Annotated in this window: 50 protein-coding genes and 1 tRNA gene (1 of these 51 only partly in view); 25 read left to right on the top strand and 26 right to left on the bottom strand. The window is 70.3% G+C overall.

Going from position 1 to position 56888, the window contains the following annotated elements; all coding sequences use genetic code 11:
• The first annotated feature begins 49 nt into the window (after positions 1–49).
• From JJ691_RS37060 to JJ691_RS37050, 3 genes are all read left to right on the top strand, one after another.
• Entirely contained in the window at positions 50–433 is a 384-nt protein-coding gene (locus JJ691_RS37060; protein ID WP_211771944.1) for a MarR family transcriptional regulator, read from the top strand.
• A 258-nt stretch (positions 434–691) separates the two neighbouring features.
• Positions 692–3238 (top strand): ATP-dependent Clp protease ATP-binding subunit, encoded by a 2547-nt coding sequence (locus tag JJ691_RS37055; protein WP_211764177.1) that lies wholly within the window; start codon positions 692–694, stop codon positions 3236–3238.
• 75 nt (positions 3239–3313) lie between these two features.
• A complete protein-coding gene (locus JJ691_RS37050; RefSeq protein WP_211764176.1) occupies positions 3314–4336 on the top strand; it encodes an endonuclease/exonuclease/phosphatase family protein in 1023 nt (340 codons plus the stop codon).
• Between the two features lie 107 nt (positions 4337–4443).
• Here JJ691_RS37050 and JJ691_RS37045 read toward each other — a convergent pair whose 3' ends face one another.
• Positions 4444–5853, bottom strand: a complete 1410-nt coding sequence (locus JJ691_RS37045) for a M1 family metallopeptidase (protein ID WP_211764175.1) — start codon at positions 5851–5853, stop codon at positions 4444–4446.
• A 33-nt stretch (positions 5854–5886) separates the two neighbouring features.
• Between JJ691_RS37045 and JJ691_RS37040 the strand changes: the two genes are divergently transcribed.
• Complete coding sequence (locus JJ691_RS37040; RefSeq protein ID WP_256449314.1) at positions 5887–6645, top strand: alpha/beta fold hydrolase; 759 nt, start codon at positions 5887–5889, stop codon at positions 6643–6645.
• On the opposite strand, the gene JJ691_RS37035 is transcribed toward JJ691_RS37040, so the two are convergent.
• Genes JJ691_RS37035 through JJ691_RS37020 form a run of 4 tightly spaced genes read right to left on the bottom strand, consistent with a single transcriptional unit; the run spans position 6635 to position 8872 of the window.
• A complete protein-coding gene (locus JJ691_RS37035; RefSeq protein ID WP_306291329.1) occupies positions 6635–7171 on the bottom strand; it encodes a 2'-5' RNA ligase family protein in 537 nt (178 codons plus the stop codon). The two genes, JJ691_RS37040 and JJ691_RS37035, sit on opposite strands and share 11 nt — an antisense overlap.
• A gap of 10 nt (positions 7172–7181) precedes the next feature.
• Entirely contained in the window at positions 7182–7439 is a 258-nt protein-coding gene (locus tag JJ691_RS37030; protein ID WP_211764174.1) for a Prokaryotic metallothionein, read from the bottom strand.
• A 44-nt stretch (positions 7440–7483) separates the two neighbouring features.
• The gene (locus JJ691_RS37025; protein WP_211764173.1) at positions 7484–8356 is read right to left on the bottom strand and encodes an A/G-specific adenine glycosylase; all 873 of its coding nucleotides are present in this window, start codon (positions 8354–8356) and stop codon (positions 7484–7486) included.
• A gap of 9 nt (positions 8357–8365) precedes the next feature.
• Positions 8366–8872, bottom strand: coding sequence for a beta-class carbonic anhydrase (locus JJ691_RS37020; RefSeq protein ID WP_211764172.1), 507 nt, complete (start codon positions 8870–8872; stop codon positions 8366–8368).
• A 135-nt stretch (positions 8873–9007) separates the two neighbouring features.
• On the opposite strand from JJ691_RS37020, the gene JJ691_RS37015 reads away from it, so the two are divergent.
• From JJ691_RS37015 to JJ691_RS37005, 3 genes are all read left to right on the top strand, one after another.
• Positions 9008–9715 carry a hypothetical protein gene (locus JJ691_RS37015; RefSeq protein WP_211764171.1) on the top strand — a complete coding sequence of 236 codons (708 nt, stop codon included), beginning with the start codon at positions 9008–9010 and terminating at the stop codon, positions 9713–9715.
• 99 nt (positions 9716–9814) lie between these two features.
• Positions 9815–10555 carry a hypothetical protein gene (locus JJ691_RS37010; RefSeq protein WP_211764170.1) on the top strand — a complete coding sequence of 247 codons (741 nt, stop codon included), beginning with the start codon at positions 9815–9817 and terminating at the stop codon, positions 10553–10555.
• Between the two features lie 156 nt (positions 10556–10711).
• Entirely contained in the window at positions 10712–12265 is a 1554-nt protein-coding gene (locus JJ691_RS37005; RefSeq protein WP_211764169.1) for a hypothetical protein, read from the top strand.
• A gap of 63 nt (positions 12266–12328) precedes the next feature.
• On the opposite strand, the gene JJ691_RS37000 is transcribed toward JJ691_RS37005, so the two are convergent.
• Together JJ691_RS37000 and JJ691_RS36995 are read right to left on the bottom strand one after the other, a co-directional pair.
• Entirely contained in the window at positions 12329–13429 is a 1101-nt protein-coding gene (locus JJ691_RS37000; protein WP_211764168.1) for a LacI family DNA-binding transcriptional regulator, read from the bottom strand.
• Between the two features lie 119 nt (positions 13430–13548).
• On the bottom strand, positions 13549–14583 hold the full coding sequence (locus JJ691_RS36995; RefSeq protein ID WP_211764167.1) for a LacI family DNA-binding transcriptional regulator: 1035 nt from the start codon (positions 14581–14583) through the stop codon (positions 13549–13551).
• A gap of 386 nt (positions 14584–14969) precedes the next feature.
• Between JJ691_RS36995 and JJ691_RS36990 the strand changes: the two genes are divergently transcribed.
• From JJ691_RS36990 to JJ691_RS36960, 7 genes are all read left to right on the top strand, one after another.
• Entirely contained in the window at positions 14970–16070 is a 1101-nt protein-coding gene (locus JJ691_RS36990) for an ABC transporter ATP-binding protein (protein ID WP_211764166.1), read from the top strand.
• An 89-nt stretch (positions 16071–16159) separates the two neighbouring features.
• Positions 16160–16780: a VanZ family protein gene (locus JJ691_RS36985; RefSeq protein ID WP_211764165.1), complete on the top strand. Its 621-nt coding sequence runs from the start codon at positions 16160–16162 to the stop codon at positions 16778–16780.
• A 200-nt stretch (positions 16781–16980) separates the two neighbouring features.
• A complete protein-coding gene (locus JJ691_RS36980) occupies positions 16981–17883 on the top strand; it encodes a metal ABC transporter solute-binding protein, Zn/Mn family (protein ID WP_211764164.1) in 903 nt (300 codons plus the stop codon).
• Positions 17884–17939: 56 nt separating this feature from the next.
• On the top strand, positions 17940–18737 hold the full coding sequence (locus JJ691_RS36975; RefSeq protein ID WP_211771941.1) for a metal ABC transporter ATP-binding protein: 798 nt from the start codon (positions 17940–17942) through the stop codon (positions 18735–18737).
• Between the two features lie 34 nt (positions 18738–18771).
• Entirely contained in the window at positions 18772–19650 is an 879-nt protein-coding gene (locus JJ691_RS36970) for a metal ABC transporter permease (RefSeq protein ID WP_211764163.1), read from the top strand.
• Between the two features lie 57 nt (positions 19651–19707).
• The gene (locus JJ691_RS36965; protein ID WP_211764162.1) at positions 19708–20289 is read left to right on the top strand and encodes a DUF1707 SHOCT-like domain-containing protein; all 582 of its coding nucleotides are present in this window, start codon (positions 19708–19710) and stop codon (positions 20287–20289) included.
• Between the two features lie 34 nt (positions 20290–20323).
• Positions 20324–21109, top strand: a complete 786-nt coding sequence (locus JJ691_RS36960; RefSeq protein WP_211764161.1) for a class I SAM-dependent methyltransferase — start codon at positions 20324–20326, stop codon at positions 21107–21109.
• On the opposite strand, the gene JJ691_RS36955 is transcribed toward JJ691_RS36960, so the two are convergent.
• The gene (locus JJ691_RS36955) at positions 21106–21618 is read right to left on the bottom strand and encodes a hypothetical protein (RefSeq protein ID WP_211764160.1); all 513 of its coding nucleotides are present in this window, start codon (positions 21616–21618) and stop codon (positions 21106–21108) included. The genes JJ691_RS36960 and JJ691_RS36955 overlap by 4 nt on opposite strands.
• 37 nt (positions 21619–21655) lie before the next feature.
• Here JJ691_RS36955 and JJ691_RS36950 point away from each other — a divergent pair, with 37 nt between their 5' ends.
• Positions 21656–22072, top strand: coding sequence for a carboxymuconolactone decarboxylase family protein (locus JJ691_RS36950; protein ID WP_211764159.1), 417 nt, complete (start codon positions 21656–21658; stop codon positions 22070–22072).
• On the opposite strand, the gene JJ691_RS36945 is transcribed toward JJ691_RS36950, so the two are convergent.
• Positions 22073–22693, bottom strand: a complete 621-nt coding sequence (locus JJ691_RS36945) for an NAD(P)-dependent oxidoreductase (RefSeq protein ID WP_211764158.1) — start codon at positions 22691–22693, stop codon at positions 22073–22075.
• 82 nt (positions 22694–22775) lie between these two features.
• On the opposite strand from JJ691_RS36945, the gene JJ691_RS36940 reads away from it, so the two are divergent.
• Positions 22776–23363: a TetR/AcrR family transcriptional regulator gene (locus JJ691_RS36940; protein ID WP_211764157.1), complete on the top strand. Its 588-nt coding sequence runs from the start codon at positions 22776–22778 to the stop codon at positions 23361–23363.
• Here the strand turns inward: JJ691_RS36940 and JJ691_RS36935 are convergent.
• A complete protein-coding gene (locus JJ691_RS36935) occupies positions 23356–23919 on the bottom strand; it encodes a DJ-1/PfpI family protein (RefSeq protein WP_211764156.1) in 564 nt (187 codons plus the stop codon). The two genes, JJ691_RS36940 and JJ691_RS36935, sit on opposite strands and share 8 nt — an antisense overlap.
• Positions 23920–23987: 68 nt before the next feature.
• On the opposite strand from JJ691_RS36935, the gene JJ691_RS36930 reads away from it, so the two are divergent.
• On the top strand, positions 23988–24431 hold the full coding sequence (locus JJ691_RS36930) for a nuclear transport factor 2 family protein (RefSeq protein ID WP_211764155.1): 444 nt from the start codon (positions 23988–23990) through the stop codon (positions 24429–24431).
• A 10-nt stretch (positions 24432–24441) separates the two neighbouring features.
• A complete protein-coding gene (locus JJ691_RS36925; protein WP_211764154.1) occupies positions 24442–24837 on the top strand; it encodes a nuclear transport factor 2 family protein in 396 nt (131 codons plus the stop codon).
• A 30-nt stretch (positions 24838–24867) separates the two neighbouring features.
• Here JJ691_RS36925 and JJ691_RS36920 read toward each other — a convergent pair whose 3' ends face one another.
• The 9 genes from JJ691_RS36920 to JJ691_RS36860 form a co-directional block, all read right to left on the bottom strand.
• Positions 24868–26301 carry an MBOAT family O-acyltransferase gene (locus JJ691_RS36920; protein WP_211764153.1) on the bottom strand — a complete coding sequence of 478 codons (1434 nt, stop codon included), beginning with the start codon at positions 26299–26301 and terminating at the stop codon, positions 24868–24870.
• Between the two features lie 67 nt (positions 26302–26368).
• Positions 26369–27337 carry a 23S rRNA (guanosine(2251)-2'-O)-methyltransferase RlmB gene (rlmB, locus tag JJ691_RS36915; RefSeq protein ID WP_211764152.1) on the bottom strand — a complete coding sequence of 323 codons (969 nt, stop codon included), beginning with the start codon at positions 27335–27337 and terminating at the stop codon, positions 26369–26371.
• An 11-nt stretch (positions 27338–27348) separates the two neighbouring features.
• On the bottom strand, positions 27349–28731 hold the full coding sequence (cysS, locus tag JJ691_RS36910) for a cysteine--tRNA ligase (RefSeq protein WP_211764151.1): 1383 nt from the start codon (positions 28729–28731) through the stop codon (positions 27349–27351).
• A gap of 105 nt (positions 28732–28836) precedes the next feature.
• Entirely contained in the window at positions 28837–33210 is a 4374-nt protein-coding gene (locus tag JJ691_RS52670) for an SdrD B-like domain-containing protein (protein WP_249227256.1), read from the bottom strand.
• A 260-nt stretch (positions 33211–33470) separates the two neighbouring features.
• On the bottom strand, positions 33471–34157 hold the full coding sequence (locus JJ691_RS36880) for an HAD family hydrolase (RefSeq protein ID WP_249227255.1): 687 nt from the start codon (positions 34155–34157) through the stop codon (positions 33471–33473).
• Positions 34158–34233: 76 nt separating this feature from the next.
• On the bottom strand, positions 34234–34629 hold the full coding sequence (locus tag JJ691_RS36875; RefSeq protein WP_211764150.1) for a PPOX class F420-dependent oxidoreductase: 396 nt from the start codon (positions 34627–34629) through the stop codon (positions 34234–34236).
• Between the two features lie 10 nt (positions 34630–34639).
• Entirely contained in the window at positions 34640–35104 is a 465-nt protein-coding gene (ispF, locus tag JJ691_RS36870; protein ID WP_249227254.1) for a 2-C-methyl-D-erythritol 2,4-cyclodiphosphate synthase, read from the bottom strand.
• 14 nt (positions 35105–35118) lie between these two features.
• Positions 35119–35829, bottom strand: a complete 711-nt coding sequence (gene ispD / locus JJ691_RS36865) for a 2-C-methyl-D-erythritol 4-phosphate cytidylyltransferase (RefSeq protein ID WP_249227253.1) — start codon at positions 35827–35829, stop codon at positions 35119–35121.
• A 5-nt stretch (positions 35830–35834) separates the two neighbouring features.
• On the bottom strand, positions 35835–36323 hold the full coding sequence (locus JJ691_RS36860) for a CarD family transcriptional regulator (RefSeq protein WP_043719844.1): 489 nt from the start codon (positions 36321–36323) through the stop codon (positions 35835–35837).
• A 253-nt stretch (positions 36324–36576) separates the two neighbouring features.
• On the opposite strand from JJ691_RS36860, the gene JJ691_RS36855 reads away from it, so the two are divergent.
• Together JJ691_RS36855 and radA are read left to right on the top strand one after the other, a co-directional pair.
• Positions 36577–37257 carry a hypothetical protein gene (locus JJ691_RS36855; protein ID WP_211764148.1) on the top strand — a complete coding sequence of 227 codons (681 nt, stop codon included), beginning with the start codon at positions 36577–36579 and terminating at the stop codon, positions 37255–37257.
• Positions 37258–37492: 235 nt separating this feature from the next.
• Positions 37493–38875, top strand: coding sequence for a DNA repair protein RadA (gene radA / locus JJ691_RS36850; protein ID WP_211764147.1), 1383 nt, complete (start codon positions 37493–37495; stop codon positions 38873–38875).
• A 4-nt stretch (positions 38876–38879) separates the two neighbouring features.
• On the opposite strand, the gene JJ691_RS36845 is transcribed toward radA, so the two are convergent.
• Both JJ691_RS36845 and JJ691_RS36840 read right to left on the bottom strand, forming a co-directional pair.
• Positions 38880–39914: a CU044_5270 family protein gene (locus tag JJ691_RS36845; protein ID WP_211764146.1), complete on the bottom strand. Its 1035-nt coding sequence runs from the start codon at positions 39912–39914 to the stop codon at positions 38880–38882.
• Complete coding sequence (locus JJ691_RS36840; RefSeq protein ID WP_211764145.1) at positions 39895–40461, bottom strand: RNA polymerase sigma factor; 567 nt, start codon at positions 40459–40461, stop codon at positions 39895–39897. The genes JJ691_RS36845 and JJ691_RS36840 overlap by 20 nt, the downstream gene beginning before the upstream one ends.
• 62 nt (positions 40462–40523) lie before the next feature.
• Between JJ691_RS36840 and JJ691_RS36835 the strand changes: the two genes are divergently transcribed.
• Positions 40524–41423 carry an MBL fold metallo-hydrolase gene (locus tag JJ691_RS36835; RefSeq protein WP_211764144.1) on the top strand — a complete coding sequence of 300 codons (900 nt, stop codon included), beginning with the start codon at positions 40524–40526 and terminating at the stop codon, positions 41421–41423.
• A gap of 244 nt (positions 41424–41667) precedes the next feature.
• Here JJ691_RS36835 and otsB read toward each other — a convergent pair whose 3' ends face one another.
• From otsB to JJ691_RS36820, 3 genes are all read right to left on the bottom strand, one after another.
• Positions 41668–44202: a trehalose-phosphatase gene (gene otsB, locus JJ691_RS36830; RefSeq protein WP_211764143.1), complete on the bottom strand. Its 2535-nt coding sequence runs from the start codon at positions 44200–44202 to the stop codon at positions 41668–41670.
• Between the two features lie 71 nt (positions 44203–44273).
• Positions 44274–45701: an alpha,alpha-trehalose-phosphate synthase (UDP-forming) gene (locus tag JJ691_RS36825; RefSeq protein ID WP_305874012.1), complete on the bottom strand. Its 1428-nt coding sequence runs from the start codon at positions 45699–45701 to the stop codon at positions 44274–44276.
• Between the two features lie 269 nt (positions 45702–45970).
• On the bottom strand, positions 45971–47335 hold the full coding sequence (locus tag JJ691_RS36820) for a threonine/serine ThrE exporter family protein (protein WP_249227252.1): 1365 nt from the start codon (positions 47333–47335) through the stop codon (positions 45971–45973).
• Between the two features lie 276 nt (positions 47336–47611).
• On the opposite strand from JJ691_RS36820, the gene JJ691_RS36815 reads away from it, so the two are divergent.
• The 4 genes from JJ691_RS36815 to JJ691_RS36800 all read left to right on the top strand — a co-directional run bounded on the left by JJ691_RS36815 (position 47612) and on the right by JJ691_RS36800 (position 54887).
• Positions 47612–47684, top strand: a tRNA-Thr gene (locus JJ691_RS36815).
• Positions 47685–47969: 285 nt separating this feature from the next.
• Entirely contained in the window at positions 47970–50204 is a 2235-nt protein-coding gene (locus tag JJ691_RS36810) for an RCC1 domain-containing protein (RefSeq protein ID WP_211764141.1), read from the top strand.
• Positions 50205–50231: 27 nt separating this feature from the next.
• Positions 50232–52565 (top strand): RCC1 domain-containing protein, encoded by a 2334-nt coding sequence (locus tag JJ691_RS36805; protein ID WP_211764140.1) that lies wholly within the window; start codon positions 50232–50234, stop codon positions 52563–52565.
• A gap of 147 nt (positions 52566–52712) precedes the next feature.
• The gene (locus JJ691_RS36800) at positions 52713–54887 is read left to right on the top strand and encodes an RCC1 domain-containing protein (RefSeq protein ID WP_211764139.1); all 2175 of its coding nucleotides are present in this window, start codon (positions 52713–52715) and stop codon (positions 54885–54887) included.
• Here JJ691_RS36800 and JJ691_RS36795 read toward each other — a convergent pair.
• Together JJ691_RS36795 and JJ691_RS36790 are read right to left on the bottom strand one after the other, a co-directional pair.
• Positions 54869–55759, bottom strand: coding sequence for a LysR family transcriptional regulator (locus JJ691_RS36795; RefSeq protein WP_211764138.1), 891 nt, complete (start codon positions 55757–55759; stop codon positions 54869–54871). The genes JJ691_RS36800 and JJ691_RS36795 overlap by 19 nt on opposite strands.
• Positions 55756–56888: the 3' portion of a glycine C-acetyltransferase gene (locus tag JJ691_RS36790; RefSeq protein WP_211764137.1), read on the bottom strand. 49 nt of this gene lie beyond the right edge of the window; 1133 of the gene's 1182 nt are visible here — the last part of the coding sequence; its start codon lies off the right edge, out of view — the gene reads right to left on this strand; the stop codon is at positions 55756–55758. Before JJ691_RS36790 ends, JJ691_RS36795 begins: the two co-directional genes overlap by 4 nt.

Here is a 56888-nt window from a genome sequence, read left to right as displayed (position 1 = left end):
AATGCAAGCGGATTTAATGCGTTGGAATCTTATGACGATGGGTACTAAGATGCGGGGCGTGACCGAGAACGAGCTCGTGAGCGCCTGGCGTGACCTGCTGGGGCGGTACCACTCCACGTGGTGCTCCTTGGACCGTGAGCTGCGCGAGGGGCATGGCCTGGGGGCCAGCGAGTTCGAGGTGCTCGACCAGCTGTCCGACGCCTGCTGCGACAAGCCGGCGCTGCGCATGCAGGAGCTTGGCAAGAGCGTGCAGCTCAGCCAGAGCGCCCTGTCGCGGGTGGTGGCCCGGCTGGAGGCCGACGGGCTGGTCGCCCGCACGCTGTGCTCCGACGACCGGCGCGGCATCTACGTCGAGCTGACCGAGGCGGGCCGCGCCCGGCACAAGGCCGCCGCCCCGACTCATCGCGAGGTGCTGGCCGCCAACCTGGCCTGAGGTCCGAATTTCACCCTTTTGGTGACCCCGATCACAGTGAATGTCAGCTGATGGTGGCTTGTTCGCGCTCAGCGGACAGTGGGAATCTGCCTGTCAGAACCCACGTTGTGCCTAGCGTCAGGGCGCTCGCGGGGTCTGCGGCTGCGAGCGGCACTGAGAGCGACGGGTCCGCCTACTACAGTGGACCCCAGGTGCTGACCCCACCGGCGAGGTCATGGGTGGGTGGAGGACCGCCGACGCAGCTGTCAGGGAGTGCATATGTTCGAGAGGTTCACCGACCGCGCGAGGCGGGTGGTCGTCCTGGCTCAAGAAGAGGCCAGGATGCTCAACCACAACTACATCGGCACCGAGCACATCCTCCTGGGTCTGATCCACGAGGGTGAGGGTGTCGCCGCCAAGGCGCTGGAGTCGCTGGGCATTGCCCTCGAGGGCGTGCGCCAGCAGGTGGAAGAGATCATCGGTCAGGGTCAGCAGGCGCCGAGCGGGCACATCCCGTTCACGCCCCGGGCCAAGAAGGTGCTTGAGCTGTCGCTGCGCGAGGCGCTGCAGCTCGGCCACAACTACATCGGCACCGAGCACATCCTGCTCGGACTGATCCGCGAGGGCGAGGGCGTGGCCGCCCAGGTCCTGGTCAAGCTGGGCGCGGACCTCAACCGCGTCCGCCAGCAGGTGCTCCAGCTGCTGTCCGGCTACCAGGGCAAGGAGCCGGCCGAGGCCGGCGGCCGCGGCGAGGGCACTCCGTCCTCCTCGCTCGTGCTGGACCAGTTCGGCCGCAATCTCACCGCTCTGGCCCGCGAGGGCAAGGTGGACCCGGTCATCGGCCGGGCCAAGGAGATCGAGCGGGTCATGCAGGTGCTCTCGCGCCGCACCAAGAACAACCCGGTGCTCATCGGCGAGCCGGGCGTCGGCAAGACCGCCGTGGTGGAGGGCCTGGCCCAGATGATCGTCAAGGGCGAGGTGCCCGAGACGCTCAAGGACAAGCAGCTCTACACCCTGGACCTGGGCTCGCTGGTCGCTGGCTCCCGCTACCGCGGTGACTTCGAGGAGCGCCTGAAGAAGGTGCTCAAGGAGATCCGCACCCGCGGCGACATCATCCTGTTCATCGACGAGATCCACACCCTGGTCGGCGCGGGCGCCGCCGAGGGTGCGATCGACGCCGCCAGCATCCTCAAGCCGATGCTGGCCCGTGGCGAGCTCCAGACCATCGGCGCGACCACCCTCGACGAGTACCGCAAGTACGTCGAGAAGGACCCCGCCCTGGAGCGCCGGTTCCAGCCGATCCAGGTCGGCGAGCCGACGCTGGAGCAGACCATCGAGATCCTCAAGGGTCTGCGCGACCGGTACGAGGCGCACCACCGCGTCTCCATCACCGACTCGGCGCTGGTGGCCGCGGCCACGCTGGCCGACCGCTACATCAACGACCGCTTCCTGCCGGACAAGGCGATCGACCTGATCGACGAGGCCGGCGCCCGGATGCGCATCCGCCGCATGACCGCGCCGCCGGACCTGCGCGAGTTCGACGAGAAGATCGCCGACGTGCGCCGGGACAAGGAGTCCGCGATCGACGCGCAGGACTTCGAGCGCGCGGCCAAGCTCCGGGACCAGGAGAAGCAGCTGCTCGCGCAGAAGGCCGAGCGCGAGAAGCAGTGGAAGGACGGCGACCTCGACGTCGTCGCCGAGGTGGACGACGAGCAGATCGCGGAGGTGCTGGCCAACTGGACCGGCATTCCCGTCTTCAAGCTCACCGAGGAGGAGACCACCCGTCTGCTCCGCATGGAGGACGAGGTCCACAAGCGGATCATCGGCCAGGAGGAGGCCGTCAAGGCCGTCTCCAAGGCGATCCGCCGCACCCGCGCCGGTCTGAAGGACCCCAAGCGCCCCTCCGGCTCGTTCATCTTCGCCGGCCCGTCCGGTGTCGGTAAGACCGAGCTGTCCAAGGCGCTGGCCAACTTCCTGTTCGGCGACGACGACGCGCTCATCCAGATCGACATGGGCGAGTTCCACGACCGGTACACCGCGTCCCGGCTGTTCGGCGCGCCTCCCGGCTACGTGGGCTACGAGGAGGGCGGCCAGCTCACCGAGAAGGTGCGCCGCAAGCCGTTCTCGGTGGTGCTCTTCGACGAGATCGAGAAGGCGCACCAGGAGGTGTACAACACGCTGCTGCAGGTGCTGGAGGACGGCCGCCTGACCGACGGTCAGGGCCGCACGGTGGACTTCAAGAACACCGTGATCATCTTCACCTCCAACCTGGGCACGCAGGACATCTCCAAGGCCGTCGGCCTGGGCTTCTCCGGCGGTGGTGTCGAGGGCTCGAACTACGAGCGGATGAAGATCAAGGTCAACGACGAGCTGAAGAAGCATTTCCGCCCGGAGTTCCTCAACCGCATCGACGACATCATCGTGTTCCACCAGCTGACCCAGGACGAGATCATCAAGATGGTCGACCTGATGGTCACGCGGGTCGAGGCCCAGCTGAAGAACAAGGACATGTCGCTCGAGCTCACGCCGCTGGCCAAGCAGCTGCTGGCCAAGCGGGGCTTCGACCCGGTGCTGGGCGCCCGGCCGCTGCGCCGGACCATCCAGCGCGAGATCGAGGACCAGCTGTCGGAGAAGATCCTCTTCGGCGAGCTGCAGCCCGGCCAGATCGTGCTCTGCGATGTGGAGGGCTGGAACGGCGAGGGCTCCGACGACAAGGCGCACTTCGTGTTCCGCGGCGAGACCCGTCCGATGCGGATCCCGGACGCCCCGCCGGTCGGCCTGGCCGCCCACGGTGGCGACACCGCGCAGGAGTTCGACGGCGAGTGAGTTGACCCGCTAGTCCGAAAGGGCGGTTTCCCGGATGTTCGGGGAACCGCCCTTTTGTCGTGTTCAATGGGAGCTGTGGCCAGCACCGTGCGAACCCGCGCGTCCCGCCGGTTGCCCGCGTACCCGGACGAGGGCCGGCGCAAGGTTGGCGGCGCGCCGCTGACCTTCCTGCTCTCGCTGCTGGCCGCCGCCGTGATCGCCATGGTCGCGCTGCGGCTGCTCGGCATCGACGGCGACCACGTGATGGTGGTGCTGCTGGCCGGCACCCCGTACGCCGCCGGCGGCGGGGCGCTGCTGGTGCTGTTCGCCATGCTGGTGCGACGCTGGGCCGTCGCCGTGGTGGCGCTGGCCTTCACCGTCTGCCTGTTCGCCGCCGTCGCGCCGCGGGCCTTCACCGCGCCCCGGCCGCTCGGCGTCGGGCCGGCCGTCCGGTTGCTCAGCCTCGACCTGGCCCAGGGCCGGGCCGACGCCGCCACCGTCGTCGCCCTGATCCGGGCCCAGCACATCGACGTCGTCGCCTTCCAGGAGCTCACCCCGCAATCGGTCGCCGCCCTGGCCGCCGCCGGCCTCGCGGCCGAGCTGCCCAACCAGATATTCCAGCCCGGCGACGGGCCCACCGGCTCCGGCATCGCCTCCCGCTACCCGCTCGCCCCCGTGCAGATCGAGACGCCGACGACGTTCCCGCAGGCCACCGCCCAGGTGTCGCTGCCCCAGAACCGCGCCATCCAGGTCCAGTCCGTGCACGTGCGGCCGCCGACCGACGACAACACCACCGACACCTGGAAGCGTGAGCTGGACGCCTTACCCGACATCGTGGACGGCGCGCCGCCGATGGTGCTCGCCGGCGACTACAACGCCACCATCGACCACGCCGGCCTGCGGGCCCAGATGATCAGCGGCTTCGTCGACGCCGCCTCGCAGGCCGGCCAGGGCCTGCTGCCGACCTGGCCCACCGGCGGGCGGCTGCCGCCGCTGCTGCCCATCGACCACGTGCTGGTGGACAAGCGCTGCCCGGTCGACACCTTCGCCGCCTTCGACGTCCCCGGCACCGACCACCGGGCCGTGCTGGCCCAGTTCGTCGCCACCGTGAACGGCTGAGAAGCTTTCCCCATGAGGGGGAGGACTTCAGCTGTTTTTGGGCTGCTCGCGTTAGCGCTGGCCGGCTGTTCCACCAGTGATCGTGGTGGGGCAGAAGGACGTGTGGGTCAGGGCTTGAGGTTCCCTGGCCACAGGTACTGGTTCGCGGGCTGGGTGGCGCCGCGGAACCAGGCGTCGAAGAAGCCCTTCAGGTCCTGGCCGCTGATCAGCTCGACGTAGGACTCGAACTGCGGCCAGGTGGCGTTGCCGTCGCGGTGCAGGGCCGGCCAGGTCTTGAGGATCTTGAAGAAGGCGTCGTCGCCGATGGTGCGGCGCAGCGCGTGCAGAGCCATGGGGCCCTTGGTGTAGACGGCGCCGAACTCGTTGCCGGCGCCCATGTCGTAGAGCTTGCCGGCGAAGACCTGCGCGCCCTTCTGCACCAACTTGCGGTAGTTGTCGTCGAGGTTGGCGCCGTCCTTGGCCTCGGCCCACAGCCATTGCGCGTAGCTGGCGAAGCACTCGTTGAGGCAGACGTCCCTCCAGTTCTGCACCGACACCGAGTCGCCCCACCACTGGTGGGCGTTCTCGTGCACGATCGTGCTCAGGTCGGTCCAATGGGCGTAGATCGGCCGGGTCTGCGTCTCCAGCGAGAAGCTGATCTTGTCGGCCAGGAAGATGCCGCCGGCCGCGTCCTGCGGGTACTTGCCGAACTTCGAGGACAGGAAGTCCAGGATCTCCGGCAGCCGGTCCTCCAGGGCCTTCTTGTCCTCGGTGCCCGGGGCGAACGCCGACACCAGCGGCGTGCCGTCGGCCAGCTTGCCGGTGCTCATCGTCCAGTGGTCGACGCCGACCGTGGTCAGGTACGGGGCGATCGGATCCGGCTCGTCCCAGCGGTAGGTCGTCCAGCCGTCCTTGGACTCGTTGCGGCCCTGAACGCCGTTGGAGATCACGCTCCAGCCGTCCGGCACCTTGGCCGCCAGGTGGAAGGCCGCCTTGTCGGTCGGGGTGTCGTTGACCGGGTACCAGGTCGACGCCGAATGCGGCTCGCCGGCCACGAAGGCCCCGCCGCTGCTGGAGATCTGCCAGCCCTCCGCGCCCAGTTTTGTCGACTTGACCGGGTTGGGCACGCCGGCGTACTGCACCTCGATGGTGAAGGTGCTGCCCTTCGCCACGGCGTCCGCCGGACTGATCACCAGCTTGCCGCCGTCGCGGTCGGTGTCCGCCGCCCGGCCGTCCACCGTCACCGTGCGGACGTCCATGCCGTCCAGATCGAGGCTGAACTCGCTGAGGTCCTGTGTGGCCTTGGCGGTGATCGTCGTGTCGCCGTCCAGGTGGTGCGACTTCGGGTCGTAGGTGATCGCGACGACGTAGTTCGAGGCGTCGTAGCCGCCATTGCCGCTGGTCGGGTAGTACGGATCGCCCGCGCTGCGCGCCCCCGCCGTGCCCTCGACTCCGTCCTCCGTCGACTTCGTCGCCGGGGTGCAGGCCACGCACAACGCCACGACCGCCAGCAGCGCCGCCACTTTCCCAACCCGCATGCCGATGTGTGTACCAGGTGGTATGAGTGCTCCGTGTTCGATGTCGTCGAGTTCGGCGGCTCCGGCCCCGGCATCCTGCTGCTGCACGGGCTGATGGGCCGGGCCACCACGTGGTGGCCGGTCGCCCAGTGGCTGACTCGCTACGGTCGGGTGGTCGGTCTCGATGCGCGGGGACACGGTCGTAATACGCATCGCGGCGGCGATTGGCGCACCGAGGACTTCGCCGCCGACGCCGCCGACGTGATCCGCCGCCTCGACCTCGGTCCCGCCATCGCCATCGGCCACTCCATGGGCGGGCTGCACTCCCTCGTGCTCGCCGCCTCCCACCCCTCACTCGTGCGCGGGGTCGTCGTCGAGGACTTCGCCCCCGACCAGCGCGGCCGCACCGTCGACTCCTGGCGGGCCGAGTTCTCCAACTGGCCCGTGCCCTTCCAGTCGCTGGCCCACGTCCGCTCCTTCTTCGGCCCCGTCGGCGACTACTTCGCCGAGTGCTTCGAGGAACGGGCCGACGGCTACCACCTCATCGCCGACCTCGACGACCTCTACCGCATCGCCGCCGAATGGGGCCTGCGCGACTACTGGCCCTTCGTCGACCGCGTCCAGGCCCCGCTGCTGGTCATCGAGGCCGAGCACACCTTCATGCCCCCCGGCCAGCAAGCCGCCATGGCCGCCCGCGTCCCCGACGGCCGCCACCTCCTCGTCGAAGGCGCCGGCCACCTCGTCCAACTCAGCGCCCCCGACGTCTACCGCGGCGCGGTGGAGGCGTTCCTGTCGGGTCTGCTCAACGCGTGAACAGAACGTCCACCTCGCCGGTGACGGTGTCGGTGATGCCGACTTCGTCGACTTTGGCGCGGATCGGCTCGACCGGGTGCAGGGCGGCGATGCCGGCGGCGAGGGTGGGTGTGTCGATCTCCTGGGCCAGGGCGCAGTGCGGGACCCAGGAGCCGGGCAGGTAGTAGGCGGAGGGGTTCTTCACCTTCTTGGCCAGCACGTCGTGGACGGCGGAGTGGACGGCCAGCAGCTCGGTGTCCACGACGGCGGTGAGCACGAGGTTGTTCTCGGTGGTGGGGAAGGTGCCCAGGGTGTAGAGCCAGATGCTGGGCAGGGCCAGCAGCTGGAGCTCGGCGGCGAGGTCGGCGCGGGTGGGCCGGGTGAAGGCGCCGCCGAGGGCGAAGGTGACGTGGGGCCGGTGCCGGCGGTGGCTGCGGGTGGCCAGGCTCGGCACGCCGGCCCGTTCCAGTCGCTGCCACATCGCCCGCACCGCGGTGTCGGCCTCACCGTCGAAGAAGAACTCCAGGGCCTGTGCCATGGAGTTCATCCAACACTCCTCAGGAGGGGCGCACTCCGACGGCGTCACGGATCTGGTTGCCGAGCTCGGCGACGGTCCGGGCGCAGTGGGCGCAGCAGTAGAACCGGCCCTCGACCTCGACGCCGTGGCCGACGATGCGGCAGCTGCACCGCTCGCACCGCGGCGCGAGCTTCTCCATCGCGCACTCGAACGAGTCGAACCAGTGGCTCTCGCCGGTCACGGTCCGGATCTCGAACGCCATCCAGTAGTCGTTGCCGCAGACATCGCAGGTCGCCATGCCGACAGCGTGCGGGGTGGCCCGGAACCCGGCAAACGGGAGCGTCAGTGCTCACCCGGCAGAGCGAACAGCCCGGAGTCGGTCTGCTCGACGAGCCCGTCGACGAGCAGCGAGTCGAGGCAGCGGTCCCGCTGCCCGGCCTCGGACCACGCGGCGTCGAGCTGGGCGCGGGTGACCGGACCGGGGGCGCCGCGCAGGACGTCGAGCAGTCGGCCGCGCACCTGGCGGTCGGTGCCGGCGAACTTCTGCACGGCCTTGGCTGGCCCGTTGTAGGCGGGCCGGCCGGCGAGCTGCCAGGCGCAGGTGTCGAAGACGGGGCAGTCGGCGCAGCGCGGCGTGCGAGCGGTGCAGACCAGGGCGCCGAGCTCCATCAGGGCGGCGGAGTAGCGCGCGGCGACGGCGTCGACGGCAGGCAGCAGGGCGGCGACATCAGCCATGTCACGGTTGGTGGACGGCGGACCGGCGTCGCCGGCCCCGTGCACGGCCCGGGCGACCACCCGGCGCACGTTGGTGTCGACGACGGGACACCGCTTGCCGTAGGCGAAGGCGGCGACGGCGCGAGCGGTGTACGCGCCGATGCCGGGCAGCGCCAGCAGGGTGTCCACGTCGTCGGGCACGATGTCGTCGTGCTGGGTGGCGATGGCCGCGGCGGCCTCGTGCAGACGCAGGGCCCGGCGTGGATAGCCGAGCTTGCCCCAGGCCCGCACGACCTCGCCCTGGCTGGCGGCGGCCAGCGCCGAGGGCACCGGCCAGCGCGCCATCCACTCGTGCCAGATCGGCTCGACCCGGGCGACCGGGGTCTGCTGCAGCATGATCTCGCTGACCAGCACGCCCCACGCGGTGCAGTCGGGCCACCGCCAGGGCAGATCGCGGGCCGTGTCGTCGAACCAGCTCAACAGGGTGTCAGCGGTAAGCATCGCCCCCGATTATTCCTGGCCGGCCGCCAACACCTCGTGCAGGGCACCGTTGTGCACGTCGTAGACGAAACCGCGGATGTTGTCCTTGTGCGGCAGGAAGACGCTGTGCCGCAGCCGCGCCAGCGAGGTCCGGACGCTGTCCTTGACCTCCTTGAACGCCTCGACGGCCCAGGTCGGCCGCAGGCCGGTGTCGGCCTCCAGCTCGTCCTTGAACTCGTCCTCGGTGGTCATCGACAGACCGCACGAGGTGTGCTGCACCAGCAGGATCTCCCGGGTGCCCAGCTTGCGCTGGCTCAGCGCGAGCGAGCGGATCACGTCGTCGGTCGCCACGCCGCCGGCGTTGCGCAGCACGTGCGCCTCGCCCTGCTGCAGGCCGAACAGCTCGAACACCCGGATCCGGGCGTCCATGCATGTCAGCACGGCGATGTGCAGCGATGGGCTGGCCGACGATCGGTCCCCGCGGGTCCGGTCGACCAGTGCGGCATTGCGTTCGAGCAACTCGTCGATGGCGGTCATGTCGCACCTCCTGCCTAGACCTCTATGGCACCTGGTCAGGCGATCGCTGACAAGGGCAATTGAGTAAAGACACAACCGGATTGAGTGATCCCCTGAATCCCTGGCCGTCGGCGACCACGGGGTTACCGTCGGTGCATGATCGAGCCACAGGGACCGCTCGACCCGTCGGTGTACTGGCGTCGCCGGGCGTTCGCGCTGGGCGGCTCGATCCTGGTGGTCGTGCTCCTGGCAGTGATCATCTCGGCTTGGCTCGGCCACGGCTCGCCGGCCGACCCGCAGGGCGTGGCCAACCGACAGAACGTGGCCGCCACCTCCAGCAAGCGGCTCACCTCCTCGCCGCCGACCAGCGGCACGATCACGCCGGCCGGGGCCTCCTCGTCGTCGGCCTCGCCCGCGCCGGCGCCCACGACCAGCACCACCACCGGGCCGCCGCCCCCGCCTCCCCCGCCCGGCCCGTGCCCGGACACGGCGATCACCGTCGAGTCCCGCATCGCCCAGGCCAGCTACCGGGTCGGCCAGTCGCCGCTGCTCACGCTGGTGGTCACCAACTCGGGGCCGGTGGCCTGCAAGCGGGAGGTCACCCGCCAGTTGCGCGAGCTGCTGGTGTTCACCGCGGACGGCAACACCCGGCTGTGGTCCAGCTCCGACTGCTACACCCAGCAGCCGGCCGACACCCGGCTGCTCCAGCCCGGCGAGCAGGCCACGTTCAGCATCGCGTGGGCCGGCCGCACCTCCGCGCCGAACTGCGCGCCGAGCGGGGCGCCGCTGCCCGCCGGCGATTACGTGGTGGTCGGAAAGCTGGGTAGCCTCACGAGTCACCCGACGCCGTTCAAGCTCACCTGATTAACCCGAAGGTGTAACGGTCGGGGGTGCAATTCCCCATCACGAATCCAGTACGGTGAGGATCCACGGGCAGTCGTTCGAGAGGATCCGTTTCCGGTCATGGACGAGCAGGCAGTCGCGGGAGCCGACCGTTTTCGGTCGATGCTGCTGCGTGTCCTCGTTCTGGTCGGCGGCGTGCTGGCCGGCACCGCGCTGGCCTGGCTGCTCTCCGCGGCGACGGCCTCGGCGGCCGAGGCCAACCCGGTCACCGACCTGGTCGCCACGGCCGGCTCGGTGGTGGACGACTCCGTCGCCCACACCGTGCACCTCGGGCAGGACGCGGGGCTGGCGGCGCAGGCGCTGCCGGCGGCCGCTCCCGCTGTCCCGGCGCTTCAGGTTCCGGTGCCGCACCTGGTCGCCCCGGTGATCCTGGTCGAGCAGAAGCTCGGTGACATCGCGGCCGCGCAGCCGGTCCACGACACCGCGAACACCGCTGTGACCAGTACTTTTGTTGCCGCCGGCGAGGTGCGTCCGGCGGTTCGGGCCGTGCCGGCCCCGGCCGTGAGCCGGATCGAGCACGGGGCCGAGCCGGTCGCGGCGGTCGCTCCGCAGGCCGCCGCCATGAGCGCGCCAGCTGTTCAGCTGCCGTCCCAGGACGGCTCGCCCAAGTCCGAGGCGTTGCCGTTCGGGTCGCTGCCCGGCAACGCCTGCGGCCACGACGGCCCGTCCGGCAATGCCGGCATGTGCCTCGGAGACGGTGTCGTCAGCACGCCCGCGGACACCTCTGTCCGGCCCACGCGCGCGGTTTCGCGCTGCGTCCCGATGACCGCGCGCCGTCAGCCCGGCATCACCCCCGACTGATTCGCTCCAGGCTGATTCAGCACTGACCAGCGCTCGGTCCGCAGTCCACTTTTCATGTTTCCCCATTTACGGGTGATCCCTGCCCCGAATCGGCTTTTCGTGGGATCACCCGGGCAACTCCCGTGACCCGGGAATTCGACAAGGAGAATATTTTCCATGCGTACCTGGATGCGGCGCGGAATTCCGGCCGCCCTGCTCGCCGGCGGTGTGCTGGCGATGACCGCCGGCAACGCCGCCGCCGCGCCCGCCCCGATCGGCGACCCGAGCGGCATCGCGGACACCGCGCTGCGCCTGGCCGACATCGTGGGCCACAAGGGCCTGCCGCCGCTGCCGGACACCAGCCAGATCCAGCTGCCGACGATGCCCATCGGCCAGTCGCAGCGCTCGCTGGACCCGCAGGACCTCGCCGGCGGCGGCCTGTCGCTGAGCAACGTCCAGCTCAACGGCCAGGACCTGCCCAAGCCGCAGCTGCCCGGCCTGCCCGCGCTGCCCGGCCTCGGCGGCGGCCAGCGGTCCCTGGACCCGAGCCACATCGCCATCTCCGACGTGCCGCAGCTCCAGCAGCTGCCCAAGCTGCCGTCCGTGGCCTCGGGCCTGCCGGTGTCGGTGCTGCCGGACATGACCACCTCGCGGTCGCTGCCGAACTTCACCTACAGCGGCGCGGTGCCGACCGGTGGCCTGCACGAGCTGACCCAGCTGCCGGACCTCAGCAGCCTGCCGCTGGTCGGCGGGGCCACCGGCGAGCGCGACCTGCCGGGCCTGCCCGCGCTGCCCAAGCTGCCGCTGCCCCTGCCGGGCGCGTCGGCCGAGCGCGACCTGCCGGGTCTGAGCCTGCTGGGCTCGCTGCCGGGTCTGCCCGCCGGCCGTTCGCTGCCGGGCCTGGGTCTGCTGGGCAACCTGCCGCTGGCGGGTCTGCTCGGTGGCGCTGCCGGCCGTGAGCTCCCGGGTCTGGGCCTGCTGGGCAGCCTGCCGGTGGGTTCGGTGCTGGGTGGTGCCGCGGGTCGTGAGCTGCCCGGTCTGGGTCTGCTGGGCACGTTGCCGGTGGGCAACCTGCTGGGCGGCGTTGCCGGTCGTGACCTGCCGGGTCTGCCCGCCCTGCCGTCCCTCCCGCTGCTGGGTGGCCAGGAGCGCGCGCTGCCGGCGCTGCCGGGTCTGAGCATGGTGCAGGGCCTGCTGGCCGCGACCCCGGTCGCCGCGCTGCTGTCGAGCACCCCGCTGGGTTCCGTCGCCGGTCGTTCGCTGCCGGGCATCCCGGCCCTGCCGCTCCAGCTGCCGGGCCTGCCGACCGGTCGTTCGCTGCCGGGCCTGGGCTCGCTGCCGCTGGCCGGCCTGCTGGGCGGCGGCCTGCCCGCGATGACCGACACCGACGCCGACTCCGCTGACACCGACGCCGTCGACACCGACGCCCGCTCGCTGCCCGCCGTGCCAGCCCTGCCGAAGCTGCCGGTCCAGCTGCCGGGCCTGGGTGGCCAGCAGCGCGAGCTGCCGGTCGTCGACTCCGTGCTGCCGAAGCTGCCCCTGGCCGTGCCGGCCGTGCCCGGCGCCTCGGTGTCCGGCTTCCACGGCATCCCGGCCCTCGGCCCGTCGTTCACCACGACCATGCCGGCCAACGACTCGGCCCGCTCCATCGTGCCGGGCGTGCCCAGCACCGCGGGCGTCCTGGGTGGCCTGCTCGGCCACGCGCCGCGCCTGCCGGTCAGCGGCATCTGAGCCGTAACCACAAAAAAGGCCCCCACCTTCCGCGCGGAGGTGGGGGCCTTTTGCCACGTCTGATCAGGGCCCGAACCAGCGTTCCTCGGTGATGCGGGGCGGGGCGGAGGTGGTGCCGACGACCAGCTCGGTGGACAGCGTCACGGTCCGGGGCCGGTTGTGGTCGGCTGCGTTGACCAGCAGCTTGCCGGCGGCCCGGCCCTTCTCCAGCACGGGCTGACGCACCGTGGTCAGGCCGGCCCGCTCGCTTTCGGTGATGCCGTCGAAGCCGGTGATGCTGAGGTCCTGCGGCACCCGCAGCCCGCGCCGCCGGGCCTCGGCCAGCGCGCCGAGGGCCAGGATGTCCGAGGTGCAGATCAGGGCGGTGACCTGGGGATCCCGGTCGAGCAGCTGGGCCGCGGCGGACGCGCCGGAGGCGATGCTGTGGTCGAAGCGCTCCACCACCGGCACGGTGGTCCAGTCGACGTTGGCCGAGGTGAAGGCGGTGGCCAGCGCCTCGAGCCGGGCCCGCTGCACGTGGAAGTGGGCGGTGTGCTGGCGGTCGGCGTTGACGAAGCCGTCGTTGCGGTCCCGGGCCAGCCGCATGCAGATCACGCCGATCCGGCGGTGCCCGAGGTCGATGAGGTGGTCGGCGACCTGGGTGATGGCCGCCCGGTCGTCGATGCCGACCCGGTCGACGGTGTCCAGCTCGGGCTGGTCGCACACGACGGTCGGCACCGGCCGCTCCAGCACGGCGGCCAGGTGCGGGTCGTCGTCGGGCACGGAGTAGACGACGAAGCCGTCGACGCCGGCCCGGTGCACGGCGGCCACGTCCTCGCGCTCCGGATTAGCCGGCACCAGCAGCAACCCCTGGCCGGCGTCCTCGCAGGCCAGCGCCAGCCCTTCCAGGAAGCCGACGGCGGCCGGGTCGCGGAACGCGTACGAGAGGTTCTCGGTCAGCAGCAGGCCGACCGCACCCGCCTTGCGGGTGCGTAGCGAGCGCGCGACCGGGTCCGGGCCGGGATAGCCCAGCCTTCGGGCCGTCTCCAACACCCGCCGACGCAGCTCCGGCGAGAGCTGGTCGGGCCGGTTGTATGCGTTGGACACCGTTGTCCGCGAAACGCCCAGCTCAGCGGCGAGGGACGCCAGCGTCGCCGGCCGTCGCACATGCATTGACCGCGCCATGGAGTGACCGTAACGGTCAAGAACCAATTCGTGAAGCCGGGGACGGCCGTGTCCCCCTGAAGCACTATCCCGGCACGTCAACAGGTCTTTCGCGTTAAGCAAGCTTGGTGTAGACCAAGTCACGATCGCGGAATCGGTCCTGATGACTCTCTGACCACCAGTCTTGGCCGAAACAGGCGGGTGTGCGAGGCCGCCGGCCGCCGCCGGGAATCGGGGTCCAGACGTTGCACCAGCTCGTCCACGGCTGCGGCGGACATCTCACTGATGGGCTGCGCCACAGTGGTCAGCGCGGGGGTGCAGTGGGCGGCGAACGGGATGTCGTCAAAGCCGACTACGGACAGTTGTGCCGGCACTCGCAGGCCTCGCCGCGCGGCCTCCCGCATCGCCCCGATCGCCATCTGGTCCGACGAGCAGATCACCGCCGTCGGCGCGGCCGTGTCGAGCAGTTGGGCCAGCGCCGCGGCCCCGCCGGCCGGCTCGAACGGTCCGTGCGCGACCAGCTCCGGCGGCGCGAGATGGCCGTTCTCCTCCAGCGCGGCGGCCCAGCCGGCTCGCTTGAGCCGTGACGGCAACGCCCGCGAGGGTCCGCTGACAAAACCGATCCGGGTGTGCCCGAGGGCGATCAGGTGCGAGGTCGCCAGGTAACCAGCCAGTTGCTCGTCCACGGCGATGTCGGCGACGTCCAACGAGGGCGTGGCGCCGTTGATAAACACCATCCGCACGCCGTCGGCGACCAGCCGCGTGTAGTAGGCGGCCGCCGGGCCCTCGCCGGGCGGCGCGTTGGTGATCGCCGGCGACACGAAGATCATTCCCTCCACGCCGCGGGCCAGCACCATGCGCACGTACTCCTCCTCGCGCAGGCCGGCCGAGCGGGTGTTGCACAGCAGCGAGGAGTAGCCGGCGGTGGCCGCCCTGGTCTCCAGCGCCTCGGCGAACGCCGGGAACACCGGGTTGGACAGCTCCGGCAGCAGCAGGCCGAGCACGCCGGTGCGGCGCAGCGCGCCCAGGCCGCGGGGGGAGTACGGCAGATCGTCCAGCGCGGCCAGCACCCGCTGCCGGGTCTTCTCGTTCACGCCGGCCCGGCGGTTGAGCACGCGGCTCACGGTCGAGACGCTGACGCCCGCGATCTTCGCGATCTCGGCCAGACCGGGCACCCGCGTCCTCCTCGCTCGGGGCGTGTCGGGCTGAAGCCTGCCCGGGCCGGAAAGCTTTTGCAACGAACACGCCACGGCGTCGACCGCCGGCTGGTCACGCATGTGAAATGCCCGGCAAAACTTTGCAGGCCGATCAAGAAGCGTCGCCACCACCGGATACGCAGCCGTTCGGGCAACACGACCGCGTCCAATGGGGCCATTCGGCGCATGCGCGGATACCCGGTGCGCGCCACGTTGTGCCTGGTCCGGCGATCGTGACCGCCACCGTCCGGGGCTAGGGGTGACGATTCAGAAACGGTGGGTAGTCGTCGTACGCCGAGGGGCTGACGGATGCGGTTTCTCGGGTTACTTTGTCGTCACACGTTTCGCAGTGAAAGGGACCACACATGGCCGAGGTCGCCTACGTCAGTGCCTCCCGGGTGTTCGCCGGGAACCCTCCGGTGCGCGCGGTCGACCAGCTGGAGCTCGACGTCGCGGACGGTGAGTTCCTGGTGCTGGTCGGGCCGTCCGGCTCGGGCAAGTCCACCGCCCTGCGCATGCTCGCGGGCCTGGAGGACGTTGACGAGGGCGCGATCCAGATCGGCGGCAAGGACGTCACCAACGTGCCGCCCAAGGGCCGCGACATCGCCATGGTGTTCCAGTCCTACGCGCTCTACCCGCACATGACCGTGGCCGAGAACATGGGCTTCGCGCTCAAGCTGCGGGGCACGCCCAAGCAGGAGATCAAGGACAAGGTCGCCGAGGCGGCCAAGATGCTGGACCTGACCAAGTACCTGGACCGCAAGCCGAAGGCGCTGTCCGGTGGTCAGCGGCAGCGCGTCGCCATGGGCCGGGCCATCGTGCGCGAGCCGTCCGTCTTCCTGATGGACGAGCCGCTGTCCAACCTGGACGCGAAGCTGCGCGTGGAGACCCGCGCCAACATCGCCGCCCTTCAACAGCGCCTGGGCACCACCACCATCTATGTCACGCACGACCAGGTCGAGGCCATGACCATGGGCGACCGGGTTGCCGTGCTCAAGGACGGCCTGCTCCAGCAGTGCGCCTCCCCGCGTGAGCTGTACGACCGCCCGGCCAACGCCTTCGTCGCCGGCTTCATCGGCTCGCCCGCGATGAACCTCAAGACCGTGCCGCTGACCGCCGAGGGCGCGCAGCTCGACGGCCTCACCGTGCCGTTGACCCGGGCCGCGCTGGACAAGGCCTCGTCGGAGGGCCTCAAGGAGGTCACCTTCGGCGTCCGGCCCGAGACGCTGCGGCTGGCCTCGGGCGACGAGCCCGGCATGGACCTGACCGTCGAGCTGGTCGAGGAGCTCGGCGCCGACGCCTACGTCTATGGCTCGGTGCGCATCGGCGGCCAGCCGGAGCGCTTCATCGTCCGCGTCGACGGCCGCACGCCGCCGGCCTTCGGCCAGAACGTCAAGGTGGCCGTGCGCGACACCAGCGAGGTGCACCTGTTCAACCCGGAGAGCGGCGCCCGCCTGGACGTCTGATCCCGACGCACCTGTGGCCCGCCCGGTGTTCCGGGCGGGCCACACGCGTGTGGAACAACCGGTGGGCGGGGCTCGTCGTCTGACCGGATATGCATGAGCTCTACCGGGATGGCTACGACTACCTCGCCGCACGGCCGGACGTCACCGCCGCACTGCTGGTCGGTGGCCTGGTCCTGGGGGCGTTGGCGCTGCTGGCCGCGCACCTGTTCCGCTGGGGCAGGACCGCTTCCGTGCTGGCCGGCGTGAGCCTGGCGCTGGCCCTGTCGGTGACCCTGGTCCGGCCGTTCTGGGGCGGGCTGCGGCTGGACGACCCGCTCCAGGTCTGCGTGCCCGGCTCCTTCTCGCTGGCCGCCGGCGGTGCGCTGCTGAACTTCGTGATGCTCATGCCGCTCGGCTTCTTCGGCGTGCTGGCGACCAAGCGCCCGCTGCTGGTGGCCATCGGCTGCGTGTCGGTCAGCGCCGGCATCGAGATCGCCCAGGCCGTGTTCGAGCTGGGTGTGTGCGACGGCCAGGACTTCATGAACAACAGCGTCGGCGGGGCACTGGCGACGGTGGCCGGCTGGCTGTTGCTGCTGGCCTTCGGCCGCGGCCGGCACCAGCGCCGTCACGAGATGCCCTCGATCCCGGTCCAGTTCACACCCCGTCGGGAGACCGCGCCGGTGTGCCAGGAGCAGCAGACAGTCCCCATCGGGGCCTGGCACAGGCGGTAACCGCTCCGCTGCGGCGAAGAACACACCGTCGCGGCCGACGTGGTCTGGACCTGCCGGTTCGTCGTCGCCGGCCGATCGAATCACCCGTCCAGGTGATAACGATTTTCACTCCAACGAGGATGTTGATCACTCTCCTCGCATAGGCTCTACTCGACAACGGTTTCCATTGCTAGATCGTCACGCTGTCGAGGGGTGTGCAGATGACTGTCCGTTCCCGTTGGGCGCCGGCGGCCACAGTGGCCATGGCCGCGGCGGTGCTCGCCGCGTGCGGTAGCGGCGCCGCGTCGTCCGCCCAGACCGACGGCAAGATCAAGGTGGTCGCGTCGACCGACGTGTGGGGCAGCGTCGTGCGGGCGGTGGGCGGCGACGACGTCAGCGTCACGTCGATCATCGACGACCCGACCAAGGACCCGCACGACTACGAGGTGCAGCCCAAGGACACCGCCGCGGTGGCGGGGGCGCAGCTGCTGGTCTCCAACGGCATCGGCTACGACGACTTCTTCGGCAAGGCCGTCGCCACCGTCGGCGGGGGCAAGCCGAGCGTGGTGGCCTTCGACGTCTCCGGCAAGCAGAAGACCGCCGACACCAACGAGCACGTCTTCTACGACCTGCCCACGGTCAAGAAGGTCGCGGACAAGATCGCCGAGGACCTCGGCGCCGTCGAGCCGGCCAAGAAGAGCACCTTCGACGCCAACGCCAAGGCGTTCGACACCAAGCTGGACGACCTGACCGCGCGGATCGCCAAGATCCCGGCCGGCAAGAAGGTCGTGGTCACCGAGCCGGTGGCCAACTACCTGCTGGCCGCGGGCAACGTCGCCGACGCCACGCCCAAGGCGTTCGAGGAGGCGGTCGAGGCCGGCACCGACATCCCCGTCGCCGCCGTCGCCGAGGCCACCGCGCTGATCACCAACCGCCAGGTCGACGCGCTGGTGAACAACGCCCAGACCGAGACCGACCTGACCAATCAGCTCAAGTCGAAGGCCGCCGCGGCCGGTATTCCGGTCGTGGACGTAACCGAGACGCTGCCGGCCGGCACGACCGACTACGTTGGTTGGATCGGCAAGGAGGTCGACGCCCTATCGAAAGCGCTCGTGAAGCAGTGACGGCGGACGCGCTCGTCGACGCCGCCCCGGCCACCAGGCCGGCGGCGGCGCTGCGCATGCGTGCGGCCCGCCTCGCCTACGGCAGCCGGGTCCTGTGGGACGGCCTCGACCTGGACATCAGGCCCGGCGAGTTCCTGGCCGTGCTCGGCCCCAACGGCTCCGGCAAGACCAGCATGCTGCGGGTCCTGCTCGGCCAGCAGCCGCTGTCGGCCGGCGAGGTGTCCATCGCCGGCAGCGCGCCCGGCAAGGCCAACCACAAGCTCGGCTACATCCCGCAGCAGCGGTCCATCGACGCCAACCTCACGCTGCGCGGCCGAGACCTGGTCGGCCTCGGGCTGGACGGGCATCGCTGGGGCCTGGGGCTGCGCGGCCGCAAGGAGCGTCGTCACAAGGTGGAGGCGGTGCTGGCCGAGGTCGGCGCCAGCGACTACGCGGATCACCCTGTCGGCCTGCTCTCCGGCGGCGAGCAGCAGCGGTTGCGAGTGGCGCAGGCCTTGGTCGGCGACCCCCAGCTGCTGCTGTGCGATGAGCCGCTGCTGTCCCTGGACCTGGCTCACCAGCGTGTGGTCAGCGAGCTGATTGACACCCGCCGTCGCACCGCCGGCACGGCCGTGCTGTTCGTGACACACGAGATCAATCCCGTGCTGCCGCTGGTGGACCGGGTGCTGTACCTGGTCAACGGTCGGTTCCGGATCGGCACGCCGGACGAGGTGATGACCTCGGAGAACCTGTCCGAGCTGTACCGGACGCCGGTCGACGTGCTGCGGGTGCGAGGCCAGATCGTCGTGGTCGGCGCGCACCAGGAATCGCACCACTGCGCCGACACCACGCCGACGCCGGAAGTGCGGCCGTGACGGCCGATCACATCGCGCGGGAGGCGCGGCCCTGATGTCCGACTACATCTCCACCACCCTTCTCCTCCTGCCCTTCGTCGGCTCCGCGCTGGTCGCGGCGGCGGTGCTGGGCGTGCTGGCCGGGGTCCTCGGGCCGCTGATCGTCACCCGCAACATGGCCTTCTCCGTGCACGGCACGAGCGAGCTGGCCCTGACCGGCGGCGCCGCGGCCCTGCTGGCCGGCATCAACGTCGGCTACGGCTCGCTGGTCGGCGCCATTGTGGCGGCGGTGATCCTGGGCCTGTTGACCCGCAAGGTGTCCGAGCACGACTCCGTGATCGGCGCGGTGCTGGCGTTCGGGCTCGGTGTCGGCGTGCTGCTGCTGTCCTTCTACGAAGGCAACTCCGCCAACAAGTTCGGTCTGCTCATCGGACAGATCGCCAGCGTCGACTCGGGCAGCCTGGTGCTGCTGGTCAGCGCGGCGGTGGGCGTGCTGGTGGTGCTGGCGCTGATCTACCGCCCGCTGCTGTTCGCCAGCGTGGACGCCGAGGTGGCGGCCGCGCGGGGCGTGCCGCTGCGGGTGCTGTCGCCGGTGTTCGCGGTGTTGGTCGGCGTGGCCACGGCGCTGGGCGTGCAGACGGTCGGTTCGCTGCTGGTGCTGTCGCTGATGATCACACCGGCCGCCGCCGCGTCCCGGGTGACGGCCTCGCCGCTGGTGGCCACCGTGCTGTCGATCGTGTTCGCGGAGCTGGCGGTGCTCGGCGGCATCGTGCTGTCGTTGGTGCCGGGCAAGCCGGTGAGCGCGTTCGTCACGGCCATCTCGTTCCTGATCTACCTGGTGTGCCGGCTGGTCGGCGCGCTGCGGGCGCGGCGGATCGGCAGCGGGCGCGGGATGGCGTCCGCCCACCTGGCGGTAGGGGCCGCGCGACCCTGAGCCGGAATCGGGGACTTACCCAATGGACCGGCTGTCGATCCGTACTAGCGTGATGCCATGACTGACGCGATCGACCCGGCCAACCTCAGGGTGTCCAACGCCGAACGGGAGCGGGCGGCCGCGATTCTGCAGGACGCGCTGGACCAGGGGATGATCACGATCGACGAGTACGGCGAGCGCAGCGCGATCGCCGCCTCGGCCAAGGTGCGCGGCGAGCTCACCGTGATCCTGGCCGACCTGCCCACCGCCCTGCACAACGGAACCGTCGCGCTGACCTCGCCCGTTCCGGTCGAGGACGAGCGGCCGCTCGAGCTCAACGCGGGCATGGGCAACGTCAACCAGGTCGGCCGGTGGACGGTGCCGAGCCGGATCAACGCGCGCTGCTCGATGGGCCACGTGAAGATCGACTTCAGCGAGGCGGTCTGCCGGCACCGCGACGTGTGGCTGCACCTCGAATGCGGCTGGGGCAACATCAAGGTGCTCGTGCCGCGGGGCTGGACCGTGGTGGTCGAGGGGGTGTCGGTGGGCAGCGGCAAGTTCAACAACAAGGCCAGCGCGCATGGCGACCCCGGCCAGCCGGTGCTTCATGTCGAGGGCAGCGTGAGCGCCGGCGACATCAAGATCCGTTACGGCGACTGAGAAAACAGCTGGCCCGCTTCGCTACGGTCGAGAGATGCAGGCCTATTACGAGCAGGACGGGGAAGACGGGCGGCTCGGCGCCGGCGGCGGGATGCTGGAGCTGGTGCGCACCAGGGAACTCGTGGAGCGCTACCTGCCGGCAGTTCCTTCGTCCATTGTGGACGTTGGTGGTGGGACCGGGGTGCACGCGCGCTGGCTGGCCGAGCTCGGCCATCGGGTCGACCTGGTCGACGCCATGCCGCTGCATGTGGCCCGGGCGGCGGAAATCCCCGGCGTCACCGCGACTCTCGGCGACGCGCGCAAGCTGGACGCCGCCGACGCCTCGTACGACTTCGTGCTCATGTGCGGGCCGCTGTACCACCTGCTGACCGTCGAGGACCGGCTGGCCGCCTGGCGCGAGGCCCATCGAGTGCTCAAGCCCGGCGGGTACGTCGCCGCCGCGACCATCGCCCGGTTCTCCTCGCTGCACGATGCCTTGTTCCGAAACCTGTTCCGGTACAAGGAGTTCCACTCCATGGTCGCGTCCACTGTGGTCGACGGCCACCACCGGCCGCCCGAGGGGCGGCACGAGTGGTTCACCCACACGTACTTCCACCGCCCCGAGGAGTCGGTCCAGGAGGCCACCGAGGCGGGATTCCTTGCGCCGCAGGTGTTCGCCATCGAGGGCAGTGCACGGGCCCTGCCCGACGACGAGATCGAGGCCCGGCTGGCCGATCCGGTGCAGCGCGAGCACCTGCTCTGGGCGCTGCGGCTGATGGAGTCCGACCCCAGCGTGCTCGGCGTCTCCTCGCACCTGCTCACGGTGGGGCGCAAGGGTTAGCTGCTCTGGCAGGCCTGGGCGTAGGCGCTGGTCAGCTTGAGGGTGGCCGGCATCGACGGACGGGCCGGCCACACCTGCACCAGGTACTCGTCGACCGGCTCGCCGTCGTGCTCGTCGGCCGTGTCCAGGTCGTGGCCGGCGTCCATTCCCCTTGCGTGGTACCGCAATCGGTGGTTGCCCGGGCCGGCCGGCAGCGGGCCGAGCGGGTGGCTGTCCTCGCCGGCCCACTCGACCAGGTGCAGCTCGTCCTCGGCCGGGGTGAAGTCGATCTCCACCACGTCCTCGTAGCGCTCCAGCTGCGCGCCGGGATCGGCCGCGGCCAGGTCGACCCGGACGCCGACGTGACCGGTGTGCAGGCCGGTGAGCAGGATCGCCTCGCCGCCGTACACACCGACGATGCCGACCGGGTTGGCGGTGAAGCAGCGGTCCCAGTCGGGGCTGCCGTGGGGGTTTCCGCTGAGGTAGAGCTGGCCGTCGTGGATCCAGACGTGACCGTCGAACGCCATCACCGCATGATCCTAATGGGTGACGTCGTAAGGTGGGCCTATGACCGAGCACGATGATCGACAAGCCCGGTTCGACCGGGGGATGGCGCTGCTCAACGAGGTCAGCGGGGGAATCGGGCCCGCGGTGGTCGACTCGCTCGCGGACGTCTCACCCGAACTGGCCCACCAGGTGGTGGCCTGGGGCTTCGGCGAGATCTACAGCCGGCCGCAGTTGGTGCCCAGGGACCGCCAGCTGGTCACCATCGGCATGCTCACCGCACTGGGCGGCTGCGAACCCCAGCTGCGGGTGCACATCAACACCGGGCTCAACGTCGGCCTCACGCCCGCCGAGATCGTCGAGGCGCTGCTCCAGTCGGCCGGCTACTGCGGCTTTCCCCGTGCCCTCAACGCGACCGCCGTGGCCAAGGAGGTCTTCGCCGAGCGCGGCCTGCTGCCGGTCGAGACCACTGTGGACTGATCAGTTCGCGATCGACACCGTGGCCCGCACCGCGCCGGGATCGCCGAGGCTGCGCAGGATGCTGTCGGCCACGTCGGCGCGGGAGATCCGGTTGCCGCCGCGGACGTTCCGGCCGATCTCGCGGCGGTAGGCGCCGGTGCGGGGGCCGTCGGTCAGCATCGGCGGGCGGATGATCGTCCAGTCCAGGCCGCTCGCCGTCACCACGTCCTCCATGTGGCGCATGTCGGTCCAGCCGTGCACCAGGATCCGCCGCAGGATCGGCTTGACCAGCGCCTTGGTCAGCGGGCCGTCGCCTTCGGTCACCATGCCGCTGTTGCTGACCACGATCAGCCGGCGGACGCCGGTCCGGCGCATCGCCTCGACGATGCTCTTCGTGCTGTCGGTCTGCACGCTCGTCGGCTGGCGGAGCTCGCGTGCGCCGATGGCCGTGACCACGACGTCGCGGCCGTCGATGAACGGCGCGATCGCCTTCGGGTCCATCACATCCGCCGCCACCACATCCGGTGCCGTCAGCTTCGCCGGGTCCCGCACCACCGCCGTGACCTCGTGTCCCGCGGCCAGCGCCTGATCCAGAACCTGCCGACCGGTGCCCCCGGTCGCGCCGAACAACGTGATGCGCATCGTGTCCTCCGTTGTGGTTGGTAAGTACTCACTCACCGCTATAGTGGGTGAGCACTTACTCACCTGTCAACCGGAGGTGTCGGTGAGCACTCGGGACCGAATGGTCGACGCGGCGGCCGAGGTGATGCGCGCCCGCGGGCTGGCGCACGCCACCACCAAGGAGATCGCCCGCGCCGCCGGCTTCTCCGAAGCCGCGCTGTACAAGCACTTCCGCGACAAGACCGAGCTGTTCCTGGCCGTGCTGGCCGAGCGTGCCCCCGGCTCGCTGACCACGCTCCTGGCCGGGCTGGGCGGGCGGGTCGGCACCGACACCGTGCTGCGGCACCTCACCGACATCGCCCGCGCCACCATCGTCTTCTACGGCCACAACTTCCCGATGGCCGCCTCGCTGTTCGCCGAGCCCACGCTGTTCGCCGCGCACCGGGCCGCGCTGCGGGAACGCGACGCCGGTCCGCAGCGCGTGAACGACGCCGTCGCCGATTACCTTGCCGCCGAACAACTCCTGGGCCGTATCCGCCCCGACGCCGACGTCCGGGCCGCCACCGCGCTGCTCATCGGCGCCTGCTTCCAGCGGGCCTTTCTCGACCACTTCACCGAGCCGTCCGCCGACCCCGACTCCGTCGCCGCGGCACTGGCGTCCACCGTCGCCGCCGGCATCCTCCCTAGCTGACCGGCGCCTTCGCCCTCAGCACCGCGATGAACTCCCGCATCCACGCCGGGTGGTCCGGCCAGGCCCGGGCCGTCACCATCGTGCCGTCCACCACCGCCTCGCTGTCCACGAACTCCCCACCCGCCGCCCGCACGTCCGGCTCCAACGCCGGGTACGCCGCCGTCCGCCGGCCGTCCAACAGGCCTGCCGTCGCCAGCGCCAACGCCCCGTGACACAGATGCGCCAACGGTTTTCCCTCGTTGACGAAGTGCCGCAGGATCCGCTGGCAATCCGGGTTGTTCCGGATGTACTCCGGCGCTCGCCCTCCCGGCACCACCGCCGCCACGTACTCCGCCGGGTCCACATCCGCGAACGCCACGTCCGCATCCCACGTGTGGCCCAGCTTCTCCGTGTACGTGTCGAACCCGTCCACGAAGTCGTGCACCACGAACTGCAACTTCTTCTTCGTCGGCGCCGCCACGTGCACCTCGTAGCCCTCCTCCCGCAGCCGCTGGTACGGGTAGAAGAACTCCAGGTCCTCGGCGGCGTCCCCGGTCAGGATCACGATCTTGGGCATCATCGGCCTCCTTCGCGCCTTCCTGCCTACTCCGCCCCGCCGCCCGGCGGAATCCCCAGACTGGTGCGATGTTCACCGACCTCGTCGCCCGCCTGGAGCGGGTCGAAGCCGAACTGGCGCTGCACCGCCTGGCCCACCACTACTGCGTCGCCGCCGACCACCGGGACCTTGCGTTGTGGCGGCGCGTCTGGACCCCCGACGCCGTCTGGGAGACCGACTCCGATCCCGACTACGTCTTCACCGGCATCGACGCCATCTGCGCCGCCGTACAACGCCAGTGGCAAGCGTTTGCGGTCATGCAGCACGGCACCGTCAACCACGTCATCGACCTCTCCCAGGCCACCGGCCGCTCCGACGTCATCGTCCACGTCCAGCTGCCCGACGGCACCTGGGTCACCGGCGGCGGCACCTACGAGGACCACTACTCGCAGGTCGACGGCCAGTGGCGGATCGGGCGGCGAAAGGTGCAGGGCACGTTCGACCTCGGCCCGCTGCCCGAGTGGCGTCGATAGCTTGGAAAGAGTGACGCACAAGGAGTTCTTCGAGCGGTACCTCCACGCGGGCGCGATCAGCCGGAACCCTGACGCCGTGGCGGAGCTGTTCGCCGAGGACGGCGTGTTCGAGGCACCTCTGGTGCCCGAGGGCCACCGTCTGCCGCGGCGGCTGGCAGGACGGGCCGCGATCCGGGACGGAATCCGCCAGTACCACGAGGGTTTTGATGTTCCCGGCACCGTGAACGTTCAGGAGTCCAAGTACGCGTTGCACACCGTGGACCCGGACATGTTCGTGGCGGAGATCGACACCGTCTTCGACCTTCCGGACGGGCAGCGAACCACCATGTCGTTCGTGCAGATTTTCCGGCTCAGGGACGGGAGGATCGCCCGGCTTCGCGACTACTTCGGAACCGCTCGCGCGTGAGCCGTTCGCCCCGCTCAGGTGGGGTGTGGATCAGAACTGGTAGTACAAGAACGGGCTGAAGGTGCCTGACGCCAGGAGGATGGCGGCGTAGGGGAGGCCGATGAGCATGACGCCGGCGCGCAGGGCGATGGCGGGGCGGGTGCGGGCGGACTCGAGGAAGCGGCCGGTGGCGGGGCGGGCGGGCATGAGGACGATGAGCAGGGCCAGGAGCAGGACGAGGGTGCGCTGGTTGTTCAACGTCGGCCCGACGACGTCGCCGAGGCCGGAGAAGTCGGGGATGAGCATGTGGCCCATCATCACGAGGGCCTGACCGAGGTCGGGGGCGCGGAAGAGGACCCAGCCGAAGACGACGAGCAGGAGGGTGCTGGCCCGGCGGAGCAGGCGGTGCAGGGGCACGGCCGGGGCCTTGCCGGTGTCGAGGCCGCGTTCGATCACGAGCAGGGCGCCGTGGTAGAGGCCCCAGACCAGGAAAGTCCAGTTGGCGCCGTGCCAGAAACCGGTGAGCACGAAGACGATGCCGAGGTTGCGGTACGTCTTGGCCACGCCATGACGGTTGCCGCCCAAGGGGATGTAGACGTAGTCGCGGAACCAGCGGGACAGGGACATGTGCCAGCGGCGCCAGAACTCGGTGACGGTGACCGAGGAGTAGGGGCGGGCGAAGTTCTCCGGCAGGCGGAAACCGAGCATTCGTCCGAGACCGATGGCCATGTCGGAGTAGCCGGAGAAGTCGAAGTACAGCTGCAGGGTGTAGGCGATGGCCCCGACCCAGGCGATGCCGAAGGTCATGTCGTGCGGGGCGGTGTCGAAGCAGGTGGCGACGACGGGCCCGAGCTGGTCGGCGACGATGACCTTCTTGCTCAGCCCGAGGGCGAACCGGGGGAACCCGGCGGCGAAGTCGTCGAGTCGGTGGTAGCGAAGCTGGGGCAGCTGGTCGGCGATCTCCCGGTAGCGCACGATGGGGCCGGCGACGAGCTGGGGGAACATCGCGATGTAGGCGATGAACGCGACGGGGTTGCGGGCGGCCTTGCGCTCACCGCGGTGGATGTCGACGAGGTACGAGATGTGGTGGAAGGTGTAGAACGAGATGCCGATGGGCAGCGCCACCTGGGCGACCTCGACGCCCCCGCCGAACAGCTTGGCGATGCTGTCGGCCTGCTGGGTGAGGAAGCCGGCGTACTTCCACACGACCAGCGCGGCCAGGTTGATGGCGATCACCCCGGCCAGCACGACCCGGCGGTCGCTGGCCGCCAGCCGGCTGCGCTCCGGCTCCAGGATCATGCCGGCCAGGTAGTTGATGGCCATGCTGCACAGCAGCAACAGCGTCGTCGGCCCGGCGCCCGCGGCGTAGAAGACCAGGCTGGCCACGGCGACCACGCCGTTGCGCCAGCCACGTGGCGTGACGAGCACGGCCAGCAGCACGACCGGCACGAAGTACCACAGGAACAGGGGGCTGACGAAGTTCATCCTCGGCCTCGGGTCAGGGACGGACGGTCGACCCTAACCCAAGACCGAGGGGCCGTTTGGCCGAACGTCAGATCCGACCGGCCACCCTTCGGCGGCGGGCCACCTCGGCCAGCACGACACCGGCGGCGACGGAGGCGTTGAGCGACTCGACGCCGGCGGCCATCGGGATGGACACGGTCTGGTCGCAGGTCTCCCGGACCAGCCGGGACAGCCCGCGGCCCTCGGAGCCGACGACCACCACCAGCGGACCGGTGGCCAGCTCCAGCTCGTCGGAGGAGATCGTGGCGTCGGCGTCGAGCCCGATCACCATCAAGCCCTCGGACGCCCAGTCGCGCAGCGTCCGGGTGAGGTTGGTGGCGACGGCGATCGGCATCCGGGCGGCGGTGCCGGCGCTGGTCCGCCAGGCCACGGCGGTCATGCCGGCGCTGCGCCGCTGCGGCAGCAGCACGCCCTGGGCGCCGAAAGCGGCGGCGGACCGCACGACGGCGCCGAGGTTGCGCGGATCGGTGACGCCGTCCAGCGCCACCAGCAGCGGCGGCTCGCCGCTGTCCTGGGCCTGCTTGAGCAGCTCGTCGGGGTGCCGGTACTCGTACGGCGGCACCTGAAGGCCGAGGCCCTGGTGCATGGCCCCGGCGGTGATCCGGTCCAGCTCGCCGCGGGCCACCTCCAGCACGGAGATGCCCCGGTTGCCGGCCAGCTTGATCGACTCGGCCACCCGCTCGTCGGCGTCGATGCCGATCGCCACGTAGAGCGCGGTGGCCGGCACGCCGGCCCGCAGGCACTCGACGACCGGGTTGCGGCCAGCGACCGTCTCGGCGTTGTTGCCCGTCCGCTTGGCCCGCTTCTGCTGGTCCTCCTTGCGCGCGGCCGCGGCGTTGGCCTTGCGCTGCGCCGGATGCCCGGTGCGGTCGGACGCCTTGGGCGTCGGACCCTTGCCCTCCAGACCCTTGGACCGCTGGCCACCCGAGCCGACGACGGCGCCCTTCTTGGTGCCCGTCTTGCGCATGGCGCCACGACGCTGGGAGTTACCCGCCATCAGTCAGTTCCTCACAAGCTCCACTTAGGACCGCCGGGGGTGTCCTCGACGGTGATGCCGGCCTTGGACAGCCGGTCGCGCAACAGGTCCGCGGTCGCGAAGTCGCGCTCCGCCCGGGCCCGCTGCCGTTCCTCCAACAGGTGGCCGATCAGCACGTCCAGCGCCTGCTGCATGCCGTTGTCCGCAGTGGACGATCGAGACCACTTGTCGGACAACGGGTCCAGCCCGAGCACGCCCATCATGGCGCGCACCGAGCCGGCCGCGCCGCGGGCCGCGTCCTGGTCCCCGTTGTCCAGGGCCACGTTGCCCTCGCGCACGGTGCTGTGCACGGCGGCGAGCGCGGCCGGGGTGGCCAGGTCGTCGTCCATCGCGGTGGTGAAGTCGGCGCACAGCACGCCCGGCTCCACCGAGCCGGTCTGCTGGACCACGCGCTGCACGAAGTTCTCGATCCGCCCGTACGCCGACACGGCCTCGTCCAGCGCGGTGTCCGAGTACTCGATGGTCGACCGGTAGTGCGGGCCGACCAGGTAGTACCGCAGCTCCACGGCCCGGGCCTTGGTCAGCATGGCCGGGATGGACATGACGTTGCCGAGCGACTTGGACATCTTCTCGCCGCTCATGGTGACCCAGGCCCAGTGCATCCAGTACCGGGAGAACGGGTCGCCGGCCGCCCGGGACTGGGCCTGCTCGTTCTCGTGGTGCGGGAACACCAGGTCCAGCCCGCCGCCGTGGATGTCGAACTCCGGGCCCAGGTAGTACGTGGCCATCGCCGAGCACTCCAGGTGCCAGCCGGGCCGGCCCGGGCCCCACGGCGTCGGCCAGGACGGCTCGCCGGGCTTGGCGCTCTTCCACAGCGTGAAGTCGCGCGGGTCCCGCTTGCCGGTGGCCGCGGACTCGCCCTGGGCCACCTCGTCCAGCTTCTGGCCGGACAGCGCGCCGTACTCCGGGAACGAGGCCACGGCGAAGTAGACGTCGCCGTCGGCGGCGTAGGCGTGCCCGCGGTCGATCAGCCGCTGCATCAGCTCGATCATCTGCGTGATGTGCCCGGTGGCCCGCGGCGAGATGGACGCCGGCAGGCAGCCCAGCACCTCGTAGGCGTCCAGGAAGGCGCGCTCGTTGGTGGCCGCCCACTCCCACCAGGGCCGATTGGCCTCGGCGCTCTTGGTGAGCACCTTGTCGTCGATGTCGGTCACGTTGCGCACGTGCAGCACGTCGGTGCCGTCGTGTTCCAGCCAGCGCCGCAGCACGTCGAAGTTGACCGCGCCGCGGATGTGGCCTAGATGCGGTGTGCCCTGCACTGTGGCCCCACACTCGTAGATCGACACGGTTCCACTGCGCGCAGGCTGGAACGCCCGCAGACTGCGGGTCGCGGTGTCGTAGAGGTGAAGGCTCACACGCAAATGGTACGCACCCCCAGCGGGCCATTACATTCGCCCAGGTCACGGCGTGTAAAAGGGGGGCCACCCGAGCGGGTGGCCCCCCTTTCACCAATTGCTACCTCAGCTGTTCGTCCTCCTCCGGCGGGTCAGCAGCACCAGCCCGCAGCCCATGACCAGCAGCAGCCCGGCCAGGGCGACCAGAGCCAGGCTGTCCGTGCCGGTGTAGGCCAGCTCGGCCGGCGTCGTCCCGGTCGGCGGGCCCGGGTTGATCACCGGAGCGGCCTGCGGCACCACACCGCAGTCCATGGACAGGTCTTCCCGGTGCCCGGCCCCGAGCGTGGTGCTCGGCGTGCAGGCCGTCGACGGCATGGCCGCCGAGTCGGTGCCGTTGTGGTTGGCCGCGTTCTGCTTGGTCACCGTGTACTTGCCGGTGATGGCGAAGCAGACCGTGTACGTGCCGTCCGGCAGGTTGTCGAACAGGTACTTGCCACTGGCGTCGGTCGTCGTGGTGTACGACGTGCCCTTCAGCGTGACGGTGACGCCCTTGAGGCCGGGTTCGCCGGCGTCCTGGATGCCGTTGCCGTTGGTGTCGGACCAGACGAAGTCACCGAGCCGGTTGGCCGGGGCCACGATGCCGGCGTCCAGGGTCAGGTCCTGGCGGTGGCCGACGCCCAGCGTGGTCGACTTGGTGCAGCGGCTGGCCGGATCGGCCGCCGAGTCGGTGCCGTTGTGGGCGGCGGCGTTCTGCTTGGTCACCTGGTACTCGGCGTACTGCGCCGGCAGTTTCGACAGGTCGAAGCAGACCGTGTACGTGCCGTCGGGCAGGTTGTCGAACAGGTACTTGCCACTGGCGTCCGTGGTCGTGGCGTACGAGGTGCCCTTCAGCGTCACGGCGACGCCCTGCACACCCGGTTCACCGGCGTCCTGGATGCCGTTGCGGTTGCTGTCCACCCACACGAAGTCGCCCAGCCGGTTCGGCGGCGCGGAGATGCCGGCGTCCAGCGTGAGGTCCTGCCGGTGCCCGACCCCGAGCGTGGTGGTCATGGTGCAGCCGGTGGTGTCGGCCGCGGAGTCGGTGCCGTTGTGGTTGGCCGCGTTCTGCTTGGTCAGCGTGTAGTCCGCATACTGCGCCGGCAGCTTCGTGACATCGAAGCAGACGCTGTACGTGCCGTCCGGCAGGTTGTCGAAGGAGTACTTGCCTCCTGCGTCGGTGGTGGTGCTGCCGACCGTGGTGCCCTTCAACGTCACCGCGACACCCTGGACCCCGGGTTCACCGGCGTCCTGGATGCCGTTGTGGTTGGCGTCCACCCACACGAAGTCGCCGAGCCGGTTGGCCGGGGCCACGATGCCGGCGTCCAGCGTCAGGTCCGAGCGGTGGTTGAGACCGACCGTCGCGTCCGGCGTGCAGCCGTTGGCGCCGACCGCCGAGTCGGTTCCGTTGTGGTTGGCGGCATTCTGCGTGGTGAAGGTGTAGTCCGCGTACTGCTGCGGCAACTTCGACAGGTCCACGCACACCTGGTAGGTGCCGTCGGGCAGGTTGTCGAACAGGTACTTGCCGTTGGCGTCCGTGGTGGTGGTCGCGGTCTGCTTGCCGGTCAGGTTCACCGTGACGCCCTGGACCCTGGGCTCACCGGCGTCCTGGATGCCGTTGTGGTTGGTGTCGACCCAGACGTAGTCGCCGACTTTGTTCGGTGGCGCGGAGATGCCGGCGTCCAAGGTCAGGTCGGCACGGTGACCGGCGCCCAGCGTGGTGGTCATCGTGCAGCCGGTGGTGTCGGCGGCGGAGTCGGTTCCGTTGTGGTTGGCGGCGTTCTGCTTGGTCAGCGTGTAGTCGGCGTACTGCGAGGGCAGCTTGCCGACGTTGAAGCACACGCTGTAGGTGCCGTCCGGCAGGTTGTCGAACAGGTACTTGCCGTTGGCGTCCGTGGTGGTCGTCGCCGACTGCGAACCCTTCAACGTGACCGTGACGCCCTGGACCCCGGGTTCACCGGCGTCCTGGATGCCGTTGTGGTTGCTGTCGACCCAGACGTAGTCGCCGAGGCGGTTCACCGGCGGCTGGATGCCGGCGTCCAGGGTCATGTCCGCCCGCTTGGTCGAGCCCAGCGTGGTGGGCGCGGTGCAGGAGGTGCCGGGGTCGGCGGCCGAGTCGGTGCCGTTGTGGTTGGCCGCGTTGGGCTTCGTCAGCTGGTAGTCGCTGTACTGCTGCGGCAGCTTGGTCAGGTCGAAGCAGACGGTGTACGTGCCGTCGTTGAGGTTGTCGACCACGTACTTGCCGTTGACGTCGGTCGTGGCCGTGCCGACGACCTTGCCGGTGCTGTCCTTCACCGACACCGGCACGCCCTGGACGCCCGGCTCACCGGTGTCCTGGACGCCGTTCTTGTTGGTGTCGACCCAGACGAAGTCGCCCAGCCGGTTCGGCGGGCTGACGATGCCGGCGTCCAGCGTGAGGTCCTCGCGTTTGTTCGGGCCCAGCGTGGTCGGCTGGGTGCACTTGGACGTCGTGTCCGCGGCCGAGTCGGTGCCGTTGTGGTTGGCGGCGTTCGGCTTGGTCAGGCTGAAACCGCTGTACTGGGCCGGCGCGGTGCTGATGTCGAAGCAGGCCGTGTACGTGCCGTCCGGCAGCTGGTCGAACACGTACTTGCCGTCCACGTCGGTGGTCGTGGTGTACGAGGTGCCCTTGAGCGTCACGGTGACACCGGGGACACCCGGCTCGCCCTGGTCCTGGAGGCCGTTCTTGTTGGTGTCCAGCCAGACGTAGTCGCCGAGACGGTTGGTCGGCGGCACCAGGCCGGCGTCCAGCGTCAGGTCCTGGCGCTTGCCCACGCCGAGCGTGGTGGTGCTGGTGCACCTCGTCGACGGGTCGGCGGCCGAGTCGGTGCCGTTGTGGCCGGCGGCGTTGGCCTGGGTGAGCTGGTAGCTGGCGAACTGGGCGTCGGCCGAACTCGGGTCGAAGCAGACCTGGTAGGTGCCGTCGTTGAGATTGTCGAACAGGTACTTGCCTCCTGCGTCGGTCTTGGTGGTGGCCAGCGTCGTGCCCTGGTCGTTCTTCAGCGTCGCGGTGACGCCCGAGACCCCGGGCTCGTTGCTGTCCTGGAGGCCGTTCTTGTTGGTGTCGACCCAGACGTAGTCACCGAGCTGGTTCGGCGGTCCGGAAATGCCGGCGTCCAGGGTGAGGTCCTGGCGCTTGCTTGCGCCCAGCGTGGTCGTCGCCGTGCAGCCGGTGGCGTCGGCCGCGGAGTCGGTGCCGTTGTGGCCGGCGGCGTTCTGCTTGGTCGGCTTGTAGTCCGCGTATTGCGCCGGCAGCTTGGAGAAGTCGAAGCAGACGCTGTAGGTGCCGTCGGGCAGGTTGTCGAACAGGTACTTGCCGTTGGCGTCGGTGGTGGCAGTTCCGGTCTTGGTGCCCTTGAGCGTGACCGGGATGCCCTGGAGACCCGGTTCGCCGGAGTCCTGGATGCCGTTGCGGTTGGTGTCCACCCAGACGTAGTCGCCCAGCTTGTTGGTCACCGGTGGCGTCGGCGTGGAGACGGTGATCGTCGCTTTGGCCGTCTGGTCGGGGAGTTTGCCGCCGGGGGAGGTCACCCCGGAGACGGTGGCCGTGTTGACGTGCCCGTCATCGGCGGCGGTGACGCCTGCGTGCGAACAGGTCAGCACCTTGTTCGCGCCCGCGGCCAGCGTGAACGGGCTGCCGGTCGGCTGGGTCGAGCACCACGGATCGTTCACCGTGATGCCGGTCAGCTGCTGCGTGCCCTCGTTCGTGACGGTGACGCGGTAGTTGGCGGTGCCGCCGGCCGGGATGGTGGCGGTCGGCCCCCACGCGCCGGAGGTCGGGTTCTGCACCTCCTTCTTCACGCTGTAGGCCGCCAGCTGGAGGAACACGCAGTCCCACTTCACCCAGTTGTAGTTGGTGCTGGCGAAGAACTTCACCGACGCGGTGCCGGCCGGCGCGGTCACCGGCGCGAAGTCCTGGCGGCCGACCTTGCCGTCGGTGTTGACGTCGTGGGTGACCTTCAGTTGGGTCTGCGACAGTTGGCTGCCGCCGGAGTCGTAGAACCGCAGGCCGGTGTACTGGTCGTTGCCGCTCTGCGCCAGGTTGGACGCGTGCGTGCCGGTCCAGTCGGTCAGCGTGTAGATGCCGCCCGGGAACACCTTCGGGATGCTCTCGTACGCGGTGCTGACCTTGTTGTCCGGCGTGGATATCAGCGCGTAGAGCTTGCCGTCGTAGGTGTACGCGTCGTTGGTGTACAGCTTGGGCTGCTTGGCAGTGGGCGTGCCCGAGGGCACCGGCGAGGCCGGCGAGAACGTGTAGCCGCTGGGGGCTCCGCCGCTCACCGTCTGCTCGACGCTCGGGTTGGGGGCGACACCGCCGACACAGCCGGCCGGCACCGTCGGCCCGGCGGCGGCGGCCGTCGGCGCGAGCACGGCGCCACTGGCCACCAGTGCTATCGACGTGAATGCGGCCAGTATCGACGATGATTTGGCGCGTGACCTGCTCACCTGACGGCTCCTCGGTTCCGCTCGCAGGAGAATTCTCCGCGACCGTATTCGCCGAAGATCGCCGACGGTATCCCTGGAAGGGGGAAGCTGTTTACACGCAGGTGAGGGTGAATGTCTCGCCCTGGGAAAGGCCTTTTTTCACATCGTGGCCGGCGTATTTGTCACCCGGGCGAGTTAACCGCTCGCGCCGTCATTCGGTGCGCGAACAGTCGTCACCGGTAGTCGACGCCACGTTGTGATTATCCCCGGAAAGGGTGAGTTTAGGCGATGCCGTAAGCGGACAGGGCCGACAACAGTGCGTCAGGGCGCTCGGCGGTGGGCAGCGGGTCGACGATCGCCACCGAGCAGCCCAGCGCCGCGGCACCGCCGTCGGCCTCTTCGCTGTCGCCGACCATCAGCGCCCGCGCCGGCTCGACGTCCAGCCGCTGGCAGGCGGCGGCGAAGATCTCCGGCTCCGGCTTGACGTGACCCTCCACATAGGACATGACGATCACGTCGACCAGATCGGCGATGCCGTGCTTGGCCAACACCGGGCGGATGTCCCAGCCGATGTTGCTGACCACCGCCGACTTCAGGCCCGCGTCGCGCACGGCCTTCAGCGCGGGCAGCACATCCGGGTACGGGGTCCAGTTCTCGGCGTCGCACATCCGCCGGTACACGATCTCGGACGCGCCGTCGGGTAGGCCGGCGGCCCGCAGGGCGGCGGTGTAGACGGTGTGGTGCACCTCGGTGTCGAGGTCGCGGCGGTGCCACGCCTCGTGCAGTTCCGCGGGCAGCCCCTCGGAGATGCCGACGGGCGCGGTGAGCCGGCGCATCAGCTCGACCTGGTCGGTGATCTCCAGCGGCGCGCCGGCGTCGTCCATCAGGCCGTCCAGCACGCCGGAGCCGAACTCGAGGCGGCACAGCGTGCCGGAGAAGTCGAACAGGACGCCTTGGATGTCAGCCACACCACCAACCTAGATGGTCTGGACCGCCGCGCCCAAGGAAAAGTGACGCGGTCGCGGCGGTCCACAGTGGACTGACTCAGGCGGCGTTGCCGGTCACCTTCTGCGGCGTGAGGCGGATCACCACGCGCACGTTGGTCTCGGGCTCCACGTCGTAGTCCCGGCCGACGTACTTGTTGGACAGCGCGTCGATCAGCTCCCGGCCGCCCTGGGGGTCGAGCGTGACCGAGCCGCGCACCTCGATGTAGCTGTACGGCTGCTGCTGGTCGAAGATCGTCACGCTGACCCGCGGGTCGCGGCGCAGGTTGCGCTCCTTGCGGCGGCCGATGACGGTGGAGAACAGCAGGTCGTCGCCGTCACGGGTGACCCACACGACCGAGGTCTGCGGGCTGCCGTCCGGGTTGATGGTGGCGATGGAGGCGAAGTTGACGCCGTCGATGAGGGCGCGGGAGGCCTCGTTGAGAGTCACGGACATGTGATCAACCCTAGTTGGTTGAAGGCACAACCAGGGCGGTGGCGACGGCGGCGATGCCCTCGCCGCGGCCGGTCAGCCCCAGTCCGTCGCTGGTCGTCCCGGATACCGAGACGGGGCCGCCGATCACGTCGGACAGGACTTTCTGCGCCTCGTCCCGCCGCTTGCCGATCTTCGGCCGGTTGCCGATGACCTGCACCGCCGCGTTGCCCACGGTGAAGCCGGCCTCGTCCAGCCGCCGGCGGACCTCGGTGAGCAGGGTGACACCGCTCGCGCCGGCCCAGCGCGGGTCGCCGGTGCCGAACACCGCGCCCAGATCGCCCAGCCCGGCGGCCGACAGCAGCGCGTCGCACAGCGCGTGCGCGGCGACATCGCCGTCGGAATGGCCCTCGCAGCCGTCGGTGTCCGGCCAGTGCAGCCCGGCCAGCCAGCAGTCGCGGCCGGCCTCGATCGGATGCACGTCGGTGCCGACACCCACCCGGGGGAGGAAAGTCACAGCGGTGCTCCAGAGAACAGCGCCTCGGCGATCACCAGATCGAACGGCGTGGTGATCTTCAGGGCGTGCGGATGGCCGGCGACGGTGGCGACGGGCTCGCCCAGCCGCTCGACCAGACCGGCGTCGTCGGTCACCGGAGCATCTTGCTGATCATGAGCCCGGCGCAGCAAGTCCACGTCGAAACCCTGCGGGGTCTGCACCACCCGCAGCGTGGACCGATCCGGAGTGGCGATCACGACACCGTCGGCGTCAACCTGTTTGACGGTGTCGGCGACCGGCAGCACCGGAATCACCGCCGGCGCTCCGGAGCGCACCGCGTCCACCACGCCCCGGATCACTTCGGGCGGTGTGAAACAGCGGGCCGCGTCGTGCACGAGCACCACACGGGTGTCGGGGCGGGCGGCCACCGCCTCGTCGAGCGCGAGGCGGACCGAGTCGGAACGTTCCTCACCGCCGGGCACAACACGGACGGTAGGGCCGAACTCACTGAGAGCGTCGACCACGACGTCAACCATGTCGGTTGGCGCGGCGACGACAACCTGGTCGACACAGCCGGCGGCCAACAGGCCACGCACGGCGTGCACCAGAAGAGGGGATCCGCAGACGGGGACCAGCGCCTTCGGGATGGGAGCACCGAGGCGTACTCCCCGGCCGGCCGCGGGCACGAGCGCCACCACGCACGCGTCCGCGGCCACCGGAGTGTTCAACGAATTCAGGATGCGGTAGCGAGGACCTCGTCCAACAGGACCTCGGCCTTGTCTTCGTCAGTTCCTTCAGCCAGTGCGAGCTCACTGACCAGTATCTGCCGTGCCTTGGCCAACATGCGCTTCTCGCCGGCGGACAGCCCGCGGTCCTTCTCGCGCCGCCACAGATCACGCACCACTTCGGCCACCTTGTTCACATCGCCGGAGGCGAGCTTCTCGAGGTTGGCCTTGTACCGCCGGGACCAGTTGGTCGGCTCCTCGGTGTGGGGAGCACGCAGAACCTCGAAGACCCGGTTGAGCCCGTCCTGGCCCACGACGTCCCGCACACCCACGATCTCGGCGTTGTCAGCGGGCACGCGAACCGTCAGGTCGCCCTGGGCGACCTTGAGGACGAGGTACTTCTTCTCCTCGCCCTTGATCAGACGGGTCTCGATCGCTTCGATGAGAGCGGCACCGTGGTGCGGGTAGACGACGGTCTCTCCGACCTTGAAAACCATGTGTCCTCTGCCCCTTTCGCTGACCCTAGCTTAACACGTCCGGCAACTCGCGCGCCCCGGGCCGAAGATCCGTTACCGCAGGTCAGCGGCCGCACGGGGGGTTGACAAACCCGGAAGGGGCGTGCTGCCCACCCCGGTCGGATCCACAGTGGACAACGTGAACGGGCACCGAGTGCGCGGCCGCTGACGGGCAGTGGTTAGGCTTCGGGGCGAGTGTCGGAGTCATGGTGCGCCAAGGAAGGATCCCGCCACAGTGAGCAGCGGTGAGCAGAACCTGATCACGCGACTGCGCCTGCTTCCCGCCGTGCTGGGGATCGGCGCCGCCATCCTCGTGTCCGGCTGCAGCGCGGGCCAGATCACCCAGACCGACACCCAGGTGCCGGCCATCAACGGCTCGATGGGCACCGTCAAGCAGATCGCGGTACGTGACGCGCAGCTGGCGTTCCCGACGGCCAAGCGGTTCTACGGCCGGGGCGACAACGCCGCCGTCATCGTCACCATCGCCAACTCCGGCCAGGCCACGGACAAGCTCACCGGCGTGAGCAGCCCGCAGTTCGGCTCCGGCCAGATCATCGGCGACGCCACCATCCCGGGCTTCCACGCCATCGCCGCGTCGGCCACCGCCGTGTCGCCGCTGGCCACCACGACCGCGACGTCCGCCCCGGCGACGTCCACTTCGAGCACCGGCACCTCGACCAGCGGCAGCACGTCGACGTCGACCTCGACCAGTGCGTCGTCCACCTCCACCTCGGCCACCAGCACCAGCGCCGCCGACCTGCCGGTCGGCACCATCCGCATCCAGCTGGTCGGCCTGAACGTGGACAAGATCCAGCCGGGCCAGACCGTGCAGGTCACCTTCACCTTCGCCAACGCCGGCGACCTCACGCTCACCCTGCCGATCGCCGCCGACAAGTCGGCCCGCGTAGACAACTGAGCTTTTGCCGCGCGTTCCGCGCGGGGCGAGGCCGCTCGTGACCGGTGCCTTCCTTAGCCGGATTTCGCCCGCCGCATCCGGCTCGGGTGGTGGGGCGCGTCGGGTGGCGGCGGCCGAAATCCGGCGACAGTCCAGGCACCGGCGCGGCCTCGCACTCTCCTGATTTGGCGGCCCTTGGTCGACCTGCGCCGGGTAGTCCGCAGAACTGTCAGACCCAGTCGATAGCGTTTCCTCCGTGGTGAAGAACGCCAAGCCGGCCAAGGCCAGCTACCGGTGCGCGGAGTGCGGCTTCGAGGTCGCCAAGTGGGTGGGGCGCTGCCCGGAGTGCCAGGCCTGGGGCACGGTGGAGGAGCGGGCGCCGGCCCGGTCGGGGCTGGCCCGGATCGCCGCGGGCGCGCCGAGTTCGCCGGCCCGGCGCATCTCCGAGGTGGACGTCGAGGCGACCAAGGCCCGGTCGACCGGCGTGGACGAGCTGGACCGGGTGCTGGGCGGCGGCATCGTGCCGGGGGCGGTGGTGCTGCTGGCCGGCGAGCCGGGCGTGGGCAAGTCGACGCTGCTGCTGGAGGTGGCCCACCGCTGGGCTGAACAGGGCAGCGCGGGGCCGGTGTTGTACGTCACGGGCGAGGAGTCGGCCGGCCAGGTGCGGCTGCGCGCGGAGCGCACCGGCAACCTGCACCCGGAGATATTCCTGGCCGCGGAGAGCGACCTGTCGGCGGTGCTCGGCCACGTGGACGAGGTCAAGCCGGGCCTGATGATCGTCGACTCGGTGCAGACCGTGCAGTCGACCGAGGACACCGGCGTCGTCGGCGGCGTGACCCAGGTGCGGGCGGTGGCGTCGGCGGTGATCGCCCTGGCCAAGGAGAACGCGCTGCCGGTGGTGCTGGTCGGCCACGTCACCAAGGACGGCTCGATCGCCGGTCCGCGGGTGTTGGAGCACCTGGTGGACGTGGTGCTCCAGTTCGAGGGCGACCGGCACAGCACGCTGCGGCTGGTGCGCGGCGTGAAGAACCGCTACGGCCCGGCCGACGAGGTCGGCTGCTTCGAACTGCGCGACGACGGCATCGTGGGCGTGCCGGATCCGTCGGGTTTGTTCTTGAACCGCAAGGATGTCGGTGTGCCGGGCACCGCCGTGACGGTGGTGATGGAGGGCAAGCGCCCGCTGCTGGCCGAGGTGCAGGCGCTGGTGGCCAAGACCGGCCTGCCGGCCCCGCGGCGGGCGGTCAGCGACCTCGACTCGGCCCGGCTGGCCATGATCCTGGCCGTGCTGGAGCGGCGCGGCCGGGTGCGGCTGACCGACCAGGACGTGTTCTCGGCGGCGGTCGGCGGCATGCGGATCACCGAGCCGGCGGCCGACCTCGCCATCGCGCTCGCGGTCGCCTCGGCCACGGTGGACGCGGCACTGCCGGCGGACGTGATCGCGGTCGGCGAGGTCGGCCTGGCCGGGGAGATCCGGCGGGTCACCGGCGTCGGGCGGCGCCTGGCCGAGGCGGCCCGGCTGGGCTTCACCCGGGCGCTGGTGCCGCCGGACTCCGGGCCCCTCCCGCCGGAGGTGCGGGCCCTGGTCGTGCCCGATCTCGGTGCGGCGCTTCAGGTTCTCTACGACGTGGCCAAGAAGTAGGTGATCACTTCGTCGGCGTGACTCGTCGCTGGTCCACAACTCCATAGGCCATCGCGGAGAACGAGATCACCGCGCCGGTGAACTGGTTGAACTGCCGCCCGCCGAGGAAGCTGCCGTCGGAGGGGTCGATCAGCAGTTCGTCGCAGACGTCGTCCTGGATGACACCGATGGCCAGACCGCGCTTGCCCTGGAGGTTGGGCACGTCCTCCCGGCCGTAGCTGCCCGGCGCCTCGGCCAGCGCCCGGTACAGCGCGGCCCGGACATCGGCCGGGACGACACCGGTCCGCAGCGCGTAGACCGCGTTGTCGATCACGCTGGACCGGCTGACCTTGTAGAGCGTGGTCAGCAGCTGTTTCGGGTCCTTGGGCAGGCTCGCAAGCCACTCCGGCGTCGGTGACGGCCAGTCGCCCTTCTGCTGGGCACAGGGATCGCTCGCGGGCGGAATCGCGGTGACCGCGTCGAAGTTCCCGCACCCCGCGGTGAAGTCCTGTTCGGCGGCGACCTGCGTCGCGGGACCGACAACCTTCTGCTCGGGACCGACGGCCTTGATGGCGCCGTCCGCGTACTTCACCGGCAGGGTGCCGATCAGCGAGATGTGGCGCAGCCAATCGTCGGTCCAGACCGTCGGCTGCCATGTCATCGTGACCTGGTCGAGCAGCCCGTCCGGGGAGGAGCCGGCCCACGCCTGGTAGCGCGTGTAGCGGAACTGGCCATGGGCGATGGTCGGATCGCTGTAGTGGATCTTGGCCAGGAGAGCGTTCAGTTCCTTCTGCGGCAACTGCGCGCCGCTCGCCGCGGTCGGGGGCGCGCCCGTTTGCAGGGTGCGCGGCAGCACCACCAGCATGCCGGTCACCAGGGTCATCGCCGCGGCGACCGCGATGACCGGGAACCATGGCGAGCGAAACCGGGGGCCACGGGCCGGGGCCGGGTTCAGCACGCGGTCCCGGACCTTCGCCAGGCCGTTCGGGGTGGGCTGCACGTCGGCGTGCAGTTCGGCCAGGGCCTGGTCGAGCTCGTCGTCAGTCCACAGCTGTCGCATCGGATTCTCCTTGGCTGGTTCGCAGTGACTTGCGCACTCGGTGCAGCCGGGAGCGCACGGTGCCGACCGGGATGTCCAGCGCCTCCGCGACCTCGGTCGAGTCCAGCCCGGCCCACGAGATCAGCAGCAGCACGTCCAGGTCCGGGCCGGCCAGCTTGGCCAGCGCCGCCGCCAGCGTCCGCACCCGGGCGTCGGCGTCGACCCGGTCGGCGACCGCGGCCTCGTGGCCGTCGGCGGGCCGGTTCCGGGCGGCCAGCCGGGCCGTGGCCTGGTAGCGGCGGTGCTCCTGGCGCAGGTGGCGGCGCAGCTTGTTGGTGGCGATGCCGTACAGCCACGGCCGGACCGGCCGCGTCGGGTCGTAGTTGGCGTGGCCGGCGATGGCGGCCAGGAAGGTCTCCGCGACCAGGTCGTCCGCGGTCTCGGGGCCGATACGACGGGCGAGGTAGCGCCGTAGCGCCGGCGCGTGCTCGTCGTAGAGCCGGGCGTACACCTCGGCCAGATCGTTCTGATCCGGCCGGTTCTGTTCGCCCGTGTCGTCTTTCGACATCGTGGTCACACCCCCAGTTGCCCGGAGCGGCCACGGGCGTTCACGACTGACAGACTGCCGGTATGTCCTCTTCCCCGTTGGTGCATTCCCTCGGTTCGGCCACCCGCGCGTACGAGCAGCCGACCGGTGGCTGGTTCCTCAACAACGCCGGCTGGGTCACAGGCCGCGAGCGCACGCTGGTGGTGGACACCCTGGCCACCGAGGCCCGCTCGGCTCGCCTGCTCGACGCCGTCCGCAAGGACACCGGGCACGACGGCGACCAACTGGTCGCGGCGATCACACACTGGCACGGCGACCACGCGCACGGGGCCATCCAGATCGCCCGGGCCGGCGGCCGGCTGCTGGCCACCGGGCACTCGGCGGCCATGATCGGCGCCGGCCCGCACCTGTTCGAGATGGTCTTCGCCTTCGACGGCTGGGGCGACGTCACGCCGCCGAAGATCGACGAGCTGGTGTCCGAGCCGACCACCGTCGACCTGGGCGGGATCAGCGCCGACGTGCTGCCGGTGCCGTGGGTCGCGCACACCGAGGGCGATCTGGTCGTGCACGTGCCCTCCGACGGCGTGCTGTTCACCGGTGACCTGGTGTTCGTCGGCGTCGTGCCGCTGGTGATGGCCGGCACCGCCGAGGGCTGGATCAAGGCCCTGGACTGGCTGGCCACCCTGGAGCACCGGCACCTGGTGCCCGGTCACGGCCCGATGCAGGGCGCCGGCTCCACGGCCGTCGCCGACCTGCGGGCCTACCTGAGCTGGCTGCTGGAGGTGACCGCCGTCGACGCGCCGGACTTCGACGCCCTGGACGCGCAGGCCCGGCAGCGGTGGGCGAGCTGGTCGGAAGGCGAGCGGCACGCCGTCAACCTGATGAAGACCCACGCTGACCAGCACGGCACCACGGCCGATGTGGCCACCCTGGCGATGGCCATGCTCAAGCCGTTCGGCGGCCCCATCCCACTCGACATCTGATCTGTCCACACCCATCACCCGGTTGTGCACACCTCTGTGCACAACCCTGTGGACAACTCCCGCTTCGATGCTGGGAAGGGACCCTTCCTCCACTTGGAGCTGAGGAAGGACGCTGTCCAAGCGATCACTTTGGGTGATGTGGGGTTGGTGAATGCTCATCACCCGTTAGTGGCCTGAAGTGCAGTGAAGGGACCTTTCCTGACGTTCAACGTCAGGAAAGGTCCCTTCCAAGCGTTACTGCGTGTTACTTGTGGGTGGCCAGCAGCTGGGCGCAGCGGATCAGGCCGAGGTGTGAATAGGCCTGGGGATGGTTGCCCAGCGAACGCTCGGCGATCGGGTCGTACTCCTCGGGCAACAGGCCCGTCGGACCGGCGCAGTCGACGAGCTGGGCGAACAGCTCCTCGGCCTCGGTGCGCCGCCCGGACAGCAGGTACGCCTCGATCATCCACGCCGCGCACAGGTGGAAGCCGCCCTCGTCGCCCGGCAGGCCGTCGTCCCGGTGGTAGCGGTAGACGGTGGAGCCGGAGCGCAGCTCGGCCTCGATCGCGGTGACCGTCGACTGGAAGCGCTCGTCGGTCGGGTCGATCAGGCCGGTCAGGCCCACGTGCAGGGACGCGGCGTCCAGGTCGGTGCCGTCGTAGGCGGTGGTGAAGGAGCCGACCTCCTCGTTCCACCCGTTCTTCAGCACGTCGGTGGCGATCGCCTCGCGCAGCGGCGGCCAGGACGGGTCGAGCTCGCGCCCGTAGCCCTCGGACAGCTTGATCGCCCGGTCGATGGTCATCCAGCACATGACCTTCGAGTAGACGTTGTGCCGCGGCGCGTGCCGCTCCTCCCAGATGCCGTGGTCGGGCTCGTGCCAACGGCGCGACACCGCCTCGGCCATGGCCTGCACCATGCGCCAGTCGTCGTCGGTGAGCTTGCCGCGGGCCTCGGTCAGCTGGGCCACCAGGTCGACCACCGGGCCGAACACGTCCAGCTGCACCTGCTGGTTGGCCAGGTTGCCGACGCGCACCGGCCGCGAGCCGGCGTAGCCGGGCAGCGTGTCGATGACGGCCTCGGGACCGAGCGTGGTGCCGTACAGCGTGTACAGCGGGTGCAGCCGCTCCGGGCCGGGCAGCGTGTCCAGCACGCGGTGCACCCAGCCCAGGTAGGCCTCGGCCTCACGGGTGGAGCCCAGCGACACCAGGGCCTGCGCGGTCAGCGCCGCGTCCCGCAGCCAGCAGTAGCGGTAGTCCCAGTTGCGGACGCCGCCGATCTCCTCGGGCAGCGAGGTGGTGGCCGCGGCCATGATCGAGCCGGACTCCGAGTGCACCAGCCCGCGCAGCGTCAGCGCGGAGCGGACCACCAGGTCCTTCTCCACCGGCGGGATGGACAGCGTCTCCACCCACTCCGACCAGTAGCGGCCGCTGCGGGCCCGCCGCTCCGACTCGCTGACCGGGTTCGGCGACAGGTCGTCGGTGCCGCAGCGCAGCTCCAGCACGACCGGGGCGTCGGGGCCGGGCGAGACGATGGCGGTCGCCGTCTCGTGCATGCCGTCCGAGCTGATCTGCCAGGTCACGCCGGGGGAGCGCAGCACGATCGGGTCGCTGGTGCCGACCACCCGCAGGCCGTCCTCCTCGGCGACCAGCGCGACCGGCACCTGCCCGAACTCCGGGCGCGGCGCGAACTCGACCTTCGCGGTGGTCGCGCCGGAGATGACCCGCACCAGGTCGGTGCGGTGCGGCGCGCTGTAGTGGTCCAGGTAGTCCGTGACCAGCAGCCGCGACCAGCGCGTCTCCACGGTCATCGTGTGAGGCAGGTAGCGCTGGCCCAGGGGCAGGCCGTTGCGCTCCGGCTTGATCGAGAACACCCCCGCGGACGGCCCGCCGAGCAGGTCGGCGAACACCGCGGCGGAGTCCGGCTCCGGGTGGCACAGCCAGGTGATCTTGGCGTCGGGGGTCACCAGGGCCACCGAGCGCTCGTTGGCCAGCATCGACAGCCGCTCGATGGGCGGCGCCTGCTCGCCGTACAGCCAGGTCCGGCGCTCCTCCAGCAGGAACGCCAGCACGGTGGCCACCGCGACCGTGTCGGCGATCTTGTAGCCGGCCAGCGTCTCGCCGTCGCCGACGTGGATGCCCAGGTCGGGGCCGGTCAGCCGGGCGAAGGCCTTCTCGTCGGTGACGTCGTCGCCGATGAACACCGCGGCGGTCGCGCCGACCTGGTGGCGCAGCACGTCCAGGGCGTGGCCCTTGTCGGTCTGCACCACGGCCAGCTCGATCACGGCCTTGCCCTCGGTGACCTGCACGCCGTCCCAGACGGCCGGGCCGGAGCGGACCGCGTCCAGCACGCGCTCGCCGATCTCGGCGGCGGCGCGGCGCACGTGCACCGCGATGCTGGCCGGCTTGATCTCCAGGTGCACGCCCTCGGCGTCGGCGACCAGGTTGTCCAGAGTCTGTTCGATGCGCCGGTGCAGCGCCTTGGCGTCGGCGTCGAGCGCGTGCACGAAGCCCACGTCGAACTCGGAGCCGTGGCTGCCGACCAGGTGCACTTCACCGGGCAGGCGGGACAGTGTCGCAAGGTCGCGCAGAGCGCGACCGCTGATCACCGCCGCCGTTGTCTCGTGGAGTCCGGCCAGCGAACGCAGCGCGCCGACCGACTCGGTGGACGGCCGTGCTTGTTCGGGGTCGGACACGATCGGGGCGAGCGTTCCGTCGTAGTCGCACGCGACGAGCAGTCGAGGCGTTCGTGCCAGCTGCACGAGCGCGCGACGGAGCTCCGCGGGGAGGGCCTCGGCGGTCACGCGCCTCCTCCTCAGGCTTTCGGGGGATTTTCGGGATATTCAACTGTGGGACAAACTGGTACTGAAACGAATCAGTTCGGCGACGCGGATCCGAGAGCCTCGAGGAACGACCGCGCCCAGCGGTCGACGTCATGGGTCAGGACCTGACGGCGCAGTGCGCGCATCCTACGGCGGCCCTCGGCCGGATCCACGGTGAGGGCGGCATAAAGCGAGTTCTTCACCCCGTCCAGGTCGTGCGGGTTGACGAGGAACGCGCTGGTGAGCTCCGAGGCCGCGCCGGCGAACTCGCTGAGGACCAGTGCCCCGCCGAGGTCGTATCGGCAGGCCACGTACTCCTTGCAGACCAAATTCATACCATCTCGGACAGGCGTCACGATCATCACGTCCGCGGCACTCATGAACGCGCACAGTTCTCGCCTGTCCACGGACTGGTGAAGATAGTGCACGGCCGGGTGACCGACGCGAGCGAACTCGCCATTGATTCGGCCCACCACCTGCTCGATCTCGCCGCGCATCTGTTTGTAGTGCTCGACGCGTTCCCGGCTGGGCGTGGCCAGCTGCACCATCACCGTGTCCTCGGCGGTGATGCGGTCCTCGGCCAGCAGCTCGTGCAGGGCGTGCAGCCGCACGTCGATGCCCTTGGTGTAGTCCAGCCGGTCGACGCCGAGCATGATCCGCTTCGGGTTGCCCAGGTCCTCGCGGATCTGTTTGGCCCGGGCCTGGGTCTCCCGGCTGCGGGCGATCGCGTCCAGCCCCGCGGCGTCGATGGAGATCGGGAAGGCGCCCACCCGCACCGTCCGGTCGCCCACCTGGACGACGCCCGGACGGGTGCGCACGCCGACCGCGCCGCGGCTGGGCTCCAGGCCCACCAGGCGGCGGGCCAGCCACAGGAAGTTCTGCGCGCCGCCGGGCCGGTGGAAGCCCACCAGGTCGGCCCCGAGCAGGCCGCGGATGATCTCCGTGCGCCACGGCAGCTGCATGAACAGCTCCACCGGCGGGAACGGGATGTGCAGGAAGAAGCCGATGCGCAGGTCGGGCCGCTGCTCCCGGAGCAGCTGCGGCACCAGTTGGAGCTGGTAGTCCTGCACCCACACCGTCGCGCCCTTGGCCGCGATGGACGCGCAGGCGTCGGCGAAGCGCCGGTTGACCTTGACGTAGCTCTCCCACCAGGACCGGTCGAACACCGGCGGTGCCACCACGTCGTGATACAGCGGCCACAACGTGGCGTTGGAGAAGCCCTCGTAGTAGTCGCGCACCTCGGCCGCGGACAGGCTGACCGGGTAGAGCCGCAGGCCTTCCTCCTCGAACTCCTCCACCTCCGCGTCGGCCACGCCGGGCCAGCCGACCCAGGCGCCGCTGCGCGAGCGCAGGAAAGGTTCGAGTGCGGTGACCAGGCCGCCGGGGCTGTGTTTCCACCGCTGGGTGCCGTCCTCCATGCGTTCCAGGTCGACCGGAAGCCGGTTGGCCACGACGATGAAATCCGAGCCGTTGGTGCTCAACGGGGTGACGCCTCCTCGACAGGTGCTCACGGCGCTGCGCAACCGAGGCTAACCAGCTTCGGCGTTAGGCGCGTCCTGCCGACGGGGCTACCCCCGAGTGGCGACCATCACCCGGGCCTTTTGTCGACCGGGCAATGGTATGCGCGCCAGGTCTAGAGAAACCCCTATTCCTGACGCTCGCGGGTGAGGATGTTCCTTTGGAAACAGGGGATTGGTCCGGTTGGGTAGCGGGACGCGCGGGGAACGCCGACCGGGATCGGCCTGTCGGATCAGCGGGGCATGCGCAATCGCCGTTCGAGACGGCCGAGGCGGCTGCGGACCGGCTGGGCCAGGAATTCGCCGAGCACCACGCCGGCGGCCAGGGCGAGACCGATGCCCATGGCCAGGACCAGGGTGGACAGGCCGCTCACGTCGCCCTGCACGGTCAGCTGGTAGAGGCCCCGATACGTGGTCAGACCGGGGAGCAGCGGGGTCAGGCCGGAGATGGCGACCACCAGGGGCGGCACCTTCAGCCGTCGGGACAGCAACTGGCCGCAGAAGCCGATCAGCACGGCAGCCAGGGCGGAACCGGTCAGCACATCGGCGCCGCCGGCCTGCAGGGTGCTGTACGCGCCGACACCCAGAGCGCTGGACAGGCCGGCGACCAGCAGGGCCCGCGGCTGTCCGTAGCTGGCGAGTGCGAAGAACACCGCGGCGGCCGCACCGGTGACGATCTGGATGGGCACGGTGCCGAAGGTCAGCGGCGACACCGGGGCCAGCGTCGAGCCCACCCCCAGCCGCACGCCGATCCGCAACGCGAAGGCGACGCCGGTGATCAGACCCACCGACATCAACAATGTCTCCATGGTGCGGCCCGAAGCCGTGACGGTGTAGCCGTTGATCGCGTCCTGCACCGAGCTGACCACCGACAAGCCCGACAGCAAAACGACAATGCCGGCCGCCACCACCAGCGACAGCTGGCTCGGCGGGACCAGGCCGGTCGCGGTCGCCACCAGCGCCCCGCCCGCGCCGAGCGCCCCGCCGACCACCTGCTGGAAGAAGAACGGCAGATTGCGCCGGTTCAACAGCCGGCCCACCCGGTCCACCACCGCCGTCACCACGGCCGCCACCAGCGCCATCATCAGGCCGCCGCCCAACAGCAAAGCCACCGACGCCGCCATCGCCGCCCACGCCACCGTCGCCAGCCAGCGCGGATACGGATGCTTGGCCGCGCTGATCCCGTCCAGCTCCACTGACGCCTGCTCGGCCGACACCGAGCCGCCGATCACCCGCCGCACCAGGTCTTCCAGGGCCGCCAGCCGGGTGTAGTCCAGGCCGCGAGAGCGGACCACCTTCATCGACATCACCGGTGAGGCGGCCGTGCCGCGATGACAGCAGACATAGATCGAGATGAACGTCACATCAACCTCGCAGCGCGGCAGGCCGTACACCTCGGCCACCCGCACGAGCGTCGACGCCACGTCCGCGGCCGCCGCGCCGCTGGCCAACTGGACCTCGCCGATCCGCAGCGCCAGATCCAACACCAGGTTCACGGTGGCGTCCGACGGCAGCTCGGGGCCCACTTCCGCCGGCGGCTGCGCCGCCACCCGCTGCCGCCGCCAGAAGTTCGCCCGCACTCGCCGGGTCTGCCGCACTGCCCGTCTCCTCCCCGATCATCCGTACGCAGGATCGGTCCCATTCACCCAACCGTTGCAAGGGCGGCGACGTGGTCTCCGACACGCTCCGCCGGGTTACCCCGATCGGCGGACATCGACCACAATCCGTGGTCGACGCTTCTTCGCTGGTCAGCGGCGGTGCGCGCCACCCAGGCGGCTGAGTCGACATCCGGACGGACGAATCCGGTTCTACCCTGAGCAGACCACAAGTCGCAGGTGGCAACCGGCTCCGCCGCTTACCATGTCCAAGGCCATGCCGGCGTAGCTCAATTGGCAGAGCACTCGCCTTGTAAGCGAGGGGTTGCGGGTTCAAGTCCCGCCGCCGGCTCTCAGGAGAGGTGTGCTCGCGGAGAGCGCTCGCCTCGTCGAGCCGGGTTCGTATCTGGGGGGGCGACCCCCAGACCCCCGATGTGGGGGCTTCGCCCCCACGCCCCCGGGCTTTGCTTCGCTCGCCCCAGCGGAAGCCTTCGCTGCGCTCGGGTGGGTTTCGCTTCGCTCGCTGCTGCGGATTCTTGGTCTGGTGGCGTGGTGTGGGGCGTGCCTACACTTCGCGGCGGGTCGGGGAGGGTCCAACGCAGGGGGTTTCGTGTTACCAGCCAGAGTTGGCTTAGTTGTGGCCGCCGTTGTCATGGCGGGGGCCGTTGTGGTTCCGGATGTCGCGCAGGCGGCTACGCCGGCGGAGAGCGGGCTGTCGTTCACGGCGGTGTCGCCGAAGAGGGTCTACGACAGCCGCACCACGGGGCAGAAGATTGCTGGGCACTACGGGGTCGATGTCACGGTGCCGGTGGATGTGGTGCCGGATGACGCGACGGAGGTCGTGCTCAACCTGACCGGGACCGATCCGGACGGGCCTACCTGGTTGCGGGTGGGCGTGGGGTACTCGGAGACGTCCAATCTGAACCTGGGCGCCGGGGAGACGCGGGCCAACCTGGTCACCGCGCCGATCGTCGACCACCGACTCGAGGTCATGACCGGTCCGAACGCGGCCGACGTGATCGTCGACATCGCCGGGTACTACTCGCCGAGTGGGTCGAAGTTCAAGTCCCTACCGCCGCAGCGGGTTCTGGACACGCGGGACTCGCAGCCGCTGGGGCCGGGCGGAACGGTGACGCTGGACCTGTCGGGGCGGGTGCCGGCGGGGGCGACGGCGGCGGTGTTCAACCTGACCGGCACGGATGTCACGGGCGACAGCTTCGTGACGGCCTATCCGGCCGGGGAGGCCAAGCCGGACGCGTCGAACCTGAACCTGGCGGCCGGGCGGGACACGCCGAACCTGGTGACGGTGAAGCTCAGTGCGGACCGCAAGGTGACGCTGGCCAACGCGCACAACTCGGTGGACCTGATCGCCGACCTGGCCGGGTACTACGCGCCGCAGGCCGACCTGGCGTTCTACCCGCTGCCCGCGTTCCGGGCTGTGGACACCAGGACCGCCGACGGGCAGCCGCGCGACCCGATCACCGCCGATGGAACGCACACGGCGTGGCTCGCCTACTGGTTGCCGGCCAGTGCCGCGGCCGCGGTGATCAACCTGACCGGCACGAACGTCACCGACAACACCTATCTCACCGCCTATCCGAGCGGCGTCAACCGGTCCGCCGCCAGCACACTGAACCTGGCGCCTGGGCAGACATCCGCGAACATGGACGTCGTCGCGCTCAGCGACGGCTACCTCAACGTGTACAACCACAGTGGGCAGGTCGACGTGATCGTCGATGTCGCCGGCTACTTCGCGCCGGCACTGGCCACGTGCCAGCAGAACTGCGTGACCAACTCCGGCCGCAACGACTACGGCACACAGGGCAACGGCACCGCGGTGCTGAACGACCTGCACCGTCCGTCCACTGTGTACGGTCTGTCGGGCGTGACCCAGGTGACCGCCGGGTATTACGACGTGTACGCGCTCAAGTCGGACGGCACCGTCTGGGCGTGGGGCGCCAACGAGAGCGGTGAACTGGGCAACGGCAGGGGCGGCCCGGTCTTCGACACGCCGTCCGGCGTCTGGTCCTTCTCGACCGTTCCCGTTCAGGTGCAAGGACTTTCCGGCGTCACGCAGATCGCTCCCGGCTATGCGCTGAAGAGTGACGGCACCGTGTGGTCGTGGGGCTCGAACGCCCACAGCCGCCTCGGCAACAGTGGCGACTCGGCGTTCGTGCCATTTCCGGTTCCGGTCGTCGGGCTGACCGGCGTCACCGCGATCGCCGGCGACGAGACCAACGGCTACGCGCTCAAGTCCGACGGCACGGTCTGGGCCTGGGGTGACAACGACAACGGGCAACTGGGCAACGGCACGCACGGCGCCGCTTCGTCGACCGCGGTGCCGGTGTCCGGCCTGACCGGGGTCACCAAGATCAACCTGCGGCTGGCCGTGAAGAACGACGGCACGGTCGTGCAGTGGGGGCCGCGTGGCTACGAGGTCAACAACACGCTTGACGAGGACGACAGCCCGGTCGCGGTGCCGAACCTGACCGGCGTGGTCGACGTGGCCGCGACGTACGTGGACACTCACACGAACTACGCGCTCAAGTCCGACGGGACCGTCTGGGCATGGGGCGAGTCCAACGCTTACCAACTCGGCAACGGCAACCTCTGCATGAGCGGTTCCTGCTACGCCGACGTTCCCGGCCAGGTCTCCGGCCTGAGGTCGGTGGCCGCGCTGTCCACCGGGTACGAGATGGGCTTCGCCCAGAAGACCGACGGCACCGTGTGGGCCTGGGGCACCTCCAGCGCGGGCGAGTTCGGCAACGCCGAGACCGACCACTCCGCCCCGGTTCCGGAACAGCTCACGGCCCTGCCGGGGGTCGCGAGGCTGGGGCCGCTGGGCAACATGATCTTGACTCAGGGGGCATGACCAACTATGGCGAGAGCAGCATTGGTGGTGGCTGCGGTTGTCGCGGCGGCCACCCTCACCGCGCCGGCGGCGCAGGCCGCGCCGGCGGCGGTGCCGTCGGGCAGCGCGTTCACGCCGGTGGCGCCGACCCGCGTGTACGACACCAGGGTCGCCGGCGGACACCAGATCCAGGCCCGCAGCGGGATCGGCGTGACGTTCCCGACCAGCCTGGTGCCGGCCGACGCGACGGCGGTGGTGTTCAACCTGACGGGGACGGGATCGACGCAGGCGACGTTCCTCGCGGTGGGGTCGCTGGCGGGGCCGTCGCCGTACAACACGTCCAACCTGAATCTCGCCGGCGGCGAGACCCGGGCGAACCTGGTGACCAGCCCGATCGGCAGCGGGGGAAGTCACGGCGTGTGGGTGGAGGCCGGACCGGCCGCGGCCGACGCGATCGTGGACCTGGCCGGCTACTACGCGCCGTCCGGCTCCAAATTCACTTCCCTTGCGCCGCAACGGGTTCTGGACACGCGGGACAGCGCGCCGGTAGGCCCCGGCGGGGCGGTGACGCTCGACCTGTCGTCGCAGGTGCCGGCGGGGGCGACGGCGGCGGTGTTCAACCTGACCGGCACGGACGTCACGGGATCGACCTTCGTGACGGCTTATCCCGCGGGGCAAGCGAAACCGGACGCGTCCAACCTGAACCTTGAGGCGGGGCAGACGAATCCGAACCTGGTGACGGTGCAGTTGAGCGCGGACCGCAAGGTGACGCTGGCCAACGCCCACAATTCCGTGGACCTGATCGCCGACCTGGCCGGCTACTACTCACCGGACTCCACGCTGTCCTTCTTCCCGCTGAGCCAGATCCGGGCCGTGGACACCCGTGACACCAACGGAGATCCGCGTCAGCCGCTCGGAGCCGGCGGCACGCGTCCGCTGGACTTCAGCGGCTGGCTGCCGGACGGTGCGAGCGCCGCGGTGTACAACCTCACGGCCACCAACGTGACGGATTCGACCTATCTGACGGCGTGGCCGGACTTCGCCAGCCGGCCGTCGGCCAGCAACCTCAACGTGCAGCCGGGGCAGACCGCGGCCAACATGGCCATCACGGCGCTCGGCACGGACGGCAAGGCCCAGCTGTTCAACCACGTGGGCCAGACGGATGCGATCGCTGACCTGGCGGGTTACTTCGCGGCGGCGAAGCAGCCGTGCGCGAGCGCCTGCGTCTACACCTGGGGCCAGAACCAGTACGGCCAGAAGGCCGATGGCACAACGGACAACACCGTGCACACCCCGACCGCGGCCTACGGGCTGTCGGGCGTCACGGCGGCCACCACCGGCCCCTTCAGCCCGGACCACGGCTACGCGCTGCGCAACGACGGCACGGTCTGGGACTGGGGCGGCAACGGCGCGGGCGAGCTGGCCAACGGCCGCCCGTCCGGCTACGGCGACGGCCCGGTCGCCCAGTACGTCTATCCGCCGTCCTACTACTCGACTGTCCCCGGCAAGGTGTTCGGCCTGCACGACATCACCCAGATCGTGGCCGGCTACGCGCTGCGCAGCGACCACACCGTCTGGTCGTGGGGCGAGAACTACATGTGGAGCCTGGGCAACGGCGTGCAGGACGAGAACTACCTCGCCAGCACGGCGGTTCAGGTCACCGGCCTGACCGACGTGGTGGCCATCGCCGGCTCGACCGGCGACGGCTACGCGCTCAAGAACGACGGCACGGTGTGGGCCTGGGGGCAGAACGTCCAGGGCGAGCTGGGCACCGGGGTGGCCCCGGACCCGAACAAGTGCTCGGAGAACGAGGGCGTCTCGCCCAAGGGGCCGAACTGCGCTTCGGCGACGCCGGTCCAGGTGGCCGGCCTGGCCCACGTCACCAAGATCGGCAATCGGCTGGCGGTCGAGGCCGACGGCACGGTCTGGCAGTGGGGCGGCGTCGATGCCAACTACCAACCGATGCCGAACGCACGCCAGGTGCCCGGCATCACCGGCGCGGTCGCGGTCGCCGGCCGGGCGTCCAGCTTTACCGACGGCACCGCGTACGCGCTGATGCCGGACGGCACGGTTCGCGCCTGGGGCATGAACTCCAACGGGGAACTGGGCAACGGCACGCAGTGCCAGGGCGGCAGCCCCTGCACGCCGGTGACCGATCCGGTGACGGTGTCCTGGCTGACCGGCGTCACCGCCCTGGCCGCGGGCAACAGCTCCGGCTACGCGCTGAAGTCCGACGGCACGATGTGGACCTGGGGCAGCGGCCACAACGGCGCGCTCGGTGACGGCCAGCAGTTCACCACGAGCTTGGTGCCGGTGCAGATCGCTGGCCTGGCCGGCGTGACGGCGATCGGCGACGGCGGCATCGCGGTGGCGAGTTCCTAGCCGACCAGCCAATCCCCTGTGGACACCCGGCGTGGGCGGTTGCCTGCGCCGGGTGTTTTCGCGTTCTCGCAGGTAACGCCGCCGGCCGATGCGGAGATGTCGCGGGTGGACGGTCGTCGAGACCCGTCGCCAGGGGTGGAGGTACGCGTGTCAGTAGCCAGATTCCTTGCGCTGACGGCTGTTGTCGCCGTCAGTGCGCTCTCCGTGGTCGCGCCGGCACAGGCGGCGACCGCGAAGCCCGACTCCGGCACGGTGTTCACACCGGTGTCGCCGACCAGGATCTTCGACAGTCGCAACAGCAGCAAGATTCCGGCCCGTGGCCAGGTCGCGGTGTCGATCCCGACCGACCTGGTGCCCGCGGACGCCACCGCCGTGGTGTTCAACCTGACCGGCACCGATCCGGACGGGCCGACCTGGCTCGCCGAGGGCCCGGGTACCCACGGCACGCCGACCACGTCCAGCCTGAACCTGGCCGGCGGCGAGACCCGGGCCAACCTGGTGACGGTGGCGCTCGGCCACGGCGACAACCCGGGTATCTGGCTGGCGGCCGGCCCGTTCGCGACCGACGCGATCGTGGACGTCGCCGGCTACTACCGGCCGATGGGCGGCTCGAAGTTCACTTCCGTTGCGCCACAACGGATTCTGGACACTCGCAACTCGGCCCCGCTCGGGACGGGCGGCACCGTGACGCTGGACCTGTCCTCGCTGGTGCCGGCCAGCGCGACGGCCGTGGTGTTCAACCTGACCGGGACCGACGTCACTGGACCCACCTTCGTCACGGCCTATCCGTCCGGCGAGGCGCGCCCGGACGCGTCCAACGTGAACCTGGTGGCCGGCAAGGACATCCCGAACCTGGTCACCGTGCGACTGGGCACTGACCGCAAGGTTTCCCTGACCAACGCCCACTTCTCGACCGACGTCGTGGTGGACTTCGCCGGCTACTACTCGACGGACTCCACCCAGGCGTTCTACCCGCTGCTGCCGGGCCGGGTGCTGGACACCCGCAACGGTGACGGCACGCCGCGCGACCCGCTCCAGTCGGGCGAGACGCGCCCGCTCTCCCTGGACCGCTGGCTGCCGTACGGCGCGACCGCGGCCGTGGTCAACATGACGGCCACCAACGTCACCGGAAACACGGTGATCACGGTGTGGGCCGACGGCGGCCCGAAGCCGGGCGTGAGCAACCTGAACCTGTTGCCCGGTCAGACTTCGGCCAACGCGGCGGTCGCGCCGCTGAGCAACGGTCGCGCCATGGACATCAACAACCGGCAGGGTCAGCTGGACTCGATCGTCGACCTGGCCGGGTACTTCGCGCCGGCGCGATCGGCCTGCACCAGTGCCTGCGCGGTGGCCTCGGGCGCCAACGACGTCGGTCAGGCCGGTGACGGCACGACCGACGGCGGCAGCCGCGTGGATTCCGCGGTGTACGGCCTGTCCGGCGTCACGGCGATCGCGAACACCGACCGGAACGGCTACGCGCTGCTCAGCGACGGCACCGCCTGGTCCTGGGGCGCGAACGACCGCGGCCAGTTGGGCGTCAGCTACGCCGGCAACGGCGAGGGCCCGCTCGGCGAGGCCTATTTCTCGCCGCTGCCGACGCAGTTCCTGGGCAACATCAAGCAGATCACTCCCGGGATGGCCCTGACCAACGACGGCAAGGTGCTCACCTGGGGCGCCAACGAGTCGCTCCAGTTGGGTATCGGGAACCCGGACACCACCTGGTTCCAAACCGGCACGACCGGCGTGCTGAGCGAAGTCCAGGCGATTGCCGAGTACCGCAACGGCTCGGGCGGCGTCACCCGGTACGCGCTGAAGAACAACGGCACAGTGTGGGCCTGGGGTGACAACACCAACGGCGCGCTGGGCAATCACGACGTGGTGGGCACCAGCGCGTCGCCGGTCCAGGTGTACGGCTTGTCCGGCTGCTCGGGCATCGGCGCACGGATCGCGCTCTGCCCGGCCGGCGACGGCACCCAGACGGTGTGGCGTTGGGGTGCCTTGGGTTCGGGGCATCAGGACAGCCCGGCGGCGTTGCCGGTGCCGGCCGGACACATCGTGTCGGTGCAGCGGGACAACGGCCCCGACCAGGGCGCTCGCGCACTCATGTCCGACGGCACGGTGTGGCAGTGGCCCGACGGTGACGGTTTCACCGGCACCTTCCAGGGCGCACAGGTCGCCGGCCTGAGCTCGATCAAGGCGCTGGCCAGCGGACACGCGCTGGCCACCGACGGCACGGAGTGGGCGTTCGCCGACCTGTCGGCCCCGGTCCGGGCCGGCGTCAGCGCGCTCGGTGACGGCAGCTACTACGTGTCAGCTGGCTGACCACGCACCAGGGCGGCGAGGACCAACCGGATCAGCGGATGGTCCTCGCTTCCCTTGCGCACGGCCGCGAACACCCGGCGCAGCGACTGGTCTCCCTTGACCGGCAACGCAACCGCGCCGGTTGTGCGCGTGAAAGCGTTGCGTGGCACCAGAGCCACACCCGAGCCAGCCGCCACCAGCGCGACGATGGCCCGGAAGTCGTCGGACGTGTGCCGTATCAGCGCGTCCGGGCAGGCCAGTAAAAGCACGTCACGACAAGGATTTCCGGGTAGCGGGGCGATCCAGTCCTCGCCGCCGAGCCCGCTCAGGTCCACCTCGGACTCCGCGGCGAACCGGTGATCGGCCGGCAGCACCACGTCGAACGGTTCGACGTACAAGGGAAAACGCTTGAGCCGGCGGTCGTCGGTCTGCGGCGCCGGGCGGTACTCCTCGGTGATGGCCACGTCGATCTCGCCGTCCAGCAGCAGCGGAATGCTGGCGTGCCCCTCGGCGTCCTGCACGAGCAGCGTCACGTCCGGGGCGCCGGTCCGCAGCGCGGCCACCGCCGGCGCCACCACCTGCGTGATCGCCGAGGCGAAGCTGGCCAGCCGGACCGGGCCGCGCAGGCCGGCGTCGAACGCCGCCAGCGTGGCCTCGGCCCGTTCCAGCTCGGCCGCGACGGCGTTGGCATGCACTACCAGCAGCTCGCCAGCCGGGGTCAGCCACACCCGCCGGCCCTTGCGCCGCAGCAGCTCCTGCCCGGTCTCCGCCTCCAGCGCGGCCAGCTGCTGCGACACGGCGGACGCCGTCAGGTGCAGCGCCCGCCCCGCCGCGGTCACCGTGCCGTGGTCGGCCAGCGCCCGCAGCACCCGCAGCCGTCGAGGATCGATCATCCGTCCATCTTGGACCGTGCCGCGACAAAAGCGTCGACGGCCCGGTTCACGTCCTCCAGGGAGTGCGCGGCCGACATCTGGGTGCGGATCCGGGCCTTGCCGTGCGGCACCACCGGGTAGGAGAAGCCGATCACGTAAATGCCCTGCTCCAGCAGCAGATCCGCCATCCGGCCGGCCTTGGCCGCGTCGCCGATCATCACCGGGATGATCGGGTGCTCGCCCGGCAGCAGGTCGAAGCCCTCCTCGGTCATCCGGCGGCGGAACAGCTCCGTGTTGGCCCGCAGCCGGTCCAACAGCTCGCCCGAGGAGCTGAGCAGCTCCAGCGCGGCCAGCGCGGCGCCGGTGATCGACGGGGCCAGCGAGTTGGAGAACAGGTAGGGCCGCGAGCGCTGGCGCAGCATCTCCACGATCTCGGCCCGTCCCGACACGTAGCCGCCGCTGGCGCCGCCCAGCGCCTTGCCCAGCGTGCCGGTCACCACGTCCACCTTGTCGGTGACGCCGAACAGCTCCGGCGTGCCCCGGCCGGTCGGGCCGGTGAAGCCCACCGCGTGCGAGTCGTCCACCATGACCAGCGCGTCATACCGCTCGGCCAGCGCGCAGATCTCGTCCAGCGGGGCCAGGTAGCCGTCCATGGAGAACACGCCGTCGGTGGCGATCAGCCGGTACCGGGCGTCCTTGTTCTCCTGCAGGATGCGCTCCAGGTCGGCCATGTCCCGGTTGCGGTAGCGGGCCCGCTTGGCCTTGCACAGCCGGATGCCGTCGATGATCGACGCGTGGTTGAGCTCGTCGGAGATGACCACGTCCTGCTCGCCCAGCAGCGTCTCGAACAGGCCGCCGTTGGCGTCGAAGCAGGAGCTGTACAGGATCGTGTCCTCGGTGCCGAGGAACTCCGAGAGGCGGCCCTCCAGCTGCTTGTGCAGCTCCTGCGTGCCGCAGATGAAGCGCACCGAGGCCATGCCGAAGCCCCAGCGGTCCAGCGCCTCGTGCGCCGCCGTGACCAGCACCGGGTGGTCGGCCAGGCCCAGGTAGTTGTTGGCGCAGAAGTTCAGCACACGCTCGCCGGTGACGCTGACCTGCGCCGCCTGCGGGGAGCCCAGCACCCGCTCCGCCTTGTACAGCCCGGCCTCGC

The sequence above is a fragment of the Kutzneria sp. CA-103260 genome, from assembly GCF_018263855.1.
Classification (GTDB): Bacteria; Actinomycetota; Actinomycetes; order Mycobacteriales; family Pseudonocardiaceae; genus Kutzneria.
This window is presented reverse-complemented; position numbering and strand designations above follow the sequence as displayed.

What these genes read in the sequence shown, in the direction of transcription:
- JJ691_RS37060 (WP_211771944.1), top strand. Translation starts at nt 50, where the DNA reads ATGCGGGGCGTGACCGAGAACGAGCTCGTGAGCGCCTGGCGTGACCTG.
- JJ691_RS37055 (WP_211764177.1), top strand. Translation starts at nt 692, where the DNA reads ATGTTCGAGAGGTTCACCGACCGCGCGAGGCGGGTGGTCGTCCTGGCT.
- JJ691_RS37045 (WP_211764175.1), bottom strand. Translation starts at nt 5,853, where the DNA reads ATGCGGGTTGGGAAAGTGGCGGCGCTGCTGGCGGTCGTGGCGTTGTGC.
- JJ691_RS37035 (WP_306291329.1), bottom strand. Translation starts at nt 7,171, where the DNA reads ATGAACTCCATGGCACAGGCCCTGGAGTTCTTCTTCGACGGTGAGGCC.
- JJ691_RS37030 (WP_211764174.1), bottom strand. Translation starts at nt 7,439, where the DNA reads ATGGCGACCTGCGATGTCTGCGGCAACGACTACTGGATGGCGTTCGAG.
- JJ691_RS37025 (WP_211764173.1), bottom strand. Translation starts at nt 8,356, where the DNA reads ATGCTTACCGCTGACACCCTGTTGAGCTGGTTCGACGACACGGCCCGC.
- JJ691_RS37020 (WP_211764172.1), bottom strand. Translation starts at nt 8,872, where the DNA reads ATGACCGCCATCGACGAGTTGCTCGAACGCAATGCCGCACTGGTCGAC.
- JJ691_RS37015 (WP_211764171.1), top strand. Translation starts at nt 9,008, where the DNA reads ATGATCGAGCCACAGGGACCGCTCGACCCGTCGGTGTACTGGCGTCGC.
- JJ691_RS37010 (WP_211764170.1), top strand. Translation starts at nt 9,815, where the DNA reads ATGGACGAGCAGGCAGTCGCGGGAGCCGACCGTTTTCGGTCGATGCTG.
- JJ691_RS37005 (WP_211764169.1), top strand. Translation starts at nt 10,712, where the DNA reads ATGCGTACCTGGATGCGGCGCGGAATTCCGGCCGCCCTGCTCGCCGGC.
- JJ691_RS37000 (WP_211764168.1), bottom strand. Translation starts at nt 13,429, where the DNA reads ATGGCGCGGTCAATGCATGTGCGACGGCCGGCGACGCTGGCGTCCCTC.
- JJ691_RS36990 (WP_211764166.1), top strand. Translation starts at nt 14,970, where the DNA reads ATGGCCGAGGTCGCCTACGTCAGTGCCTCCCGGGTGTTCGCCGGGAAC.
- JJ691_RS36985 (WP_211764165.1), top strand. Translation starts at nt 16,160, where the DNA reads ATGCATGAGCTCTACCGGGATGGCTACGACTACCTCGCCGCACGGCCG.
- JJ691_RS36980 (WP_211764164.1), top strand. Translation starts at nt 16,981, where the DNA reads ATGACTGTCCGTTCCCGTTGGGCGCCGGCGGCCACAGTGGCCATGGCC.
- JJ691_RS36975 (WP_211771941.1), top strand. Translation starts at nt 17,940, where the DNA reads ATGCGTGCGGCCCGCCTCGCCTACGGCAGCCGGGTCCTGTGGGACGGC.
- JJ691_RS36970 (WP_211764163.1), top strand. Translation starts at nt 18,772, where the DNA reads ATGTCCGACTACATCTCCACCACCCTTCTCCTCCTGCCCTTCGTCGGC.
- JJ691_RS36965 (WP_211764162.1), top strand. Translation starts at nt 19,708, where the DNA reads ATGACTGACGCGATCGACCCGGCCAACCTCAGGGTGTCCAACGCCGAA.
- JJ691_RS36960 (WP_211764161.1), top strand. Translation starts at nt 20,324, where the DNA reads ATGCAGGCCTATTACGAGCAGGACGGGGAAGACGGGCGGCTCGGCGCC.
- JJ691_RS36950 (WP_211764159.1), top strand. Translation starts at nt 21,656, where the DNA reads ATGACCGAGCACGATGATCGACAAGCCCGGTTCGACCGGGGGATGGCG.
- JJ691_RS36945 (WP_211764158.1), bottom strand. Translation starts at nt 22,693, where the DNA reads ATGCGCATCACGTTGTTCGGCGCGACCGGGGGCACCGGTCGGCAGGTT.
- JJ691_RS36935 (WP_211764156.1), bottom strand. Translation starts at nt 23,919, where the DNA reads ATGCCCAAGATCGTGATCCTGACCGGGGACGCCGCCGAGGACCTGGAG.
- JJ691_RS36930 (WP_211764155.1), top strand. Translation starts at nt 23,988, where the DNA reads ATGTTCACCGACCTCGTCGCCCGCCTGGAGCGGGTCGAAGCCGAACTG.
- JJ691_RS36920 (WP_211764153.1), bottom strand. Translation starts at nt 26,301, where the DNA reads ATGAACTTCGTCAGCCCCCTGTTCCTGTGGTACTTCGTGCCGGTCGTG.
- rlmB (WP_211764152.1), bottom strand. Translation starts at nt 27,337, where the DNA reads ATGGCGGGTAACTCCCAGCGTCGTGGCGCCATGCGCAAGACGGGCACC.
- JJ691_RS36875 (WP_211764150.1), bottom strand. Translation starts at nt 34,629, where the DNA reads ATGTCCGTGACTCTCAACGAGGCCTCCCGCGCCCTCATCGACGGCGTC.
- JJ691_RS36860 (WP_043719844.1), bottom strand. Translation starts at nt 36,323, where the DNA reads ATGGTTTTCAAGGTCGGAGAGACCGTCGTCTACCCGCACCACGGTGCC.
- JJ691_RS36845 (WP_211764146.1), bottom strand. Translation starts at nt 39,914, where the DNA reads ATGCGACAGCTGTGGACTGACGACGAGCTCGACCAGGCCCTGGCCGAA.
- JJ691_RS36840 (WP_211764145.1), bottom strand. Translation starts at nt 40,461, where the DNA reads ATGTCGAAAGACGACACGGGCGAACAGAACCGGCCGGATCAGAACGAT.
- JJ691_RS36835 (WP_211764144.1), top strand. Translation starts at nt 40,524, where the DNA reads ATGTCCTCTTCCCCGTTGGTGCATTCCCTCGGTTCGGCCACCCGCGCG.
- JJ691_RS36795 (WP_211764138.1), bottom strand. Translation starts at nt 55,759, where the DNA reads ATGATCGATCCTCGACGGCTGCGGGTGCTGCGGGCGCTGGCCGACCAC.